At 51.2% G+C, this 57671-nt stretch carries 56 protein-coding genes, 2 tRNA genes and 1 pseudogene (2 of these 59 cut by a window edge); 26 read left to right on the top strand and 33 right to left on the bottom strand.

All coding sequences use genetic code 11. The annotated features are described in order from the left end of the window. Both rcsD and ACMV5I_RS11215 read right to left on the bottom strand, forming a co-directional pair. A protein-coding gene (gene rcsD / locus ACMV5I_RS11220) for a phosphotransferase RcsD (RefSeq protein ID WP_121609009.1) crosses the window boundary here: on the bottom strand, window positions 1-48 show its 5' portion. The gene continues 2655 nt to the left of window position 1, outside the view; 48 of the gene's 2703 nt are visible here — the first part of the coding sequence; it begins with the start codon at window positions 46-48; its stop codon lies beyond the left edge, outside the window. 21 nt (window positions 49-69) lie between these two features. Further along, window positions 70-1221 carry an MFS transporter gene (locus tag ACMV5I_RS11215; protein WP_414824374.1) on the bottom strand — a complete coding sequence of 384 codons (1152 nt, stop codon included), beginning with the start codon at window positions 1219-1221 and terminating at the stop codon, window positions 70-72. 838 nt (window positions 1222-2059) lie between these two features. Between ACMV5I_RS11215 and ompC the strand changes: the two genes are divergently transcribed. From ompC to ACMV5I_RS11190, 5 genes are all read left to right on the top strand, one after another. Continuing rightward, entirely contained in the window at window positions 2060-3175 is a 1116-nt protein-coding gene (gene ompC, locus ACMV5I_RS11210) for a porin OmpC (RefSeq protein WP_046808380.1), read from the top strand. A 155-nt stretch (window positions 3176-3330) separates the two neighbouring features. Further along, window positions 3331-3747, top strand: coding sequence for a VOC family protein (locus ACMV5I_RS11205; protein ID WP_121607363.1), 417 nt, complete (start codon window positions 3331-3333; stop codon window positions 3745-3747). Window positions 3748-3826: 79 nt separating this feature from the next. Continuing rightward, window positions 3827-4156: an osmotically-inducible lipoprotein OsmE gene (gene osmE, locus ACMV5I_RS11200; RefSeq protein WP_021805952.1), complete on the top strand. Its 330-nt coding sequence runs from the start codon at window positions 3827-3829 to the stop codon at window positions 4154-4156. Between the two features lie 158 nt (window positions 4157-4314). Further along, window positions 4315-4402 (top strand) — tRNA-Ser (locus ACMV5I_RS11195). Between the two features lie 430 nt (window positions 4403-4832). After that, window positions 4833-5084 carry a YdgH/BhsA/McbA-like domain containing protein gene (locus ACMV5I_RS11190; protein ID WP_370454313.1) on the top strand — a complete coding sequence of 84 codons (252 nt, stop codon included), beginning with the start codon at window positions 4833-4835 and terminating at the stop codon, window positions 5082-5084. A gap of 324 nt (window positions 5085-5408) precedes the next feature. On the opposite strand, the gene ACMV5I_RS11185 is transcribed toward ACMV5I_RS11190, so the two are convergent. The 7 genes from ACMV5I_RS11185 to ACMV5I_RS11155 form a co-directional block, all read right to left on the bottom strand. After that, window positions 5409-6284, bottom strand: a complete 876-nt coding sequence (locus tag ACMV5I_RS11185) for a LysR family transcriptional regulator (RefSeq protein ID WP_414824373.1) — start codon at window positions 6282-6284, stop codon at window positions 5409-5411. A gap of 58 nt (window positions 6285-6342) precedes the next feature. Continuing rightward, window positions 6343-7050, bottom strand: a complete 708-nt coding sequence (locus ACMV5I_RS11180; RefSeq protein WP_414824372.1) for an MgtC/SapB family protein — start codon at window positions 7048-7050, stop codon at window positions 6343-6345. 155 nt (window positions 7051-7205) lie between these two features. Beyond that, on the bottom strand, window positions 7206-7991 hold the full coding sequence (locus tag ACMV5I_RS11175) for an ABC transporter ATP-binding protein (RefSeq protein WP_414824371.1): 786 nt from the start codon (window positions 7989-7991) through the stop codon (window positions 7206-7208). A 779-nt stretch (window positions 7992-8770) separates the two neighbouring features. Further along, window positions 8771-9859: a porin gene (locus ACMV5I_RS11170; protein WP_414824370.1), complete on the bottom strand. Its 1089-nt coding sequence runs from the start codon at window positions 9857-9859 to the stop codon at window positions 8771-8773. 34 nt (window positions 9860-9893) lie between these two features. Continuing rightward, window positions 9894-10685 carry an ABC transporter ATP-binding protein gene (locus ACMV5I_RS11165; RefSeq protein WP_414824369.1) on the bottom strand — a complete coding sequence of 264 codons (792 nt, stop codon included), beginning with the start codon at window positions 10683-10685 and terminating at the stop codon, window positions 9894-9896. Between the two features lie 14 nt (window positions 10686-10699). Then, on the bottom strand, window positions 10700-12310 hold the full coding sequence (locus ACMV5I_RS11160; protein ID WP_414824368.1) for an ABC transporter permease subunit: 1611 nt from the start codon (window positions 12308-12310) through the stop codon (window positions 10700-10702). Between the two features lie 763 nt (window positions 12311-13073). After that, on the bottom strand, window positions 13074-15773 hold the full coding sequence (locus ACMV5I_RS11155) for a GH32 C-terminal domain-containing protein (RefSeq protein ID WP_414824367.1): 2700 nt from the start codon (window positions 15771-15773) through the stop codon (window positions 13074-13076). A gap of 666 nt (window positions 15774-16439) precedes the next feature. Here ACMV5I_RS11155 and gspS point away from each other — a divergent pair. Next, a complete protein-coding gene (gspS, locus tag ACMV5I_RS11150; protein WP_414824366.1) occupies window positions 16440-16832 on the top strand; it encodes a type II secretion system pilot lipoprotein GspS in 393 nt (130 codons plus the stop codon). Window positions 16833-16881: 49 nt separating this feature from the next. On the opposite strand, the gene gspB is transcribed toward gspS, so the two are convergent. Then, complete coding sequence (gspB, locus tag ACMV5I_RS11145) at window positions 16882-17436, bottom strand: type II secretion system assembly factor GspB (protein WP_414824365.1); 555 nt, start codon at window positions 17434-17436, stop codon at window positions 16882-16884. Between the two features lie 208 nt (window positions 17437-17644). Continuing rightward, the gene (gene pulA, locus ACMV5I_RS11140; protein ID WP_414824364.1) at window positions 17645-20908 is read right to left on the bottom strand and encodes a pullulanase-type alpha-1,6-glucosidase; all 3264 of its coding nucleotides are present in this window, start codon (window positions 20906-20908) and stop codon (window positions 17645-17647) included. Between the two features lie 465 nt (window positions 20909-21373). Here pulA and gspC point away from each other — a divergent pair, with 465 nt between their 5' ends. The 14 genes from gspC (at window position 21374) to ACMV5I_RS11070 (ending at window position 34430) form a co-directional block, all read left to right on the top strand. Further along, complete coding sequence (gene gspC, locus ACMV5I_RS11135) at window positions 21374-22228, top strand: type II secretion system protein GspC (protein ID WP_141132595.1); 855 nt, start codon at window positions 21374-21376, stop codon at window positions 22226-22228. 18 nt (window positions 22229-22246) lie between these two features. Continuing rightward, entirely contained in the window at window positions 22247-24211 is a 1965-nt protein-coding gene (gene gspD, locus ACMV5I_RS11130; protein WP_024485903.1) for a type II secretion system secretin GspD, read from the top strand. Next, complete coding sequence (gspE, locus tag ACMV5I_RS11125; protein WP_414824363.1) at window positions 24208-25713, top strand: type II secretion system ATPase GspE; 1506 nt, start codon at window positions 24208-24210, stop codon at window positions 25711-25713. The genes gspD and gspE overlap by 4 nt, the downstream gene beginning before the upstream one ends. 1 nt (window position 25714) lies before the next feature. Next, on the top strand, window positions 25715-26938 hold the full coding sequence (gspF, locus tag ACMV5I_RS11120) for a type II secretion system inner membrane protein GspF (protein ID WP_414824362.1): 1224 nt from the start codon (window positions 25715-25717) through the stop codon (window positions 26936-26938). A 28-nt stretch (window positions 26939-26966) separates the two neighbouring features. Then, the gene (gene gspG / locus ACMV5I_RS11115) at window positions 26967-27395 is read left to right on the top strand and encodes a type II secretion system major pseudopilin GspG (RefSeq protein ID WP_024530061.1); all 429 of its coding nucleotides are present in this window, start codon (window positions 26967-26969) and stop codon (window positions 27393-27395) included. Continuing rightward, entirely contained in the window at window positions 27395-27946 is a 552-nt protein-coding gene (gene gspH / locus ACMV5I_RS11110; RefSeq protein ID WP_284121278.1) for a type II secretion system minor pseudopilin GspH, read from the top strand. Before gspG ends, gspH begins: the two co-directional genes overlap by 1 nt. Next, window positions 27943-28308 carry a type II secretion system minor pseudopilin GspI gene (gspI, locus tag ACMV5I_RS11105; protein WP_261170212.1) on the top strand — a complete coding sequence of 122 codons (366 nt, stop codon included), beginning with the start codon at window positions 27943-27945 and terminating at the stop codon, window positions 28306-28308. The genes gspH and gspI overlap by 4 nt, the downstream gene beginning before the upstream one ends. Further along, window positions 28305-28904: a type II secretion system minor pseudopilin GspJ gene (gene gspJ, locus ACMV5I_RS11100; protein ID WP_414824361.1), complete on the top strand. Its 600-nt coding sequence runs from the start codon at window positions 28305-28307 to the stop codon at window positions 28902-28904. Before gspI ends, gspJ begins: the two co-directional genes overlap by 4 nt. Then, window positions 28901-29887, top strand: a complete 987-nt coding sequence (gene gspK / locus ACMV5I_RS11095) for a type II secretion system minor pseudopilin GspK (protein ID WP_414824360.1) — start codon at window positions 28901-28903, stop codon at window positions 29885-29887. Before gspJ ends, gspK begins: the two co-directional genes overlap by 4 nt. Further along, complete coding sequence (gene gspL, locus ACMV5I_RS11090; RefSeq protein WP_414824359.1) at window positions 29887-31086, top strand: type II secretion system protein GspL; 1200 nt, start codon at window positions 29887-29889, stop codon at window positions 31084-31086. The genes gspK and gspL overlap by 1 nt, the downstream gene beginning before the upstream one ends. Continuing rightward, window positions 31079-31567 carry a type II secretion system protein GspM gene (gene gspM, locus ACMV5I_RS11085; protein ID WP_414824358.1) on the top strand — a complete coding sequence of 163 codons (489 nt, stop codon included), beginning with the start codon at window positions 31079-31081 and terminating at the stop codon, window positions 31565-31567. The genes gspL and gspM overlap by 8 nt, the downstream gene beginning before the upstream one ends. Beyond that, window positions 31557-32300 (top strand): type II secretion system protein N, encoded by a 744-nt coding sequence (locus ACMV5I_RS11080; RefSeq protein ID WP_414824357.1) that lies wholly within the window; start codon window positions 31557-31559, stop codon window positions 32298-32300. The genes gspM and ACMV5I_RS11080 overlap by 11 nt, the downstream gene beginning before the upstream one ends. A 60-nt stretch (window positions 32301-32360) precedes the next feature. After that, window positions 32361-33203: a prepilin peptidase gene (locus ACMV5I_RS11075; protein ID WP_202727888.1), complete on the top strand. Its 843-nt coding sequence runs from the start codon at window positions 32361-32363 to the stop codon at window positions 33201-33203. A 132-nt stretch (window positions 33204-33335) separates the two neighbouring features. Further along, window positions 33336-34430 carry a succinylglutamate desuccinylase/aspartoacylase family protein gene (locus ACMV5I_RS11070; protein WP_238393704.1) on the top strand — a complete coding sequence of 365 codons (1095 nt, stop codon included), beginning with the start codon at window positions 33336-33338 and terminating at the stop codon, window positions 34428-34430. A gap of 182 nt (window positions 34431-34612) precedes the next feature. Here ACMV5I_RS11070 and ACMV5I_RS11065 read toward each other — a convergent pair whose 3' ends face one another. From ACMV5I_RS11065 to ACMV5I_RS10970, 20 genes and pseudogenes are all read right to left on the bottom strand, one after another. Then, window positions 34613-35842, bottom strand: coding sequence for a beta-ketoacyl-ACP synthase (locus ACMV5I_RS11065; protein ID WP_202672299.1), 1230 nt, complete (start codon window positions 35840-35842; stop codon window positions 34613-34615). Further along, on the bottom strand, window positions 35839-36570 hold the full coding sequence (locus tag ACMV5I_RS11060) for a 3-ketoacyl-ACP reductase FabG2 (protein ID WP_202672298.1): 732 nt from the start codon (window positions 36568-36570) through the stop codon (window positions 35839-35841). The genes ACMV5I_RS11065 and ACMV5I_RS11060 overlap by 4 nt, the downstream gene beginning before the upstream one ends. Then, entirely contained in the window at window positions 36567-37043 is a 477-nt protein-coding gene (locus ACMV5I_RS11055; protein WP_414824356.1) for a 3-hydroxy-fatty acyl-ACP dehydratase, read from the bottom strand. The genes ACMV5I_RS11060 and ACMV5I_RS11055 overlap by 4 nt, the downstream gene beginning before the upstream one ends. Continuing rightward, window positions 37040-38209: pseudogene (locus ACMV5I_RS11050) on the bottom strand (beta-ketoacyl-[acyl-carrier-protein] synthase family protein). Before ACMV5I_RS11050 ends, ACMV5I_RS11055 begins: the two are co-directional and overlap by 4 nt. Window position 38210: 1 nt before the next feature. After that, window positions 38211-38798 (bottom strand): DUF3261 domain-containing protein, encoded by a 588-nt coding sequence (locus ACMV5I_RS11045; protein ID WP_284121284.1) that lies wholly within the window; start codon window positions 38796-38798, stop codon window positions 38211-38213. After that, on the bottom strand, window positions 38795-41116 hold the full coding sequence (locus ACMV5I_RS11040; RefSeq protein WP_414824355.1) for an MMPL family transporter: 2322 nt from the start codon (window positions 41114-41116) through the stop codon (window positions 38795-38797). Before ACMV5I_RS11040 ends, ACMV5I_RS11045 begins: the two co-directional genes overlap by 4 nt. Next, entirely contained in the window at window positions 41085-41690 is a 606-nt protein-coding gene (locus ACMV5I_RS11035; protein WP_202672293.1) for an outer membrane lipoprotein carrier protein LolA, read from the bottom strand. The genes ACMV5I_RS11040 and ACMV5I_RS11035 overlap by 32 nt, the downstream gene beginning before the upstream one ends. Further along, the gene (locus ACMV5I_RS11030) at window positions 41687-42109 is read right to left on the bottom strand and encodes an acyl-CoA thioesterase (protein WP_202672292.1); all 423 of its coding nucleotides are present in this window, start codon (window positions 42107-42109) and stop codon (window positions 41687-41689) included. The genes ACMV5I_RS11035 and ACMV5I_RS11030 overlap by 4 nt, the downstream gene beginning before the upstream one ends. After that, window positions 42103-43824, bottom strand: a complete 1722-nt coding sequence (locus ACMV5I_RS11025; protein ID WP_202727890.1) for a glycosyltransferase family 2 protein — start codon at window positions 43822-43824, stop codon at window positions 42103-42105. Before ACMV5I_RS11025 ends, ACMV5I_RS11030 begins: the two co-directional genes overlap by 7 nt. Then, window positions 43815-44165 carry a hydroxymyristoyl-ACP dehydratase gene (locus tag ACMV5I_RS11020; RefSeq protein ID WP_059201241.1) on the bottom strand — a complete coding sequence of 117 codons (351 nt, stop codon included), beginning with the start codon at window positions 44163-44165 and terminating at the stop codon, window positions 43815-43817. Before ACMV5I_RS11020 ends, ACMV5I_RS11025 begins: the two co-directional genes overlap by 10 nt. Further along, window positions 44152-45513: an AMP-binding protein gene (locus ACMV5I_RS11015; protein ID WP_261261026.1), complete on the bottom strand. Its 1362-nt coding sequence runs from the start codon at window positions 45511-45513 to the stop codon at window positions 44152-44154. The genes ACMV5I_RS11020 and ACMV5I_RS11015 overlap by 14 nt, the downstream gene beginning before the upstream one ends. Next, the gene (locus ACMV5I_RS11010; RefSeq protein ID WP_414824354.1) at window positions 45510-46091 is read right to left on the bottom strand and encodes a hypothetical protein; all 582 of its coding nucleotides are present in this window, start codon (window positions 46089-46091) and stop codon (window positions 45510-45512) included. Before ACMV5I_RS11010 ends, ACMV5I_RS11015 begins: the two co-directional genes overlap by 4 nt. Window positions 46092-46097: 6 nt before the next feature. After that, window positions 46098-46349, bottom strand: coding sequence for an acyl carrier protein (locus ACMV5I_RS11005; protein WP_059201238.1), 252 nt, complete (start codon window positions 46347-46349; stop codon window positions 46098-46100). Window positions 46350-46361: 12 nt separating this feature from the next. Then, complete coding sequence (locus ACMV5I_RS11000) at window positions 46362-46619, bottom strand: phosphopantetheine-binding protein (protein WP_059201237.1); 258 nt, start codon at window positions 46617-46619, stop codon at window positions 46362-46364. Continuing rightward, window positions 46600-47415 (bottom strand): lysophospholipid acyltransferase family protein, encoded by an 816-nt coding sequence (locus ACMV5I_RS10995; RefSeq protein ID WP_065683152.1) that lies wholly within the window; start codon window positions 47413-47415, stop codon window positions 46600-46602. Before ACMV5I_RS10995 ends, ACMV5I_RS11000 begins: the two co-directional genes overlap by 20 nt. Then, a complete protein-coding gene (locus ACMV5I_RS10990) occupies window positions 47412-48134 on the bottom strand; it encodes a beta-ketoacyl synthase chain length factor (RefSeq protein ID WP_414824353.1) in 723 nt (240 codons plus the stop codon). Before ACMV5I_RS10990 ends, ACMV5I_RS10995 begins: the two co-directional genes overlap by 4 nt. A 69-nt stretch (window positions 48135-48203) precedes the next feature. Beyond that, window positions 48204-49262, bottom strand: coding sequence for a methyltransferase (locus tag ACMV5I_RS10985; protein WP_202672288.1), 1059 nt, complete (start codon window positions 49260-49262; stop codon window positions 48204-48206). 79 nt (window positions 49263-49341) lie between these two features. Further along, complete coding sequence (locus tag ACMV5I_RS10980; protein WP_065683155.1) at window positions 49342-49731, bottom strand: hypothetical protein; 390 nt, start codon at window positions 49729-49731, stop codon at window positions 49342-49344. A gap of 413 nt (window positions 49732-50144) precedes the next feature. Next, the gene (locus ACMV5I_RS10975) at window positions 50145-51425 is read right to left on the bottom strand and encodes an MFS transporter (RefSeq protein WP_202673183.1); all 1281 of its coding nucleotides are present in this window, start codon (window positions 51423-51425) and stop codon (window positions 50145-50147) included. Then, window positions 51422-52837, bottom strand: coding sequence for a M20 family metallopeptidase (locus tag ACMV5I_RS10970; protein WP_414824352.1), 1416 nt, complete (start codon window positions 52835-52837; stop codon window positions 51422-51424). The genes ACMV5I_RS10975 and ACMV5I_RS10970 overlap by 4 nt, the downstream gene beginning before the upstream one ends. 165 nt (window positions 52838-53002) lie before the next feature. Between ACMV5I_RS10970 and ACMV5I_RS10965 the strand changes: the two genes are divergently transcribed. After that, complete coding sequence (locus ACMV5I_RS10965) at window positions 53003-53926, top strand: LysR family transcriptional regulator (RefSeq protein WP_414824351.1); 924 nt, start codon at window positions 53003-53005, stop codon at window positions 53924-53926. 109 nt (window positions 53927-54035) lie between these two features. Further along, window positions 54036-54111, top strand: a tRNA-Thr gene (locus ACMV5I_RS10960). Between the two features lie 85 nt (window positions 54112-54196). On the opposite strand, the gene ACMV5I_RS10955 is transcribed toward ACMV5I_RS10960, so the two are convergent. Next, window positions 54197-54439, bottom strand: coding sequence for a DinI family protein (locus ACMV5I_RS10955; RefSeq protein WP_021178442.1), 243 nt, complete (start codon window positions 54437-54439; stop codon window positions 54197-54199). A 216-nt stretch (window positions 54440-54655) separates the two neighbouring features. On the opposite strand from ACMV5I_RS10955, the gene ACMV5I_RS10950 reads away from it, so the two are divergent. From ACMV5I_RS10950 to ACMV5I_RS10935, 4 genes are all read left to right on the top strand, one after another. Continuing rightward, window positions 54656-55264, top strand: coding sequence for a hypothetical protein (locus ACMV5I_RS10950; RefSeq protein ID WP_202809871.1), 609 nt, complete (start codon window positions 54656-54658; stop codon window positions 55262-55264). 279 nt (window positions 55265-55543) lie between these two features. After that, complete coding sequence (locus tag ACMV5I_RS10945) at window positions 55544-56014, top strand: hypothetical protein (protein ID WP_414824350.1); 471 nt, start codon at window positions 55544-55546, stop codon at window positions 56012-56014. Between the two features lie 281 nt (window positions 56015-56295). Further along, a complete protein-coding gene (tolA, locus tag ACMV5I_RS10940; protein ID WP_414824349.1) occupies window positions 56296-56748 on the top strand; it encodes a cell envelope integrity protein TolA in 453 nt (150 codons plus the stop codon). A 256-nt stretch (window positions 56749-57004) separates the two neighbouring features. After that, the gene (locus tag ACMV5I_RS10935) at window positions 57005-57199 is read left to right on the top strand and encodes a hypothetical protein (protein WP_414824348.1); all 195 of its coding nucleotides are present in this window, start codon (window positions 57005-57007) and stop codon (window positions 57197-57199) included. A gap of 436 nt (window positions 57200-57635) precedes the next feature. Here the strand turns inward: ACMV5I_RS10935 and ACMV5I_RS10930 are convergent, their stop codons facing one another. Then, window positions 57636-57671, bottom strand: partial view of a tyrosine-type recombinase/integrase gene (locus ACMV5I_RS10930; protein ID WP_414824347.1) — the final stretch only. It continues 1164 nt past the right edge of the window; only the last 36 of its 1200 coding nucleotides appear in the window; the start codon falls outside the window, past its right edge; it ends in the stop codon at window positions 57636-57638.

The raw sequence follows: 57671 nt of genomic DNA, 5'->3' as shown, positions 1-57671 counted from the left end.
GCTGCGGGTGATGTAGCGGGAGTTTATGGTCAGTTGTCTATCTTGCAACATGGCTACGCATTCCTGAAATTAGCGAGTGACCGCTTTGGCGCTGGCAGTGACGATCAGCAGTAATGCCGCGACACAGGCCAGGGCAAACGTCAGGCTGGAGATCTGGGCGATTAGCCCGATCACTGCCGGGCCAGCCAGAATACCGGCATAGCCCACCGTAGTGACCGAAGCGATGGCCAGGTTGGCAGGCATGACGCGTTGGTTCCCAGCTGCGCTAAACAGAATAGGGACCACATTGGATGCTCCGACCCCGACCAGCATAAAACCAATCAAAGAGGCTATGGCGCTGTTTATGGTAATAGCCAACGCCAGGCCGATGGCCGCACACAGGCTACCCAGCAACAGTACCTGATATCTGCCCATGGCATTCACCACGCGATCGCCATTCAGCCTGCCGATCGTCATGGCAATGGAGAACAAGGCGTACCCCAACCCAGCCTGGTTATGATCCATCCCGCGCATGGTGGTCAGGTACAGCGCGCTCCAGTCGAGCATTGAGCCTTCCGCCAGGAACATGATGAAGCACAGTAGGCCAATGAACATCACCCAGCCACGTGGCAGAACGAACATCGGGCCTTCTTTATCTCCGCCGCTTTCACGCAGCAGGTTTTTACTGGCAATCAGTAGCAGAGCCAGAATGGCGACGACGGCGATCAGAGTGGCTTGTAGCGGGCCTAGCCCCAACCATAATAGGGCGCTGACGCCACCCGCACCGGCTATCCCGCCAATGCTGAAGAAACCGTGAAAGCCGGACATCATGGCACGATTGCTGGCGCGTTCGACCACCACGGCCTGAATGTTCATGGCCACGTCAATCATACCTATCGCTGCGCCGAACAGCAGTAAGGCTAATGCCATCCCCAAGGTGGAGTCCATCAGCACCAGCAGTGGCAAATCGATGCACAGAGCGATACCCGCCAGCAGGATCACGCGGCGACAGCCAAATTTGCCGGTCAATAGCCCTGTCAACGGCATTGCCATGATCGAGCCAACCCCGATGCATAGCAGCAGCAGGCCTAATGAACCGTCATCTATGGCGATACGCGTTTTGGCAAAAGGCACCAGCGGTGCCCAGGTGGCCATCGCCAGTCCGGCGATAAAAAAGGCCAGGCGGGTTGCATTCTGCTCGGGCACACCGGGCTTAATTTGTTCATTGCAAGTGACTGTCATGTCGGTATCGGGATCGGCTCTGGATAGTGGCTTAAATGAACCCCTGTTTTTATCACAATCTGTGATCGGGGTCGAAAGGATTCGCGTTAACCGTGTAGCCCATCAGGGGGGAGGAGCAGTGTTAGATCACTCGCTGATGAGGGTGAAATAGTTTCTCAAGGTAACAAATATATTATCGGGAGAATTGATGCAGGATTCATTGCTATTTTGCATGTGATCGCTGGCTATTTAAACGATGAGCGGCGGAAAATTATTCACTGGTTAATTTGTTGGTGGTTTTTCATTGTTAATTTAGCTATTAGTGCGGTGGTTGATCATGTTTATGATATCTATTTGTGATTAAATTTGTGCATAAAATGCTTTATTGGAACGATTTGTGTGCTGATTTTGGGTATAAAAAAACCGGCCAGAGGCCGGTCGTAACTACAAAAATTATCATACGGATAATGAAGGTAATAATGAAAATAATGATGATAGCGGGGTGATTATAGCCCCAGGTATTGCAACGGTTTTTGGCACAACGTGCTTATTGTTTGATACTTTTGTACTGTTATCTTTATTTTTATAAAGATTTGTATATTGCATTGTTTTGTAAGGTTTAATTTATTTTTTTATCTTTCGGTGCTTTATTTTGTTTGTCGGTAATGTTTTGTTAAAGTTCGCCAGTATTTACATTTTGAAACTTTTAAATATAGGTATGAAACACTATCGGATACTTGGTATCATTTTCTTTCTGGATTAATATAGCCCTTGTTACCAGAATGGTGATTCACAGTCGCGCTAATAATGCTCAGAAGAGCAGTGGCCGTAGCTCGACATAATTAAGAGGATAATAACGATGAAACTTCGAGTACTCTCCCTGATCGTCCCAGCTCTGTTGATGGCAGGCACAGCAGGTGCAGCAGAAATCTACAACAAAGACGGCAATAAACTGGATTTGTTCGGTAAAATCGATGGTCTTCACTATTTTTCCGACAACGATAAAACCGACGGCGATCAGTCTTACATGCGTTTTGGCCTGCGTGGCGAAACTCAGATCAACGATCAACTGACCGGTTATGGTGAGTGGGAATATCAGGTTCAGTTGAACAAAACTGAAGACGAAAATGACGCATTCACCCGTGTGGGCTTCGCTGGTCTGAAATTCGGCGATTACGGCTCATTGGATTACGGCCGTAACTACGGTGTGATGTATGACATCGGCGCATGGACCGACGTGTTGCCTGAGTTCGGTGGCGATACCTATGGCGCGGACAACTTCCTGTTCCAACGTACCAGCGGTGTTGTGACTTATCGTAACAACAACTTCTTCGGTCTGGTTGATGGCCTGAACTTTGCCCTGCAGTATCAGGGTAAAAACGGCAACGGTGAAGAAAGCAACAATGGCCGTGATGTCCTGAACCAGAACGGTGACGGCTACGGTATGTCCGTATCCTACGATCTGGGCTATGGCATCAGTGCTGCCGGTGCATTCTTCAGCTCTGACCGTACCAACGATCAGAACGGTGGCCCTAACGGCACCTCTTCCATTCTGGGTCGTGGTGACAAAGCCGAAGGCTATAGCGGCGGTCTGAAATACGACGCCAACAACGTCTACCTGGCAGCAATGTATACCCAGTCTTACAATGCTACCCGTTTCGGCAACAGCAATAGCTCTCTGTACGGTTACGCGAACAAGGCACAGAACTTTGAAGTGGTTGCACAATACCAGTTCGACTTCGGCCTGCGTCCTTCCGTGGCGTACCTGCAGTCTAAAGGCAAGGACATTGGCGGCGGTTACGGCGACCAAGATCTGCTGAAATATGTTGATGTGGGCGCGACCTACTACTTCAACAAAAACATGTCCACCTACGTTGACTACAAAATCAACCTGCTGGACGACAACACATTTACCGACAAAGCCGGTATCAATACCGACGACGTGGTTGCTGTAGGCCTGGTTTACCAGTTCTAAGCAATACCGTGAATGTGACCACGCGGCCTTCGGGCCGCGTTTTTTTTTGCCCGTTCGCCAGCCGCACAGATTGATCTTCACGCGGCACTGATTGCTATTCTGCTGAGTCCGTACCTGCCTACCCTGTTTATAAATCGATAAATCAGGAGGTTGGTATGGAACTTAAGATTGAGCGTGTGATTGAGACGGTGCTGTATGTTAACGATATCGAACGTGCCGCAGCCTTTTATCAGCAGGTGTTACAACTGCCAGCGATGGTCGCGAACGATCGTTTCCGGGCCTATAACATCTCCGATCAAAGCGTGTTGCTGCTGTTTGTTGCCGGAGATTCGCTGAACGGTGCTCACTATCCGGGAGGTTATATTCCCCCTCATGACGGCAGCGGCCCTCAACATCTTGGCTTGGCCGTGAGCAAGGCCCAGTTACCCCTGTGGGAGCAGCAGTTGGCCGAACACGGTGTTGAGATAGAAGGGCGTATGCGTTGGGAGCAGGGCGCGGAGAGCATTTATTTCCGCGATCCGGATGGCCATCTGTTGGAACTGGTGACGCCGGGTATCTGGGCCAACTATTAACAGCGGCAACGCATTATTGGCATAAAAGCCTTTTAGCTTCTACACTTAGATAACAATAAGCATGCTAAGGAGATAAGCTATGACAATGAAACTGGTTTTGGCCGGATGCACTGCGGCTCTATTTACTGTACTGACTGGGTGTACCACTTACGACAGGGCCGCGAGCTATGTTAACGAGCCTGTGGTAAGCGATGTAAAAGTCGGGATGACGAAACAGCAAGTACGCGCAATTGCCGGGCCACCATCAACCTCAGCCAGCCTGATCCATGCGCAGGGTACCTGTGATACTTATGCCGTGGCACCACGGGACGGCAAAGCACAGACCTATTTTGTCAGCTTCAACGACACGGGCCACGTGATGAACAAGGGTTATCAGAGTTGTTCAGAGTACGATACCCAACCTAAATAACTGCCTGCTTATTGTCCGAAAAGAGCCTCGCTGATGCGGGGCTCTGGTTTTTTTAACCGCAATCGGCCTGAAATTTAAGCGAACGAGCGTTTTGACGCATTTTTTTACGTCAAAACGATAGACATTTCATGACGGTACCGTTAATATCTGCGCCCATTGGAAGGATGGCCGAGTGGTTTAAGGCAACGGTCTTGAAAACCGTCGAGTGTAACAGCTCCCAGAGTTCGAATCTCTGTCCTTCCGCCAAATACAGACCCCAAGCTCGTAAGAGCTTGGGGTTTTTTGTTTGTGCCGATGTTTAGTATGCCATTGAATGTTGACTGCCCTTGCCCTTGCTTGCCTGGTATTGGGCCGGTATTTGAGGGACCCGGCATTCACTGTGCGCTCTTCCGGTTCCATTGATGGTTTTGCCTTTTCCGTTTTTCCCACCGCGATTTACAGGTCTTACTGAAGTCTACACACCCCCCACCTTGGCAGTGATCACATTTTATTTAACTTTGCGTGAGGTCTTGGGGAACAAATTCGTTGAATACTTCTCACATCAAAGTGATATGGGGGCAGGAGAGAGCCGATGAGTAAGCAACAGCAAACCGGTAAGGATGCCATGAGCCAGTAAAAGCGTAATCCCGTCGGCGGCCTTTGCTGCCGGTTATTATCCAGCTAGTGAGAGGATTTAATGATGAAAAATGTAATCTTGGCTTTGGTACTGGCCGCAGCCAGCAGCAGTGTCATGGCCGCCATGCCGGTGACAAGTAGTGCTGCACAAGGGTTGCAAAAAATCGGAGAGGTTTCCAGCCAGGCGACAACGTTGAGCAGCTTTGAACAGATGATAGCCGCAGATGCGCAACAGCGAGGGGCCAGTGCCTATCGCATTACTTCAGTTACCGTTAATAACCATGTTTACGGCACCGCGGATTTGTATAAATAATCAGGAGAGGGCATGGTGGTAAATCGATAAGGGGCGACGTTCAATTGATGAACACGCCCCTTTACCTTTACTCGACCACGCTGCAGGTTGAAAATCACATCGCTTTCTGTCGGGCTGAGCTCGCCGTTTTTTCATAACGCGTCGCATTCAGTACATTCCACTGACGGAATAGACCCGAGTTTCCTAGAAAAATGGCACTCCAGTTGGGTTAACGTAACGCAAAACCCATTTACCCATGAGCTTGGGGTTTTTCGTTTTCAGATGGCCTTCAGGTCTTTACTTTCTAGGCGCTTGCACCACTTCGCCAGGTGATTTTCCGCGTGTTCACATCGCCATCAGGATCTCGGTAAAATCGCTAGTAATGGACGATGTCATGGGCTCGTCACGTTTAATAATATAAAAGCATGCGCTGATATTGATATCTTCAGCAGATTTTTTCTTGAGGTTCACCTGTGGGCTGTAATGTGCCACGATACGATCGCTTAATAGCGCGAGATAACCCTGCTGTTTCACTAGACACCAGGTGGCGAGGAAAGAATCAGTTTCCACGACATGACCCTGCTGCGTGCACGGGAAAGAGGAGTCTTGCATCGCTAGACGGCCGGCAGTACAGGAATGCGGGACTACCCACTTTGTTTCGTCCAGCGGCAGCTCATCAGAGGACTGATTGTTCCCTTGATAAAGCGAAAACGTTTCACATTTGAAGTCCTGCGTTACCAGATCGACACAGTTAATCCCCTCGCTGAGGTTGCAGACTACCAGATCCAGTTCGTTATTTCTCAACTTGGCAACCAACCCCTCGGGGCAATCCTCAATCACGATAATGCGGCTGTGTGGATAACGCTGATTAAAGATCTCAAGTGCGTCGGGGAGATAGCATAGCAGTGGATAGGTGCTCATACCTAGGCGCAAGAATTTCTCTCCGGTTTCTTTCAGTCCACGGAATTCATAAATGGTATTTCTTAACTCATTGGTGATAGCGTCAATGCGTTGAAAAAACGCTTCGCCTACCGCAGTGAGCCGGACACCGCGGTTGCTGCGTTCCAAAAGACGCGAGCCTATATTTTCTTCAAGTTCTTTAATAATACGGCTGAGTGTCGGTTGTGAAATAGCCAGCTTTTTTGATGTTTCATGTAAGCTACCGCAGTAAACAATTTCTTTAAAAGTAGTCAGGTGAGATAATTTCGGCATACTTTTCATAATAATTCTCTTCATTCATGTTTTAATTGGCGGTGTAAAAGGGCCCTACGTGACGTTTTTAACCAGAGCCACAAATTCTGCTGTAATAGGCCTGCTTCATCATGCTATCGCCAAGTAAAGTATTGACGGTTTTATCAAGTACCGTAGTAGTGACAGAGGCGGGCATGAGAGTTGCGGTGATCTCTACGTCATCATCGCCAAAAGGCTCGATATCCAGGTGCGAGATAAAGCAGTTTTCGGCTTGCATCACCTTTTTGAATTTGGCTAACGCTTCGCGTTGCTCGTGTTCAAATGCAATCACGCAGATCTGGTAGGTGGATTCACCGTTAACATCGCTGAAGGGTTGTTTGTTGACCATATTGACGATCGGGCGCAGCAGTGTATTGGCAGCCAGTACGTATAACGTAGCGGCCAGAGCATCTCCATATAATGCGCAACCCGCGCAGGTACCGACGGCTGCCGATCCCCAAAGCGTAGCCGCTGTGTTCAGGCCGCGGATATTCATTCCTTCTTTCATGATTGCCCCAGCTCCGAGAAAACCGACGCCAGAAACCACATAAGAAATCACTCTTACCGCACCCCCACTGCCATCAATGGTCATGGCCAGATGTACAAAAATAGCTGCGCTGGTGGCAACAAGTGTATTGGTGCGTAACCCGGCGGTGCGTTGCCGGAACTGTCTTTCATAGCCAATAATTGCGCCAAGTAAAGATGCCGTTGATAGCGTTATTAATGTTTGAATAAAATGCATGATAAAAGCCAACATGTTATCTGCTTATCATGAAACACCGATAAAAAGGTAGCTCTTGATAAACAGGTAGTTAAAATGGCAGACTTTTCATCTGCCAGACAGCGATTAGAAATTGATTTTATGCCTTGGTAAACACGGTTCAGTGGCGTTTACACAGGGCCTGGTTTTAATTAATAGGCCGAAGTAGCAATTTGCTGGCTTAGCTCAGCGCTGATTTCTTCGATCAGGCTTTGCATTGAGCGATTGTTCCGCTCCTCACGCCGTAGGGTGATTTCATAATTTCCGGTCACGGTACCGGGTTCTGAACCTAGCAAAATAATCCGATCTGACATCATTACGGCTTCTGTTATGCTGTGGGTTACTAAAATCATGGAGCGAGTTTTTATTTGCCGCGTCGACCAGATCTGCATTAGGTCGTTGCGTAGATTTTCTCCGGTATAAATATCCAGGGAAGAGAAAGGTTCATCCAGTAGCAGCAACGCAGGTTCAACGACGAGTGCACGGGCAAACCCCACCCGTTGGCGCATACCACCGGAAAGTTCTCGTGGAAAAGCATTGCGGTATTTTTCCAGACCAATCAGGTTCAGCATTTTTATCACCTGCTTGTCGATGGTGTCTTGGGAATAATGCTGTGCCTGCAATCCAAAGGCGATATTTTGATAAACGGTTAACCAAGGGAAAATAGCAAAGTTCTGGAAAACCATATTGATTTGTGGGTTAGGGCCTGAGACTTTTTTCTCACCCAGCATGACATCCCCAAAATCAGGAGATATCAAACCTGAGATGATCCGCAGTAGGGTGGATTTGCCCGAGCCGGATTTCCCTAATACGCTGACTACTTCATTATCATAGACTTTGAGGTCGATATCACTAAGGACCAAATGTGATTTTTGAGCCGTAGGTTGGAAGCTCTTGCTAACGTTGCTGACAGTAAGTAATACTTTTTTCTTGGCCATCATATTTCCTTGGTTATCTTTTAAAAAACAAATAGGCGAATAGGATATGCCGCTGAGTTTTGCACAGGAACATCCAGACGTGAAAATTCACACGGGAGAATGCCAGCGGCCTTATTGGTCTGATTAGTAAGTTGAATTCTGGCTATTGAGAGATGCTGTCAGCTAGGGATCGCCTAGTATAAGGCGCTGAAGGAAGTAATAAAAAAGTGCAGTTGTGACGTGATGACGTCACATACGGATACTTTTCAGGACGCAGTAAATGACTATTGCGCCTAAGCCTCCAGCAGGCTCAACAAACCAATGAATAACGAACCGTCGGTGTCCATAATTTTATCCTGTATTAAATCGGAGTCTCATAGTACCCACAAGGGCCAGGAAGCTCAATAACTGAGTGGTGTTTTAGAACTGCAAAATGTAATTTAATATTAATAACTATCGCAAGGGTTGTTTAAACTAAACATAGCGTCAACGAGGTTGTGGTTTCAATGAGTGGTTGGCTATAAATCCCGGAGCAATGGAAGTGAAGCTAAATCGTTAAATGAGGGTAATTCAGGCAATGTGGTGATTGTTATCTTTGGTTTCGCTATGATAAACAATCTAATTTCAGAGGGAAAAGTCTATTGGCAATGTGGAATGGGGAAAGAAACGGCCAACATGATTGTATTCACTGTTTTTAACTTTCATTCATATGTCTTGCTTGCTACCTTTTACCCGTTCAAAACGATAAAAAGCCCAATGAGGTCAAACCTCATCAGGCATGGGGTTCAGCGCTTAGCCTCTCAGAACTGGTACATAATCCCCGTCTCGACGATATCATCAGCACTTAAACCGGCTGCATTATGTTTATCCAGCAGGTTCAGTTTGTACTCTACATAGGTCGACATATTGGCATTGAAACTATAACCCAGCGCCATATCTATATACTTGACCAGATCGGTATCACCGATGCCAGGCATATCGCTGCCACGCGATTGCAAATAGGCAAGAGAAGGAGTGATGCCAGAGTCAAAGTGATACTGTGCCACGGCTTCGACGGCATCGGCCTTTGGTGCAAAGCCGGTGTAGTTGCCACCATCCACGTAGGTCATGTTCTGAGTGCGGGTATAGTTTGCTGCCAGATAGAGGTTATCCCGATCGTACTTCAGGCCCAGAGTCCAGGCTCTGGCACGATCGCCATTGGCCATACCAAAACTACGCTGTGCCTGTGTACGATCCGAATTGGCGTAGGCACCGCCTGCGCTCAGTCCCCAACCAATGTCGTAGGTCGTGGAGAAGGAATATCCGTCGCCGTTTTGTGTCCGTAGGTCTTGCGTGTGATGAGCGTCGTCCCCCCGATTCTTTCCCTGATATTGCATGCCAATATTCAGGCCATCAATAATCCCCCCCAAACCCTGATTATGATAGGTCAACATACCGTTGCCCCGACTGGTCATAAAGTTATCGGCAGCTTCATAACTGTCATTACCAAACTCGGGTAATACATCGGTCCAGCTTCCCACATCATAGAGTAAACCGTAGTTGCGCCCATAGCTGATGCTTCCAAACGGGCCGAATTTCATCCCGGCAAAACCCAACCGCGTGTAGTTACCACTTTGCTCGCCGCTTTCCGCTCCGTTCAGCCCAATCTGATATTCCCATTGGCCGTATCCAATGATGTCATCATTAATTTGTGTTTCGCCTTTAAAGCCAAAGCGAGTGTAGGATTGATCGCCGCTGCTGCCAGCATTATTACTGAAATAATGAACACCATTAATCTGCCCATATAAATCCAATTTGTTGCCGTCTTTAGTTACGATTTCTGCAGCCAACGTGGTGCTGGCTACTGGCAATAGTAACCCTAATACAGCTAAGTGTATTTTATTTTTCATTTCAATAACCTGATGTTAATAAATACGTTGAAATTTATGATGCTTTTTGTGATATCGCAATTCTCTTATACAAACGATCGCTGGTTTCATCAATAATGGCTGCCATATTCTGTCTGCCTCGTGATTCTCTTGGCCTGTCGATAGCGATCTCATCGGTGATTTGCCGTTTATTGGCATCCATAATGACGACTCGGTCGGACATCATGACCGCTTCTTCTATGTCATGGCTCACCATGACGATGGCACTGGTATTACTTTTTTTGTTCGTCCAGATATTCATTAAATCCATCCGCAGTTTCTGCGCGGTGAAGATATCAAGAGAAGAAAAGGGTTCATCCAACAGCAAAACTTTGGGCTCCACGGCTAATGCGCGGGCAAAACCTACGCGCTGGCGCATACCACCGGAAAGTTGACGGGGCCAGGCTTTCTCATATCCATTCAGGCCAACCAGCGTGAGTAATGCTTTCAACTTTTTGTCGATCAATTGCGGTGGCAAGTCTTGTGCGATCAGGCCAAACGCGATGTTGTCATACACCGTGAGCCACGGATAAAGAGCATAAGACTGGAATACCATGCTGATATCGGCATCGGGTCCTTCGATAGGTTTTCCTGCCAGCGATACCTTGCCGGTATCAGGGAAAATCAGGCCGGCAAATATGCGCATCAAGGTTGATTTTCCTGAACCTGACTGCCCAAGGATCGTAACGAATTCACCCTTGTGAACATTCAGATCCACGTCGCGCAGCACTTCCTTGGGGAGCTTGTTTTCTCCAATGAAGGCTTTGTTAACCTGCTTGGCGCTGAGCACCACTTCTTGAATAGTCATTTAATTTCCCTGCATTAATCATATTTGAATTTGGTTTCTGCTACGCGATACAGCGGCTGCCAGATAAAGATTACGCATAACGCCACCAGTGAGCACATGGCAGCACAGCCCAGGGCGGATTCCGGGTTTTTACCGGCATCGGTCACGACTGAAATAAAAGCGCCCAACCCGGTAGTACTGATCGTGGTGGTTCCCCATTGAATGACTTCTGCTGCAATGGCGCTATTCCAGGCACCGCCTGCTGCAGAAATAATGCCGGTAACGATGTAGGGGAAAATCGCGGGCAGCATATAGTAACGCCACCATTTGAAACTCCGTAAACCGAAGGTTTCGCTGACTTCGGTGATATGTGATGGGATTGCCGTGACGCCGGCAATGACGTTAAACAACACATACCACTGTGTGCCGAGCATGATCATTGGAATCGCCCACCAACCAAGATCCTGATGATAAACAGCGATAAAAGCGGCGATCAGAGGATAGAAAATATTCGGCGGGATAGCAGCCAGAATTTGAATGATCGGTTGGAAGAATTTCACCAGGCGCGGATTCATACCTATCCAGACGCCGAGTGGGGTGAAAATCACGATACTGAGCACCATTGCAGCCACTACACGCGCAGTGGTCAGCAGCATCCATTCAGGCATCATGGCGAAGTATTGCTTTGGGAAATACTCCCATAGTTGATAACCGAACCAGGCACAGGCCATGACCACCGCGAGATACCAAGTGCTGCGCCACAGCCAGTTGGCTTTTGCGGTGATGCGAAACAGCTTATGCAAGCCAAGGCCGTACCAGATCTGTGGCAGCTTAAACAGCCATAAATCAGCCAGCATACGTAGGGCCGCTGACAACATTGACCCTAGATGGGAATAGCTCAGGCAGTTATAAAACCATGAGCTGCCTTCAGTTTTATTGGCGCTAACATCTTCATATTTGAAACGGGAGGTATAGCGAACCAACGGGCGGAAAACCAATTGGTCGAGCAAGATAATATTAGCCGCCAATGTGATCACGGCAAACAGAATCGCGTGGAGGTTTTGCTGCGCCAGCGCTTCGGCAATATAGGAACCGACACCAGGCAATGCCACCGATTTATCGTTGACCGGGATAGCCTCCGACGCCACCAGAGCGAACCATGCAGCCGATTGTGACACCATGGCATTCCACAATAATCCGGGTACGGAATAGATAAACTCTAACCGCCAGAAACGTTGCCATGGATTGTAGTTGAAGCTGCGCGCGGCTTCATCCAGTTCACTTGGAACGATGCGCAGCGTCTGGTACAACGTTAACATCATATTCCATGCCTGGCCGGTAAATACCGCAAAGATAGCGGTACACTCCAGCCCCATCACGCTGTGTGGGTACAGGCCAAGAAAATACACCGTGGTGAAGGTTAAAAAACCCACCAAGGGCACTGACTCCATAAAGTTGACGAAAGGTAATATCACCCTGCGTAACGGCACGTAGCGCGCCGCTAAGACGGCAAAGACAATGGAGAATAACAATGACCAAATCATGCCGATGGCAAACCGCATTGTCGTTCTTAGTGAGTAATAGAAAAGATTCCAGGTATCCAGACTAATGGCGTCCACGCTGTGTTCATCAAACGAGCCGTGCATGTCCCCCCAGGCACGGATAAGAAAGACGATGGCCAATAGTCCTATTGCAAAAACAATAAGGTCATTTAGATAGTACTTTCTAGAAATAGATGTACTTCTGCTTTTTTGCATAATGCCAATCCCATAAATTTCTCAAAAAACCGGCGGAAACGTCAGCTTAATAAAGCCGAGCGCCTCCGTTTTAAACGAACATATATAGCTTGAGATAAATTAATTTGCTGATTGTTACGCTGATGATGAACGATGAATACTACAGGAACAGGCATGACAAGCCGGTGTTATCAGATGCCAAGGCACATAGGCAGTGCCAGGACGTAGCTGATAAGCCGTTGATTGATTGTCTACATTCTGTTTATTTCAGAATGTAGTATGAACTACATTACTGAAATTTATCCAGTAGTACTAAGCTAAAACTAAAACTTCCATCGTCCATAAGGCCCCCGTGGTGAGAATAAAGCGGTGAGATAGTAATGCTTGAACATAATAAATAGCAAGTAGATGTGATGGTTTTCATTACTACATATGTAACAGGATGAAAATATCATTTTTAAACGATATATCCATAAATTAAAATGAGGGGGGGTGATATCGTCAGATAGACAAGGACATCAGAAAATTGAAGCCTATATAGCTAATTTGAATATTATTTAAATTAGGGAGATATAACTGATTTTCTTTGAGTTACGCTTCTTCTTGATGGACTGTTTTTTTGCAACATTATTAATGCCCCGAGCTTCCTGGAAGCTCGGGGGGGGGGGCAGGGCTACTTTTCGGCCCAAATTGATTTCAGCGGCCATATGGTCATCGCAGCAATCGTCGCTGAGTTGCCTTGGCTGTAAACTTCAATGCCGGTGCTGGAAGGATCTGGAAATATCAGATCGGTCAGAACTACTTCACCTTTACCGGAAAAAACGGTGACTGATGATGTATCAACAATAATGCGTAATTTCAGTATGCCGTCATCTGAAAGTGGCAGCGGGGCGCGGTGTTTGGCAGCAAAGCCTGAAAAGAATGTGCTTTCACCCGATTTTGTCCGATCCAGATAGAGTTCTCCTGCCACTGCATCATAACCGATGAGGGTTTCTTCACCCTGTGCACCTTTACGGATCTTGAAACCGACTTCTGCAGCATGCTCCGGCTTCAATTGAGCCTCTATTTCATACACTTGTCCTTGCACACCTGCATCTGCCAACAGAGTGTCTCCTGCCGAGAGTACCGTCTCTTCTTTTAACTGGTAGAGCGGTTTACCACGCAGGCTGGTCATGCTTTCAACCGGGGCCTGGGTGAGTTTGATGTGGTCCCCCACCGTTTGCAACTCCAACTCTCTGACCAAGGTCTGTCCACCGCGCCAAGAGGTGGTGGGTACACTACCGGCATAATCCCAATTGCTCATCCAACCGATCCAATAACGTTTACCATCGGGAACGCCGTTCCAGGAAACGGCAGCATAGAAATCGGAACCAAAATCTGCCCAGTTGGCGGTTTGTTTCGGTTGATCAGATAAGAGGATTTGGTCAACCAGTATGTGCCCCCAACCACCGGTATTATTATCAATAACTTGGATTTGAGCATTCTCCCCTTTGAGTGATGCGACGTTCCAAGAACGCCAGTCAAGGGCTTCAGAATTTGAGCCGGTCGCGCTATAGATGATTTTGTCATTAACCAGCAGATTTACCGTGGTTTCGGATGAAATCGGTTTGGCTGGTAGATCCGAGGCAATAAAGTGGTCGGCCAGAATATGGCCCCAACCGCCGCTGTTGTCATCAATAATGGCAATCCTGGCCTGCTGCCCTTGATATTCGGCGACATCCCAATTGACCCAGTTCAGGGCTTCGCTGCCATTTCCGGTGGCGCTCCGTGTGACCTCTCCATTTACCAACAGCACCACCGCCGTAGTCCCACTTTTGCCATAGGGATTATTGCCGCCGCCGATCAGGAAGTTGATATAGGATTTTTCAAGGGTAAACGCGGGAGAGGTCAATGTCCCTATTGCCGAATCTCCACCTTCTTTATTGATTAATTTGCCAAAAAAGCTGTTTACCAGATGTGAACCCAGGAAACCGGTGACTTGCTGCTGGTCGCCAATGGTGCCAGTGGCAACCTGCTGATTGATAAAATCACCTTCAGCTGTCCATCCGAGTTGACTATAGGTCACTTTTTCATCACCTTCAAAATCTGCACCTGAGAACAATAGATCACCCGTTGGCAATTCAGTTTTCAGGGAACTGTCAGCAACATGGGGATGGTTGCCTCCGCCAACCATAAGGTTGATATAGTTATCGGTAATTTTAAACGAGGGGGACGTTATGGTGCCGATTGCCGCGTCGCTATTGACGAAGGTATTTAGCAACTTCTCACCCTGATACAGGCTTACCCCATTCTGACCTGGATTATTACCTTGCGATACATAGCTATCAGCCAGATCTCCCGTTGCAGTCCATCCCAGCGAGTTATAGCCACCTTCGAAGTTCTCAACAACGGCGCCCTCTGGAGGCGTACTGTCAAAGACATTGTTGTCGTCAGCCTCAAAGGTGGTACCGTTAAAATTACCGACAAAATACTGCGAGCCCGAACCGCCAACCGGCCCACCAGGATTAAGGTTGATGACCATCACCCATTTCCTGTTTGCGGGATCACCATCGACGGGGAGCTCGAATAAATCAGGGCATTCCCACACGCCAGCAGTGGCATTTATTGGCCCGAATTCACTCATAAACTCCCATTCGCGTAGATTTTTAGACGAATACAGGACTGCTTTATGCTGGGTGGCGAGTACCGCGACCATTACCCATTTTTTTTCCGGTTCGAACCAGAACATTTTAGGATCGCGGAACTCTCGGAATTGTTCTTCATAGCCGGTTGGTGGCAAAGGCAATACTGGATTATTAGCATACAACTGCCAAGTGCGGCCTTTATCCAAGCTATAAGCGAGAGATTGCGCCTGAGTGCCTTCCTCAACGGTTTTACCGTTTGCCAATGTCATGCTTGCCGGATAATAGCTGGTATACATCGCTATCATGGCGGGTTTGCCTGGTTCACCCAAGCCGCTGGTGTTATCGATATCGACGACAGCACTGCCAGAGAAAAACATCTGAGTTGCCTTTCCCTCAGCATCTTTCTCAACGGCTAAAGCCACGGGTAGCTCTTCCCAATGTACCAGATCGGTGCTGATGGCATGGCCCCAGGACATGTCGCCCCAGCCATTACCGTTAGGGTTGTATTGATAAAAAAGATGATATTCCCCATCGTAATAAACTAATCCGTTAGGATCGTTTTGCCAGTTTTTAGCTGCGGTATATTGTAATTGAGGTCGATACTTTTCCAGGTAAGAGGATTGAACATGCGTATCTTCGTTTGGGGTATTACTGTTACTTGAGTTATCGCAACCGTAAAGCAGTGTGGCACTGACTGCGATGATTAACCCAGGGGAAAGTTTTTTTTTCATAGGATGACCGTAAGACATAACGTTCCTTGTAGTAATTTTGTTAAAAAATGGACAAGGGAGAGCAATGTATTCATCTGCTCATTGTGTTTAGCTTCTGTTATATGAAAATTATATCTACCGCTATCTTTCTTCTGTAATTGAAACGATTCAGCTTGTGTTGTAAATAAAACTGAAGAACCTTATGCATTACTGAATCTTATAGATTAAAACTGCAATAAAACCGCTAGCCAAGCAAGAGTGTATTTTTTGTTTGTGATGTAAATCAAAATTAATTTAATTTTTATCGTTTCATTGCCTTTTTATTGTGATTTACATTGAGTAATGGGTTAGGTTTGTTGCATGATTAATGTATCGATTCAGCTTTCAATCCTTTTATGATAGAAAAGGGTGGCCATTAGGCTTCAATCTTGTCATGTAGCGATGTAGTACCTTGAATAAAAAGGGGCTGAAGCCATTTTCTCAGTGTCAGCTATTGACGCCGTGGATTAATAACCGCTCAATCATAGATATCGTTAATCCTGGCGCAAAGTACTCTACTTGTGTGGCTACGAGGTAAAATGCAAAGCACTGAAAATGAATCTGCAAGCGGGATCGCAATAAGGAAAACTTTTCTCTCTAGCAAGTGACAGTGCTGGGGGATTTGTTAAAATAGACCCACTTAATCAAGATAAGATTATTATTATCATGCAGTTAACTCCGGTTTTTCGTCTTATCCCTGTGTTGTTTTTGCTGGTAACGGCAGGTTGTCAGCAACCACGTTCTTCTCAGCAAAAGGATCCGGTCGCCCTTAATGAACAGGTAGAACAGCTGGCTTCAGTGATTGCCAGTACCAAGTATTTGAAATATAAGTGCAATCGTAGTGATTTACCCAGCGATGCGGTCATTGACAAGGTTGCCTACAAAGTCGCCAAGCAACGAGGCTGGAATAACGCTGGCTACGGGGCTTTACCGCAGCGTAGTGAGGAAATTTATCAAAGCCTGATGAGAGACAACACGCCGGAACAAACCAAGTGCAGCAGCTTTAACAGCCTGTTGGCACCTTTTACCGACGAACTGCGTGCAGAAAGAAGCAGTTAGTGACACCAACTTGGTGTCCAGTGTCAAGTGTACGGGCTAGTGGTAAGGTTTATTCTGACTCTTCAGCGGTGCTTTCGCTATCCACCTTGCCGCCCGGCCAATCCTCTAATGCGTCAAGTGTGAATACCTCGCCATTGAAGTTAAAGATAGTCACGTCCTGTTGTATTTGTTCAATCGTAAGGTTGGGGGCAGGGCTGTCTCCTTCCTGATAACGCTGACCGTTCAGCGTGATGCTGCGTTTGTCATCTTCCGATGCGTAAACGTGCGCGCTGTATCTTAAAGGGGCTAATTCATCACTGGCTAAGGAGGGGAGGACTTTGTTATCTGGTCCCACTTGCTGCGCCGGTTTATTTTCATCATGCGCAGTTTCTATATCAGCGTTGGTGACCGTATGCCTGGGCATCTCCGTTTTTACCACGGCAGAGGGGACAACTTGAGTCAATGCGGGGGCAGCGAAAGCTTCGTTGTTACGCCAGTGCTGTCCGGAAAACCAGCCTATCGCTATTAACAACAATGCATACACTGGCAGCAGATAGCGGGGAATAAACAGCCCTTTGGCTGGCTGAACGCTGACTTCTGGCTCTACTATCGATTTATTGTCCACATCCCTGAACCTTTAATTAACGCTGATTTCTACAGCCAGAGGTTTTTTATTGGCGTGTCGCCAACGCTGGGTAACGCCAAGGTATGAAGGGTATATCCTGCCAGAAAACTCGGGTCAATAGCATTGTACTGATATTCGGGATTGATGTGACTCAGTTGGTTTAACCTCTCGTTTCGGGCCACCTGATGGTGACCCGAAACGAACCGTTTTATTTACTGCTTACAGGCAAACCTGTGCCTTGGGCAGTGACTTGTTGTTTGACCAACAAGGCCACCGACCAGGCTGGTACTGTAACGCTGCCCTCTGCGGTAATATTGATACCGGAGGCGAGTGAGCGGTCTCCCAGGTTTTGTTGGATTGCGCTCAGGGTGAGGCTTTCACCGGTAAAGTCATTAAGCGTTCTGGCTTCTGGCGCTGCGTTGATGATAACGACTAATGCATCGGCTTGTGGATCAAGATCGTTTCCGGCCTGAACTCCGTCATCAATGGTCATCACCAGTAAGCCCAGTTGCTGTTCTGCGCCCGTGTTACGGAAATCGACACGCTTCATCACTTCATGGCCGCTACCCAAGGCAATCAGAGGCGAAGATTGGCGCAATTGCGTGAGTTCCTGATAGAACGAGGTCATCTGCGCGATCTCTGTTTGACCTGGTGTGGCAACAGCATCTTTTACGCTGGTGATCAGCGAATAGTTGTCACCGTCATCGCTGATGCGTGGCATACCAACGTTGAAGTTGTTGTCTTGATAGCTGTAATCCACACGGTTAAACCAGTCCCCAGCATCAAATGAGTCACGGGTAAATGACTTGGAACGCAAGAGTTCTGAGCCTTGTTGATCGAATGCCAGCCCTTGCCCCAACATCGTAGTGGCCAGTGACACCGCCTGCATGCGTACGCGAGTGGTGAGATCGGCTTCACGTGCGGCTTTGTAACTGATCATATCCCATAAGGTTTGGTTGTCGTGTTTGGAAACATAGTTGACCACTTCGGTCGGATCGTTGGCATAGCCCCCAATCGCCCCGTTATAGTCAATTTCGCTGCCTTTCCTGACGGAGCCGTCTTTATCGATCAACAGGAATTCAGCCAGGTTGCCGGCCATGCCCAAACGGGTCAGATCGGCCAGATGGCGCACGGTATCCTCATTTTGCTGGGTTAATTCGTTAGCCAATACTCCGGCGCCGTTACCCAGCCCCTGGTTTTGACGTAAGGCATCACCAGAGTCAAATGGGCCGCCTCCGCGAACAGCATCACGCAGACGATCGGAGAAGGTGCCAATGCCGGTGCCTTTTAACGTGATCTGTGAAGCGATTTCGAAGCGATCTTCCTGACCAGAATTCCAACCTTCACCAAAGAAATAAACGTTGGGGTTCACCGATTTTACTTTCTCCCGGGCAGCCAGGATTTGTGCTTTCGGATGATAGCCCATCAGGTCAAAGCGGAATCCGTCAATCTTGTAGTCTCTGCTCCAGACCAGCAAAGAGTCTTCAATCAGTTTGGCAAACATCCGGTGTTCGGGGGCCGAGTCGGAACAGCAGGTGGCCGACTCTACACTGCCCGTAGTTTCATTCAAACGTTGATAATACCAGGGCACGATTTTATCCAGCACCGAGGTACGATCCGTTGGGCCTGCCGCATTGGTATGGTTATAAACCACGTCCATGATGATGTTCATACCCAGTTGCTGTTTGATGGTCTGCACCATGGTACGAAACTCTTTGATGCGGGCAGTGCCTTCGGGATTGGTAGCGTAAGAACCTTCAGGCACCGTGTAGTGGAACGGATCATAACCCCAGTTGTAGGAGTCAGTCTGTGCCACATAGCCATTCAATTCCTGCACCTGCGGGTTGTCCTGGCTGTCATTCTGTTTCAGTTCTTCTTGTACATCACCGATGGTGGTTGAACTCCCACAGTAGCCAGCAAAACGGCTTTGCTTAACGGCGCTGTTCAGTTCACAAAGCCGACTGAATGGATGGGTGAGATCCGCCACTTTGTCGCTGAACTCATTGACGGTTGCCAGATCGAACACCGGTAACAATTCAATATGGGTTACGCCAGCTTGCCCAAGCTTCCTGAGATGCTGCACCATATTGCTGTCACTGGCAGTCAACGCCAGATATTTACCCCGTACCTGTTCAGGAACGGTCTGATCCCAGGCGGAAAGATCACGGACATGCGACTCATGGATGACCATCTTGGCAATATCAGCCTGGCTGGTCTGTGGGTGTGGCATTGCCAGACCGTCCCAGCCTTCTGGTTTCAACGCGCTGTCATTGAGATCCACGACCTGGCTGTATTCGGAGTTCGTGGAGAGGCTATGGGAGTAAGGGTCGGTGACTTCATACTGCTCCACTTTGCGCGATTGCGGATGATAAACGGTCAGGGCGTAACGATAAAAAGCGTCCTTAAGGTCGTGACTTCCTTGATATGACCAGGCACCGGACTCGTTATCTCTGGTCATCGGATGGCTACCAATGACTTTTTTATCCGCACTGTAGATCACCAGTTCTGCCTGCTGGGCCGTTGGTGCCCAGACACGGAAAGTGACTCCAGAATCGGTCAGCTGAGCACCATACTCCAGGCCTTCCGCTGCGGCTGAGAAGCGATCATCGAGAACGCCAGCGGTCTGTACCTGGGTTGCTGAGATAAGGATGCCGTCCTGATTGGCGGCCAGGGCGACGGTCTCGCCGCTAAGCAGTTCGTCTACTTTTGCATTATCCGGCAACTTGAAGGCGGCATAATCCGCAAGGTGAGGGAAGCGCGAACCCAGTTCCTGGCTGATGCTGGTCGGTGTCAGAGAAATATAGCGATCGGTAAATTTCCCTTCGCTGTTAGCAGCCACTTTGCCACTGTGGTTATAGTACAGACGTACGATAGGTTTCCCTTCCCCGGCTGGCCACAGCAGGGTGTGTTTATCTACCCAATGGGCTTCAGCCAGAGCAACCCCGAAGGCCGCGCGGAAAGCTTCGGCACGGGTATCATAAAGCGTACTGCTGCCTGCAAGCGCAGAAACGGTCCTGTCCGGAAAATCACTGAACGATAAACGCATATCCGTATCAATCAGCTTATTGGTGCCATCACGCAGAATGAAGTTGATACACCCAGTGGTTTTGGTCAGTGGTAACACCCAGTACGGGCCATAACTGTCGTTGCCTGTCGGTGTTGTACTGGTGTCATTCCAGTCCCCAGAGGGATTATCCAGGGCATCACAGGTATCGTTATTCCACAAAAACAGGTTCTTGGTGCTGTAATCAGCGGCGGAGCCGCTGGTGATACCAGCAATATCGACCAGATGAATTACCGCCTGGTTTTCACCTGCCATGACGGCTTCGCCTGGCATGGCTATGTCAGGCAGGCGTGCAATCGGCTCTTGGTTGTTGGTATCGGGGCTAACGTCTGAAGAATTATTATTATCACAGCCGCTCAATATGATAAGCGAGCCGAAAAGTAGGGCATTACAGGTATTTTTCAGCATTCTAAATTCCCTATCAGGCTTACATTATAGAAAGTAAAAAATCGTATCAATGTGTAAAGCAGTGGTATTAGATATTGCATGCTGAGGAGGAGCATCCTCCTGCTTTAGGAGGAGGAGGGGCGTAGGTGGCAGGAGGAACCGAAGTTTAGAGGAGGGAGATAAAACAGGTTAAACTGCTTTTATGCTAGCGAGATTAAGAAATAAATAGCTATAAAAACAGAAAGATAAATTATTTCGATAAGTAAAAATAATGATTTATTATTGAGGGGAGTATGTATAAAGTAACCACTTCTGAGAGGATGTATTCAGAAAGGTAAGGGCTGACAGAGGTACTGAGTTGTAAGGTTTCAGTCATAACCTTACATATTCTCAAACGACAATGCCCCCAACGATATGCCCACCGACTGACTGATATCGGTGAACTTCTAGCTGGCGTAAACAGAGAAGCAGGCAAAGGAAGGCAAGATGCGATTTTCTGTATTGTTATCGGTATGCAGAGAGGCTACTGTCAGGCTGTTAACGCCGCGATGGGCTTTATGCGTGCTGTCACTGTTGATTTGCAATCAACTCGCCTTGCTCACCTGGCACGGGCTCCTGCCCCCTGAAATATCCCCCGTACGCTCATCCAAAGCAGACTTCGCACCAGTAACAACCGGCGGTGGAGGTGAGTCTGAACGTTACCGCTTCACCCTCTTTGGTACTTCGGCACCCTCATCTTCCGCCACTGAGCATTCGGTCTCTGAGCAAACCCTGCGTAATGCACCGCCTTCTTCTCTCAAGCTAAACCTGACCGGCATTGTCGCCAGCCCCAGTTCAGAGCGTTCCATCGCCATTATCGCCAAAGATAGCAAACAGTTCAGCCTTGGCGTGGGGGAGAAGGTGCCTGGTTATGACGCCCGAATTGCGTCAATTTTTGCCGATCGTATCGTGATCTCCTATCAGGGCAATTATGAATCGTTGTTGCTGTTTAGCGAGCAACCCGAGGCCGCTAAAAGTGACAAAAAAACCTCAGCGTCGCAGCTCAAGGCACAGTTGCAAAAGCAGCCGCAAAGCATTCTTAATTACCTGAATATCTCACCGGTGATGGTGGATGACAAACTCATCGGCTATCGACTCAATCCGGGCAAACAAGGGGAGTTATTCCGCAAGGTCGGGCTGCATGAAAACGATCTTGCCATAGCGCTTAATGGCCTGGATCTGCGCGATGCACAGCAGGCTCAACAGGCATTGAAACAGCTTTCAGAACTCAGTGAACTGAATCTTACCGTGGAGCGTGGCGGTCAGTTACAGGATATCTATTTGGCTCTTGGAGATGACTAATTGTTAAATACAAAAATAATCAGGAGCTTACGCATTGTGCTACTGGCGGTGATGCTGCTTGGTACTCGGCAGGGCTGGAGTGCCGAGTTTTCTGCCAGCTTCAAGGGCACGGATATTCAGGAGTTTATTAATACGGTCAGCAAGAACCTGAATAAAACGGTGATTATCGATCCTGCCGTGCGCGGTACTATCACCGTACGCAGTTATGACATGCTCAATGAGGAGCAGTATTACCAGTTCTTCCTCAGCGTGCTGGACGTTTATGGCTTTGCCGTGGTGGATATGCGTAACGGCGTGTTGAAAGTGGTGCGTTCCAAGGATGCGAAAACCGCTGCGGTGCCGGTAGCCAGCGATGCCCAGCCGGGCGAGGGTGATGAAGTGGTGACACGTGTCGTGCCGGTCAATAACGTGGCGGCACGCGATCTTGCCCCGTTACTCCGTCAATTGAACGATAACGCCGGGGCTGGCAGTGTTGTGCATTATGAGCCTTCCAACGTATTGCTGATGACCGGGCGTGCGGCGGTGATCAAACGTTTGATGGCGATTGTTGAACGGGTTGACAAGGTAGGCGACCGTAGTGTGGTAACGGTACCGCTGGCCTATGCGTCTGCTGCTGAAGTCGTCAAACTGGTCACCGAATTAACCAAAGATGCCAGCAAATCAGCGATGCCAAGCCTGATGGTAGCCAATCTTGTTGCGGATGAGCGAACCAACTCGGTCCTGGTCAGCGGAGAACCCAACTCCCGCCAGCGGATTATCGCCATGATCAAGCAGCTGGATCGTGAGCAGGCCGTGCAGGGCAATACCAAAGTGATTTACCTGAAGTATGCCAAAGCCACCGATCTGGTTGAGGTGTTGACTGGCGTCAGTACCAGTATTCAAAGTGAGCAACAGAATGCCAAGCCGGCGGAAGCGCTGCGTAAAGACATCACCATCAAAGCCCATGAGCAAACCAATTCACTGATACTGACGGCGGCTCCGGATGTCATGCGAGATCTGGAAAAGGTGATTACTCAGTTGGATATTCGTCGTGCACAGGTGCTGGTGGAGGCGATTATCGCCGAGGTACAAGACGCCGATGGTTTGAACCTGGGGATCCAGTGGGCTAACAAGAATGCCGGAGTGACGCAGTTCACCAATACCGGTTTGCCTATCACCACGGCGATTGCCGGCGCCAATCAATACAATCAGGACGGGACGGTGAACAGTACCCTGGCCAGTGCTCTCAGCAGTTTTAACGGTATTGCTGCCGGTTTTTATCAGGGCAATTGGGCCATGCTACTGACCGCGCTTTCCAGCAGTAGCAAGAATGACATTCTGGCGACACCGAGCATTGTCACGCTTGATAACATGGAGGCGACGTTCAATGTCGGCCAGGAAGTTCCTGTCCTCTCCGGCTCGCAAACGACGTCGGGCGATAATATCTTCAACACGGTGGAGCGTAAAACCGTCGGCATTAAGCTGAAGGTCAAACCGCAGATCAACGAAGGGGACTCAGTGCTGCTGGAGATCGAGCAGGAGGTTTCCAGTGTGGCTGATGCGGCTTCCAGCAGCAGTGCTAATTTGGGGGCGACCTTTAATACCCGCACGGTCAATAACGCGGTGCTGGTAGGCAGCGGCGAAACCGTGGTGGTGGGTGGCTTGCTGGATAAAACCGTTCGCGACAGCACGGACAAGGTTCCGGTGCTGGGGGATATCCCGGTGCTGGGCTATCTGTTCCGCTCCAACAGCAAACAGGTTTCCAAGCGCAACCTGATGCTGTTCATCCGCCCGTCAATCATCCGAGATCGTGACCAGTATCGCCGCGCCTCCTCAGAAAAGTATCAGGCTTTTAATCAGGAACAAGACCAACAGCGTGGCAAACAAGGGAGCGCAGCCACGCTGAACAACGAGGTATTGAAGTTGCCACCCGATCAAAACGGTGCCACTTTCCGCCAGGTTAATGCCGCGATCAGTGCATTCTATTCAACGGGGGGACGATGAATACCCTCCCCGAGGACCTGAGTGAATTACGCCCGCAGTTGCCATTTGCCTATGCGCGCGAACAACGCATTTTGCTGTTGCGGGATCATGCTGGGTGCCGTGTACTCCGTCTGGCGGAAACCACCGCCACAGCATTGCTTGAGGCGCGTAGGGTGGCAGGGTGTGGGCTGACTATCAGTACGGTGTCGGGTGAAGAGTTTGAGAAACAACTGGTGATCAGCTACCAGCGCGATTCGAAAGAGGCGCGACGCATGATGACCGATATCGGCAATGAAATGGATTTTTATACCTTGGCAGAAGAGCTACCCGACAGCGACGACTTGCTGGATGCCGATGATGATGCTCCTATTATCCGCCTGATCAACGCGATGCTGACTGAAGCCATCAAGGATAAAGCATCGGATATCCACATTGAAACCTATGAACGCCATTTGCAGATCCGTTTCCGGGTCGATGGCGTGTTGCGTGAAATTCTTCGCCCTCAGCGGCGGCTGGCCTCTTTATTGATATCGCGCATCAAGGTCATGGCGCGGCTGGATATTGCCGAGAAGCGGATCCCCCAGGATGGGCGCATGGCACTGCGAATTGGTGGCCGAGCTATTGATGTGCGGGTTTCGACCTTACCGTCTAATTATGGTGAACGAATCGTTCTGCGTTTACTGGATAAAAACAGCGTCAGTCTGGATCTTGCCGCGCTTGGCATGTCTTCACATAATCGGCGGCAGATCGATGAGCTGATCCAGCGGCCACATGGCATTATCCTCGTCACCGGTCCTACAGGTTCGGGTAAGAGCACCACCCTCTACGCAGCATTGAGCCGCCTCAATGCCAGCGAACGCAATATCATGACGGTCGAAGACCCGATCGAGTATGAACTCGAGGGGATCGGCCAGACGCAGGTAAACCCCAAGGTAGATATGACATTTGCTCGCGGTTTGCGGGCCATTCTGCGTCAGGATCCTGATGTGGTGCTGGTCGGAGAGATCCGCGACAGCGAAACCGCTCAGATTGCGGTTCAGGCATCACTGACAGGGCACCTGGTACTCTCCACGCTGCACACCAACAGCGCGCTGGGGGCCTTATCGCGGCTGCAGGATATGGGCATCGAGCCTTTTTTGCTTTCCACCTCATTACTGGCCGTGCTGGCACAGCGACTGGTTCGCACACTCTGCCCCGATTGTCGCCAAACGTACGCCGCCGATCCGGTCCTGGCCGATCAGATGGGGATTTTACCCGGAACCCCATTATGGCAGCCGAAAGGATGCTCACAGTGTAATTTTACCGGTTACCGTGGGCGTACTGGTATTCATGAGCTGCTGCTGATTGATGACCGAGTGCGTACGGCGATCCACCAGGGAGAGAGTGAATTCACGATTTCTCGTCAATTACGTAATGAATACAAAACATTGCGCCAGGGGGGATTGGAGAAGGTATTGGCGGGCGAGACCAGTTGGGAAGAGGTGATCCGCGTGACCGAAAGCCAGTCTCAGGAGGAGGGATGACATGGCCCTATTCCATTATCAAGCGTTAGACGAGCGCGGCAAAAAACGGCGGGGAGTGCAGGAAGCGGATTCAGCCCGCCACGCCCGTCAACTTTTACGGGAACAGGGGTTGGTCCCTGTAAGCCTGGACGAAGGGCAGGATGAGCGCCAGCAGGCGCAAAGCGGGCGGCGTCTTTCATGGGGGCGGGGGATTAGCAGTGCCGATCTGGCGTTGTTGACTCGTCAGCTTGCGACATTGGTTGCCGCTTCCTTACCCTTGGAGGAGGCGCTTGATGCCGTGGCAAAACAGAGTGAAAAACCCCGCCAGCGCAGCCTGATGGCCGCAGTGCGCACCAAAGTACTGGAGGGGCATTCCTTGGCGGAGGCCATGAGCGGTTATCCCACCAGTTTTGAGCGGCTGTACTGCGCGATGGTGGCCGCAGGTGAAGCCTCTGGTCATCTGGATCTGGTTCTGAACCGGTTGGCGGATTACACCGAGCAGCGCCAGCAAATGCGAGCTCGTATCCTGCAGGCGATGATCTACCCTTGCGTGCTGACGGTGGTAGCCATCAGCGTGATAGCCATTTTACTTTCCGCCGTCGTGCCCAAGGTGGTGGAACAGTTTATTCACATGAAGCAGGCACTTCCGCTATCAACGCGTGTGCTGATGGGGCTGAGTGACGGAGTTCGAGCCTTTGGCCCTTGGGTGCTGCTGTTGATGTTATTGGCGCCGATGCTGATGCGTCTGTTGCTGCGCCAAGAAGCGCGGCGCATTGCTTTCCATCGGCAGTTGCTGCGCCTCCCGGTGATCGGACGCATCGCAAGAGGGCTCAATACCGCCCGTTACGCCAGAACGCTGAGCATTCTCAATGCCAGTGCAGTGCCATTGCTGCAAGCGATGCGCATCAGCGGAGAGGTATTAACCAATGAATATGCGCGCCGCCAGCTGTCACTGGCAGCGGAATCGGTGCGTGAGGGGGTGAGCCTGCATCGGGCTCTGGAAATCACTGCGCTGTTTCCCCCGATGATGCGGCACATGATCGCCAGCGGTGAACGCAGTGGGGAACTGGACAGCATGCTGGAACGTGCGGCAGACAACCAGGATCGGGAGTTTACTGCCCAAATGCAGTTGGCATTGGGGCTTTTTGAGCCCTTGTTGGTGGTGAGTATGGCGGGCGTGGTGCTGTTTATCGTTTTGGCGATCCTGCAGCCAATCCTGCAATTAAATACCTTGATGAGTATGTAAATTCAATCTGCAAATAACGGAGAGAAAAATGCGGCAACAGCGTCAGCGAGGTTTTACCCTGCTGGAAATTATGGTGGTGATTGTGATCCTGGGCATCCTGGCGAGTCTGGTAGTGCCTAATCTGATGGGAAATAAAGAGAAGGCGGACCATCAGAAAGTCGTCAGCGATATTGTCGCGCTGGAGAGCGCGTTGGATATGTACAAGCTGGATAACAGTCGATATCCCACCACCGAACAAGGGTTGCAGGCACTGGTGACCAAGCCCTCGGCACAACCAGAACCGCGCAGTTATCCCCAAGGTGGCTATATTCGCCGTTTGCCGCAGGATCCTTGGGGGGCAGACTATCAGTTGCTTAGCCCGGGCCAACACGGTCAGTTAGACGTTTTCTCTTATGGGCCTGATGGCATACCGGACACCGAGGATGATATCGGTAACTGGACTATCGGTAAGAAGTAGTGCGCCAACGCGGCTTTACGTTGTTGGAAATGATGCTGGTTGTGCTGCTGATCGGGAGTGCTGCCAGCTTGGTGATCATGTCATTTCCGGCCATGCAACAAAATAACCCGCAGCTACAGCTGAAACGTTTTCAGGCTCAGTTGGCGTTTGCCATGGATGCCGCGGTGCAAAATGACCAGTTGCTGGGGATCCGGGTTCGACCTGACGGCTGGCAATTCCAAATGCTACAGCGTCAGGCCGCTGAAAAAAGCGGGGCAGTATCTGGCTCGGATAGTTGGCAAGGCTACGCCTGGCAGAATTGGCAACCCCGTCAGGCGGCGTTAGGGAGCCAAATGCCTGATGATATCCGGCTCAAGCTGCATTTCCCCGATCGGCAGGAGTGGCCGCGTGCTGCGGAGTCGCCACCGGAGCCCGATATTCTGCTGTTACCTGGCGGGGAGGTTACACCGTTTGAGCTGGTGTTCAGTGAGGCCGGTAGCCAACCATTGGTATGGCTGCGGGTAGACGCAGCAGGCGCGATCGATTCGTCAGCAAACGGAGCAGCACAATGAGCACCCAAAGAGGGATGACGTTGCTGGAAGTGCTGGTGGCACTGATCGTTTTCGCCTTGGCGGGGTTAGCCGTGCTGCAAACCACGGCACAGCAGGCTGGCAGCATTGGCCGTATGGAGGAAAAAATACTGGCAAGTTGGTTGGCGGATAATCAACAGGTCAGGTTACACCTTGATAAAACCTGGCCGGAAAAGCGCTGGGTCGGCACCTCGGTGACCTATGCTGGCGAGGAATGGTCTGTACGCTGGCAGGGGGTTGATACCGAACTGGGTCAATTACGGGCATTGGATGTTGAGGTGCGGCGTCATAAAGAAGACGCTGCGCCAGTGGTTTCTTTACGCAGTTACGTGGTGCGGGAATGAATTGTCGTAGCCAGCGGGGCTTCACGTTGCTTGAGATGCTGTTGGCATTGGCGATTTTTGCTGCGTTGAGCATCAGCGCCTTCCAGGTGTTGCAGGGGGTGATGCGCAATGATGAGATTTCGCAGCGCAAAGCACAGCGGTTGGCCGAGCTTCAACGTGCTTTTATACAGCTGGAAGGGGATTTCGGTCAGATTATCCCTCGCCATCACAGAGGGAATGAACGCGTGTTTTCCGCGGCGCGCTATCAATTACAAAGTGAGGGCTGGGGCGTCTCTTTCATGCGCAACGGTTGGCAAAACCCGATGGGGATGTTGCCCCGCGCTGAGTTACAACCGGTGGGATATCGTCTGCGCCATCAGCAGTTAGAGCGGTTGAGCTATGCCCATGCGGATCCGCTCGTTGGGGAAGCGCCGGTGGTCAAGGTCTTGCTCAATGAGGTCAGTGTCTTTCGTCTGCGCTTTTTTGCTGAGGGGACGTGGCGGGAGAGTTGGGACAACGCGTCGGTTTTGCCGCAGGGGATTGAAGTGACATTAGTGGTTGCTGGCGTGGGTGAATTGACCCGTCTGTTTTTGATCACGGCGGTGGGGCAAGAATGAGGGCGCGGCAAAAGGGCGTTGCCCTGCTGGTGGTGTTGCTGATCCTGGCGCTGATGGTGACGATTGCTGCGACCATTGCCGAGCGAAACGGGCGCACCTATCTGCGCACAGCGGCTCATTTGGATCGCCAGCAGGCAAAATGGTATGCCCGCTCGGCAGAGGCACTGGCGGTGAAAATTTTGCAACGAGATGCGCTGGACTCACCTAATAAAACGCATTTGGCGCAAAACTGGGCGCAAGAACAGCGCCGTTTCCCCGTTGAAGGCGGGGAGGTGTTTGGGCAGATTGTTGATGGCCAGGCCTGCTTTAATCTCAATGCGATTAACCAAGGAGCTGCTACTGAAGGCATGCAGCCGACATTGCCTTACCCTACCCAGGTTTTTAGACAGCTGTTAATCAACCTGGGGGAAGATCACCTGCGTGCGACGCAGATAGCTGCGGCACTGCGTGACTGGATAGACAGTGACAGCGAGCCAGGCATTGATGGGGCTGAAGATGAGGTTTATATGGCCCAGGCGGTGGCTTACTTGCCCGCCAATCAACCCATGCAGGATGTCAGCGAGTTGCGCACTGTTTCTGGGGTTGATGCCAGCCTTTATCGGCGTCTTTTGCCTTACGTTTGCGCGCTGCCAACTCAGACGCTGTTGGTAAACGTTAATACCCTGAGTGAGTCTCAAGGGCCATTACTGGCGGCGCTATTTCTCAAGGAGCTTGATTCAGCCATGGCGACTCGATTGTTACAACAGCGTCCACGTGAAGGGTGGGGCAGTACGACGGCATTTTTGGCACAGGTTGCCCTTAAGGACATCGACACCTCAACGGTCAGATCGCTGTTGACGATAAAGAGTGAGCTGTTTTTAGCCAGTTTCACCGTGCTGATGGGGGAGACTCACTATAGCCAGCGCAGCCTGTTGCGCAAAGCCGGTAACAGTTTCCAGGTAGTACAGCGGCAATATGGATTAAGCATGATGGTGGAGCCTTGATGCCTAACAGAAAGCCCCGTGAGCAAGCCAGGTTGATATTGCGCTTACCCAGCGATGAAACGCAGCCAGTGTTGTGGTATTTCGCTTCAGCAGGCGGTCATCAGCAAGGTAGTTTGGCTATGGGGGAGAACGATGACCAATTGGTGAGCCTGCTTGCCAGATATCCTGCCTGGGTATTGGTGCCTGCGAGCGAGTTGGTTTTCCATCGTGTGACGCTGCCTCGTCGTGCCAGGCGTCAGCGTCTGCAAGTGCTGCCGTTTATGCTGGAGGAGCAACTGGCAACGGATGTGGAACGGCTGCATTTTGCCATTTTGCAGCAAAGTGGTGATGTGTGTGACGTTGCGGTAGTTGATAAAAGCCTTATGCATCAGTGGATAGCCCGTTGTGAACGTCTGGGGGGGCAGGTGCAGGCAATGTTGCCAGATGTGCTGGCGTTACCCTTGGCCGCCGACGGTTGGAGTGTGGTCAGTCTCAATGATCAATGGTTGTTTCGCCGGGAAAAGCATGCCGGCATGATTGTTGAATCCTCCTGGTTATCGGAGTTTTTGGCCGTGTGGGCACCGCCGGTAATTGAAAGCTACTCCGCACCACCAGCATTAACCGCTAGCCCTCCGGAATGGCGTGTTCAACCACCGCGGGATTTACTGCAACTGGCGGCAGAAGGCGTGCACGATAGCGGAGCCGATCTGCGCCAGGGCGAATTCACCCGCTCGAGCCCCTGGCGTACACGATTACGCCCCTGGCGAACCGTGATGATGGTATTAACGGGGTATTTACTGCTGTTGTGTGTGAGCGCCGGGCTATCTCATTACCGGCTTTGGCAACAGGCTGAACATTGGCGGCAGGAAAGTGTGCGGGTCTACCAACAGCTGTTTCCGGCTGATAAAAAGGTGGTTAACCCGCGCGTGCAGATGCAGCAGCACTTGCAGCAATTACAGCCTATCGAGCAAGCCGGTGTGGTCGCACAGATGCGCCAATTGCAACAGCTGATGGCGGAGAACTCGGCAATCCGGTTCCAGGCGCTGTCTTATGACGCTGGCCGTAAAGAGCTGAAAGTCGATATACAGGCGGCCTCTTTTCAGGCGTTGGAACAGTTTCAGGTTGCTGCCGGGCAGCGTTATCAGGTGCAACCTGGCGAAATCAAGCAGAATCCAACAGGGGTAGAGGGCCGACTGATTCTGGGGATAAAGGATGAATGAACTCAAGCACCGCTGGCTACAGCTCAGCCTTCGGGAACGAGGGTTGGTATTGGGCTGTGGTGTATTGATTATCGTGAGCTTGTGCTACTACGCACTGTGGTTGCCCTGGCAACAACAGGCTAGCCAATGGCAGCGTACTATCGCCCGTGAACAAAACACGGTGGAATGGATGTTGCAACAGGCTCCTCGCTTGCGCCAGCAGGGGATGCAACCCTTACAGGAGACCTCCCTAAGCTTGTCGGCCAGGGTGGCACAGAGCGCTGCAGATCAAAACATGAACATTACCCGCATGCAGCCTGAGGGAGAGCGGCTGGCGGTCACGCTGGAACCTGGCGATTTTAATGCCCTGATGCTTTGGCTCACGCAGTTGGAAAAGCGCTATAGCGTTCGCATTGTGGCGCTTGAGGTGGCGATGCGTCCCGATAAACCCGGATGGGTGACGGTAAACAAACTGATGCTGGAGCGCAGCGATGGGCGCTAAAGCCAAAAAGGCCGTGCTTTTGTTGGTTTGTTATCTCCTATTGCTGGGAGGCCACGCGCCGGCACGAGTAATACAAGCTTTTATACCCGCAGATATGAAGGTCGGTGGCTTTTCAGGTTCCCTGTGGCAGGGCAGTTTGCACCAGTTAAGCTGGCGTAACGTTATGCTGGCAAAAGTGAACTGGCAGTTTACTTTCTCCTATTGGATGCCAGCCTTAGAGATTGAGTTAAGGGATCCGCAAGGCTTGCAGGGAGCCGGTATCCTGCGTGGTTGGCAAGATCTGCAACTGCATGAGTGGCAACTCTCTGTTCCTGCGGATGTTGTGCGCCAACAGTTGTCGTTGCCTTTGCCGATCACCGCCCAGGGAGAGCTGCGACTGCGGTTGCAACAAGGAGAGTTCAGTTCCGCGGGTTGCCGGAGTCTTGGCGGAGGTGTTGTCAACTGGCAGCATGCACAGCTTGCGACCCCGCTGGGGGCGTTGGAACTGGCCAACGTGCAAGGCCAATTGAGCTGTGATGGAAAAGGGGCTCTGGTGTTGGTGCTGAAACAAGACTCCTCTCATCTGAGCCTGACGGGGCGTGGCACCGTCGGATTTGACGGGCGCTATCAGTTCAACGGTCAGGTGCGCCGAGGGCCGGTATTACCGGAGACGATGAGGCCACTGATAAATCAGTTAGGCAGGGCCAACGATCAGGGGCAGATACCCTGGCAGGTTCAGGGGCGGTTGCTTTAAACGGCACTAGGCGGTCTTAAAAGGGTTGGGTAGGTACTTGGTTGACTGCAGGGAGGTTTTTTGAGTTTATTACTGGATTTTACCGTTGCATTTCCCCTCCTCTGGCTGTGTGTCGTGGGGATATTGGGGGCCATAGTGGGTAGCTTTCTGAACGTAGTGATTTATCGATTACCGGTGATGCTGGAGAAGCAATGGCAGCGCGAGGCGCTCGTGCAACTGGCGCTACCCTTACCTGAATCCATACCGCGTTTTGATCTGCTATTACCGCATTCCTGTTGCCCGCATTGCCAGCATCCTATTGCGGCCAGGGACAATATACCCCTGCTGAGTTTTCTGTTGTTAAAGGGTAAGGCTCGTTGCTGTGGTGAGCGAATCCCAAGGCGCTACCCGCTGGTTGAGGTGGCAACGGCTATGATGTTTGTGCTGACGGCGCTTATATTCCCGCTAGGGTTCCCCTTGCTGGGCGCCTGGATATTGCTCTCCTTTTTGCTGACGCTGGCAGTAATTGACCATCACAGACAACTGTTGCCAGATGTGCTGACGTTGCCACTGCTGTGGATCGGACTTTTATTCAATATTGAGGGGCATTTTGCCTCGTTGGAACAGGCGACGATTGGCGCAGTGGCAGGTTATGTCTGCCTATGGAGCGTGTTCTGGCTATTCAAGCTGGCAACCGGTAAAGAGGCTCTCGGCTATGGTGATTTTAAATTACTTGCGGCGTTAGGGGCCTGGTTAGGTTGGCAAGCGTTGCCACAGGTAATTTGGGTGGCAGCGGCCAGTGGTCTGCTGTTTACGCTGATACAGCGAGGGTTGGCGAAACAAGATTTTAATCAACCGTTAGCCTTTGGTCCATGGCTCGCCGTGTCGGGCGCGGTCAATATGTTTATACCCTGGAGCTTTTAAGCGCCTATATCTTGATTGGAGGCGCTAGTAAGCGCACCCAGTCTTGTTCCTGAAGTACGACTTTTGTTAGTCGGTTGACCAATGATCAAGAAATTATTCGCGTGTTACTTACTGATACTAAAGGGAATGGTTATGCATAAGGTTACGATGTTGGCGGTGTTGCTTACGGGGATGCTTAATGCTCAGGCGGCAACGGTTTATACCGGAGATAAAATTGAGGGTAATCCGGTTATCAGCAAGTTGGATGTAGACGATCTGGAGGCAGGAAAGGTTTATCGCTTCATGTTCCAGGGGACCAGCAATGGGATCGGTCAACATTGGTATGTTCCTGTTATGGTGGCCAAAGGCGCACAACCTGGTCCTAAGCTGGGTCTGCAAGCGGCGGTCCATGGTGATGAACTAAATGGCACCCGGGTGATACAGCAGGTGTTTGAAAAGCTGGATCCCGCAGAGTTGAAAGGCAGTGTGATCGGTGCCGTGGGCGCGAATCCTTCCGGCATGTTGGCCAATAACCGAAACTGGCAGTTGGCCAATGACGGGGGGGATATGGTCGATTTCAACCGGGTCTGGCCGGGCAAGGAAAAAGGCAACGCTGCCGAACAGCAGGCTTGGCTGTTATGGAATAATTTGTGGGCGGGCAATGCCACCCTGTTCGTTGATATGCATACGCAGAGCCGGGGTACCGAATATCCCTTGTTCATCTATGCGGATTACCGTAACCCGCAGGTGAAGCAAATGGCTGAATTGTTCCCAGCGGACCAGATTAAAGCCGATCCTGGTGAGAAAGGCTCTGTCGAAACCACTTTCGTTGAAAACAAGATCCCTGCCATTACACTCGAAATTGGCAAGCCCAAGCTCTATCAACCTGAACTTATCGCACGTAGCTTGACAGGGGTGCGTAACCTGATGGTTCAACAAGGCATGACAGCCGGAACATTAGGGACAACGGCTAAAGAGCAAAAAACCTTTATCGGTAATGAAATGAGCTCGATTCGAGCTGAGGTTGGCGGATTTGCCGAGGTTCTGGTTAAGGTCGGCGATACGGTGGTCAAAGGGCAGAAGGTGGCGGTTCAGCGTAATGCATTTGGCGACACCATTCGGGAATATACTGCGACCCATGATGGCCGAGTGTTAGCTATCGGCAATGATCCGTTGCGCGAACCCCGGGCTTTGCTGGTTCGTATCCTGTTCAACAATCCTGAACCTCAGTGTGCCGATGGTTGCTAATTGACGTGAGGCATCTGTAAATGTCGGGATCACGGGGTTGTCTGCTGCAATAATCTGCTTGAAACCCAGCGGATCGATCCCGTTGGTGAGTTGTTCACATATGGCATGAGCTTGCTTGCCCAGGCGAGTGCCCATCGGCTGGCAATGCCTGCCGATGGCGGTTTCCCGGTGATTAGAGTTGGTTATGCCCAGCGTTTGATAACAATCGAGGTGTTGATACCACCAAAGGCAAAGTTATTGGTTTGCAGAAACTCACAGTCGATATGACGGGCTTCTCCCATGATGTAATCGAGTGCGCCGCATTGTTCATCAGGGGTACGCAGATTTAGCGTTGGTGCGAACCAGCCTTCACGCATCATCTGCAGGCTCAACCAGGCTTCCAGTGCTCCACAAGCCCCCAAGGTGTGGCCGAAGTAACTTTTCAACGACGAGATCGGCACGCTATCACCGTAGATCGCGGCGGTTGCCTGACTTTCGGCAATATCTCCACGATCGGTGGCGGTACCGTGGGCAGAAATATAGCCGATATCACTCGCTTGCAGACCGGCCATCCTCAACGACTGCTCCATGCAGATCTGCATGGTTTCACGTTGCGGCTGTGTGATATGTGCCGCATCACAATTGGTGGCAAAGCTGACGATTTCCCCGTAGATGGTTGCGCCGCGTGCTTGCGCATGCTCCAGCTCTTCAAGGATCAGCGTACAAGCACCTTCACCAATCACCAAACCATCGCGGTTCTGATCAAATGGGGAAGGGGTGGCATGCGGTGCATCATTACGTTGGCTGGTGGCAAATAACGTGTCGAACACGGCGGCCTCGGAAGGACACAGTTCTTCTGCCCCACCGGCAACCATCAGGGTCTGATAACCGTGGCGAATTGCCTCCCAGGCATAGCCAATGGCTTGGCTGCCTGAAGTACAGGCGCTGGATGTCGGGATCACACGCCCGCGCAGGCCGAAGAATAACCCGGTATTGACCGCGGTAGTATGAGGCATCATCTGCACATAGGTAGTGCCCGTGATGTTATTGGTGTGCTTCTCGGTCAGCATGGTGGCGAATTCGCTCACCGGGCCAGTACTGCCGGTGGATGAGCCATAAGCGATACCGGTCTGGCCGTTGGTAAGCACTGGGTTGCCAATAAGCCCGGCCTGCTCCAGAGCCAATTCCGTTGCGCGGGTCGACATTAGCGACACCCGCCCCATTGAGCGTATGCGCTTACGGGTATAGTGTTCTGGCAGCACGAAGTCATCGATTGGGGCGCCCAGCAGGGTGTGCAGGCCGTCATAGATTTGCCATTCAGGCATATGGCGTACGGCGTTTTTATAGGCCAGCAATTTAGCGGATACCGCCTGCCAGTTTTCACCGAAGGCGGTAATACCGCCCATACCTGTAATAACTACCCGACGAATCATTGCATCCCTCCGTTGATAGAAATGACCTGACGAGTCACATAACCGGCTATATCTGACATCAAATAGCTGGCAAGCCCAGCGACTTCCTGCGCCTGGCCCATCCGTTTCATCGGGATCATCGACATAGCTTCCTTTAACGCTGCCTCTTCCATTTTTATCATGCCGGTATCGATCAGCCCAGGGGCAATGCAGTTGACGGTGATTTTTCGTTTTGCCAGTTCGATCGCCAACGCTTTGGTTGCGCCAATAATTCCTGCCTTGGCCGCACTGTAGTTCACCTGGCCCCGATTCCCCATGATGCCAGAAACGGAAGACAGTGTAAGGATGCGGCCACCTTGACGTTCGGCAATCATTGGCATGATGCAGGGCTGGATCACGTTGTAGAAACTGTCCAGGTTGGTGTGGATCACCTCATCCCAATCATCATCGCTCAATGCAGGGAAGGCGGCGTCGCGTGCGATCCCGGCATTGCTGACGATGCCGTACCATGCCCCATTCTCTGCCAGATCTTGCTCGAGGACATCCCGGCACTGCTGACGATTGCTAATGTCGAAACAGAGCAGGCGGCCTTGTCCTCCGGCAGCGGTAATTGCGGCCAGCGTTTGTTGTGCGCCAGTTTCATCCTGGTGATAATGTATCCCAACGATGAAACCGTCAGCGGCTAACTGGCTGGCAATAGCGCGTCCGATACCTTTGCTGGCTCCGGTGATGAGAATTGAACGACTCATGCAGTAGATCCCTGATTAAAAAGCATTGTTGATTCTTCTGGTGTGGGTTGAAAGGTATTGACGCGGCCGGTGGCCAGCGTGTCACCTTGCACGCCAATAACACAGTCAAAACTCCCGAAACGGTCATCATGTATCAGCAGCTTGATTTGGATGTCTAGCACTGCATCTGCTGGTAGGTAACCCGCAGCACAGCCCAATTCCCTGGCTCCAAGCACCATACCGAGTGCGATCCGTTGTTCTCCTCGCTGATGACGATGCCAACCGGACCAAACGCCGATGGTTTGCGCCATCAATTCCAGTGCGTACCAACCAGGCAGCTCGCCTTGCGCATTGAGGAACGGCGCCAGTACGCTGTCGCTCCTGACCTCAACCCGGCAATGCGCACTGTCTTCCGTCACGCTGATCACCTCTGCCAACAGCAGCATTGGAGCGTCGTGCGGCAGATATTCCGCCGGTGATAAGTAATGGCTCATGCCATCCTCCCCAGCAGGATGCTGGCGTTATTACCGCCAAAGGCGAAAGAGTTAGACAGAATGACCGGCCGCATCAGCGGTTCAGCCGCATGCAGTAAACCACAGGGCGGTAATGTCGGATCCGCCGGAGAACGGCTGAAGTCCTGCGCTGGCAGTGGCAAGTCATAGAGCAGAATAAGTGCGCTGAGAGCCGCCTCGGTGATGCCCGCAGCCCCCAGGGTATGCCCGGTTAAATGTTTGGTAGAGCTGCAGGGCACGCTTTCACCGAACAGATCGTGAACCACTTTGGATTCGATCTGATCGTTGAGCAAGGTGGCAGTTCCATGCAGATTGATGTAACCGACCTCTGCGGGGTTAAGCCCCGCGTCTTGCAATGCCTGTTCGATGGCTCACAAGGCACCGGCACCCTGCGGATGTGGTGCCGAAATATGGTATGCATCGCTTGACTCACCCACACCCAGTAGTGCTATGGGGTGCGGCTCGCGGGTAAGTACCATCAGTGCCGCTCCTTCACCAATGGTGATACCACAGCGGTCGCGGCCAAACGGTTGGCAAAGCGTAGTGGAAAGAGACTCTAGGCTATTAAAACCGTTGATAGGCATGCGGCTTAAGGTATCGGCACCGCCAACAATCGCGATATCCGCCAGGCCAGATTCAATAAGACGGCGCCCGCTGATGATCGCGCGGGCACTGGAAGAACACGCGGTGGAAAGAGTAAACGCAGGGCCATTCAGGCCCAACCAAGCGGCGAGGAAGCGTGACGGATCGCCCAGCTCTTGCTGTGGATATTGCCAGCTCGGGCTCTCTTCATGGTTAGTGATATGGCTAACATGTCGATCGCCTTCATCCAGCCCAGAGGTGCTGGTACCGAGCACTACGGCGATGCGGTCGGCACCAAAACGAAACAGCGCGTCATCTACCACGGGCTGAATTTGCGCCAGAGCGGCCAATAATAATTGGTTATTGCGGCTGCGATGTGCGGCAAAACTGTCTGGAATAGCGGGTAATTCACCGTCGACGCCGCCTAATACCGCGTCCTGTTGGTTCTGTAACCAATGCTCACGCTTGCGCATGCCGGGCGCTGTTCCTTGGGTCAGATTGGCTGCAATCTCTTCTGTCGATTGGCCCAAAGCGTTAATCATGCCGATAGCAGAAATGTAAATCATATCAGTCATCCAGATATTGAATGGTGATGTGGTATTTAAACGCGTGTTGCTCAATGCTGATAGGTTCACGACGATCTTTACGTTGCAGGTACGTGATCTCCGTTATCAGTTTGCCGCGCGCGTTGCGTAATTCTCGTTTGTCGCCCTTATCGATTAGCGTCCAGCCCTGCGGCAACCGATCTTGCCAGGCGGTTATCGGCCAGTGGCCGAGCATCACATCGGCCAAGACTTGGCTGGCTGGCGGCAGTTGTGGCACCACGATCGACTGCTCGGTATGAATACCTTTATCGTCATAGGTAACGAGAAATAAGCGGATACCTAACGAAGACAGCCCAGCCAAGGTGAGTGCATCGCTATCCGCATTTAGAATAACCAATAACGACTGGGTTTTGCCGTTAAAGCTGCCGGTCAATAATTGCTGGGACTGGATATGCTCATTGATACCAGGAGCCGGTAGCGTGACGCGTACGCCGGGTTCAAGCCAGGCTTGCGGGCGGGAGCCATCCTCATTATGCGTTGAGTGGCTACAGCCGGTAATCAATAGCACGGCCAACAGGGGAACCGCGCGCCAGAAGTCGCAATTTGTCATTTTTTTCTCTGCTTACGTTCAGGCATGGCGAGTGGGGAGAGCAAGAAAGCGGTAAAGATCCCACTGACCAGTACAATCCCAAAACTGCTGATAGCTTGAGTGCTGCTAAAGACCAGCATGCCCAGGGTTAACAACGTTGTCATCATTGCCAGCGCTATCGCCAACAACGATGTCAGTGGTGTGCCGCGTGGATTGCTGAAGAACAGCGTATAGTTAATGCCGATCCCCAGCACCAGTACCAGCGCCAGTAGCGAAAACAGGTTCACGGCATGTCCGCTAAAGGATAGGGTGGCCAGTCCGATGCTCAGCGAGAGCAGCGAAGGTACCACGCTGATTAATCCCTTACGCCAACCGAGGCGGAACACCGCACTGCAAGCGATCACCGCCAGTGCTACCAGCAGCAGGCCGGTAAGTATGGTGCGATAGAGGGCGAATAATTCGTTGAATGTATTCTTGCGATCTACCCACACTACGCCCGGTTGTTTTTCCGCCAGTGAGCTCAGAGCCGTGCTGTCGTTAGCGCCTTCTACAGGTACCAGCACGCCGCTTTTGCCATTGGGCAACGTCAACCACATTAAGCGCCAACCTTCGCTGGCTGGACTGTTAAGCCAATCCTCCAACGTTGCAGGTGCGGTTTGCAGATCGGGCGTGACGTCCGTTAACCCTGTATTTTGCAATGCACGGATGACGGTAGGAGCGGCGCCCTGCAACAGGGCGAGATCCTGTTTCTGGCGTGCGAGAGAATTTAACGGGATAGTGCGAAAAGCGCTGATAACCCCAGTCTGACGGGCCTGTTCCAGTATCGGCGTGAAGTCTTCAAGCCGCTCCAGGGTTTGCTGAGGAGTGTTGCCGTAGACCACAAACCATTTTTGATCGACGCTTTGCCCGGTGAGCTGTGTAATGGTTTTTTCCTGCGCCAGGATATCCTGCGGCAGCGCCTGCAATTGGGCAATATCATCATCGACGCGCAATGTCGCTATCCCCGCAAGAGAAACCAAAGCCAATACGACAGGTAGCCCCAGCGACAGTTTGCGGTTATGCCGCCAGGCCGCAAGCCAGCGCAGCAGGGAGATCGCGGCAGGAATAGGGCGTACCGGTAAATTGCGACATAACCACGGATGCCAAAAGATCACCGTAAGGCATGATGCGCTCAGGCCCACAGCGGCAAACACCGCCATTTGTCGTATCCCAGGGAAGGGAGCGAGCATCATGATCAAATAGGCCGCGACGGTAGTCAGCAACGCCAATAACAGGGCATTGCGCACTTTGAGCAGACTCTGCCATGGCGATATCTCGTTACCGTGCACCATGCGTTCGGTGAGGTAGTAAAGCGTATAGTCGGCAGAGATCCCAATGATGCTCATGCTCATCACCAGCGTCATCAGGTGAAGCTCACCGAAGAGCAACAACGTAGCTGCTGTTCCTGCCAGTGCACCGATGCCAACGGAAATCAGGCACAGCAGCAGCGGGCGCAGCGAGCGGAAAACCACCACGATCAGCAGTATTACGCCCAGTATGGTGGCGACCCCCAGCGTAGATATGTCCTGTTTTGCCTGTTGGCTGGCATAATCACTGTAAAACAGCGTCCCACGTGAGAGGAGCTTGGCCTGGGGATAGCGTGATGTGAGTTGATCCTCCAGCGCGGCGAGGGTAGTGACGACGCGGTGGGTTTGTTGCATATCAAATGACGATCCCGTCAATTCGCCATGCAGAAAATACCAGTAGTTCCCCAGTTCATCTTGAGTAACCAACCAGCCGTCCATCAGCCGTAAACGCTGGCTGTTCTGGGCCAGAGCCAGCTGTGAGCCGCGCATCAACATTAGCGGATCGTTGCGTAGCTCTTTGCCGCTGACGCCAGAGAATGCTGAATAGAGCTGAGATAGGACCCACTGTGCCTGGGCTTCGCCACCGTTTTGCAGGCGCTCACGCGTTGCGTTGTCGATCAGACCATTACGATGCTGCCAGAAAAAGTCGCCCCAGGCTTGCTGGTCTGCGGCACCCATAGGGCCTTTCACCGTCTCTGCTATCCCGGACTTTTGCAATTGGGTAAGCCAATATTGCGCTACCTGCGGGTCTGCTTGTTTTCCGGGGCTGACCAGCCAGACCAACTGCTTGTCCAGGCGCTGCATAAAACCGTCGTTCAGCGCGGGGGGAATGGCACCCAATGCCTGCTTGGGCAACATCGCCAACACGCTGCTATTGATCCGGGCCTGTGGCAATAGGGCTAGCAGCACGCCAACTAATATCAGGCATGCGATTCCCCAAAGCAGCGCGAGGCGCTTGGCATTAGTAGGCGGCAAAATGTTGTCGCTCTTCATCGGTCAAAGCTGCGGGTTGCAGCCGGTGTTGAGAAAAGGTGATTTCAGTCACATCGCCCTGTTTATCGTTTAAATGGATGGTTTCCAGATAGGTTTGTCCACTCAGCACTATAGTGGCAAAAATTCGGTCCAGAGGGGTGGTCAGTGGGGTTAGGGATAGCGTCCAGCGACCCTCACCTTGCTCCTGGAAATCAATGCGGAAGTTTTTCTCCAGCACCTGACGATCGGCCTGGAATAGCGCGCGAAGCAGATGATTGAACTGAAACATCTGCGGGTTGTTTTGTGCGGTAATAACCTGCGGTTGCTGGTTATTGATGATTTGCACCATCCGTGAGTCGTTGAGCATCAACGTCATGGCAAAGGGGGTTTGCTGTTGCCACAGTAAACCCTGATCGCGGGCGATCACCATTTCGCCTTGAGAACGCAGTGGCTGTGGCAGATCTTTAATGGTTCGAGCCTGGGCAAAATGGGCTCGCACTACCGGTTGTTCGGTAAAACGCTGCTGTAATTCATCCAGCGTGATGGCATTGACCCATGGACTGATCAGCAGGAATAGCAGAGGCCAGGCTTTCATGGCTGTACCCCCAGACGTTCGAACAGTATGTCCGGGCAGACAAAGCACATCTCACGGCTTTTTTCCTCTACCGCTACCTGGATGGTGTAACCGGTTGTGGTGCGTTTGCCGCTGTCGGCGTCAAAAATCTGGTAGGCAATGCGCAGGCGATTTTCGTATTCTTCCAGCGTGGCACGGACGCGGATGCGTTGTTCAAAGGTCAGCGTATCGCGGTATTTCACGCGGGTATCCACCACTGGCCAAACATATCCCGACTCTTTCATCTGCCGATAGCCGTAATTGAATTGGTTCAGCAGGGCTTCGCGGGCAATTTCAAAGTAACGGAAATAATTGCCGTGCCACACGACTCCCATCATATCAATATCATGAAAGGGAACGGTCAGTTCTATATCGCTGGTGAAACAGGGATCGTTTAGCACCCTTTGCTCCTGTCTGTGGTGTTGGCCTGTTGGTCAGGCAGTTGCCAAAAATTGAAAAAGTTGAACCAATCGAGCGGTGCCTGCAACGCGTAGTGTTCAAGACGCTCAGCATAATGATCCACCGCCTGTTGCAAGGCGGCTTGACGATCGGCCCGCGGTAACAGCAGAGGGTCGGCAAACGGCTCACAGTGCAAATGCAGTTTTCCCTGCTGGCGTAGGGCATAGATCAGCAACACCGGGCAACGCAATATCGAAGCCAGAATAAACGGCCCTTGAGGGAATGGGGCAGGATGGCCCATAAAGCGGCTCCAGATAACCCGGCAGCTATCTCCTCGCTGCGGTTTGACCGCGATGCGATCGCCAACGATCGCCACCCATTCGCCACGATCCAGTTTGTCTTTGAGCAATATGGCGGTATCCGGGCCGATGTCGGTCACTGGCAACAGGTTGAGCCCTGCCTGGGGCGCTATCTCTGCCATAATCTGTTTGAAACGCTGGGCGTTGTCGTTGAACACCAGCGCATTGATGGTTTTACTCACCTGTAGTTGTGCCAACGCCCGGCAAGCTTCGATATCTCCCAAATGGGAGGCCAGCAGCAATTTGCCTTGTGGGGAGCCAATATCCAGCGTGGCTTCGGCATTGGGGGCGAAGACAACATCCTGCCCTAGCCGCATTTCCCCACGCCAACTGGCGATTTTATCCAGCATGGCATCTGCAAAACGTAAAAAATGGTGATAGCTGTTGAGATGCGCAGGAATGGGGAGCGAACGTGAAGTCAACTCGTTGCGTACCCGCTTCAGCCAGGCTTGTGAAGCCTGACGGGCCTGATGTGCGCCAAGCCAGTAAACCGCCACCACCGGATAGAGCAGTGGAGCAATGGCCTTTCTACCCAGTAAGCGCCAGATAGCAAGCATGATGCGCATTCCCCACAACCCCTTGATTTCTTTCTGACGTGCCCAGTGTGGGTTGGATCGACGAAAAAGCAGGGTAGGGATGCGCGGCAACATGCCGAAGAAAAGGCGGGTATGCATCAGTGAAATGCGCACGTTATCCTTCAAGGCATCAAAGTGTGACAACCCATCCTGGGGGTAGGTGACGCGCGTCGGCACAAAGTAACTGGTGTTCCCCTGCCAGTAGAGGCGAACCATTACTTCCGTATCGAAGTCCATGCGTTTGCCTAGCGCCGTTTTATGCGCCAACTCCAAGGTGGGGGTAATTGGGTAAACCCGGAAGCCGCACATGCTGTCTTTGAGCTGGAGAGAGAGCGTCTCAATCCAGACCCAGACGTGAGTTACCCAGCGGCCATAGCGCCGCGACGCTGGTATGGAGTCGTCGTAAACCGGTTGTCCGGAAATTAAATCCTGGGGATGGAGCTGTGCCAGGGCAATCAGCTTGGGAATATCTTCAATGGCATGTTGGCCGTCTGCATCGACTTGTATCGCATGGCTAAATCCTCTGCGTTGAGCCTCTTCCAATCCGCGAATCACCGCCGTGCCTTTTCCTGAATTGTGTGTAAGGCGTACTAAGGTGACATCCGCGTGAATGGTGGCCAGACGCTCAAGTTCCTGCTGGGTGGCCTGGTCGCTGCCATCGTCCACCACCAGACAGGCTAAGCCAAAGGGTTGCAGGCGCGCGAGCACGCTTGCCATCATGGCTCCGTGGTTATAACAGGGGATCACCACACAAGGGTTAAACGTGCCACTATTCAGCGACATAATCGGATCTTCCCGCTGCTGGCTGTGCTACGAGCCTCACCATCATGACGTTGATAGCGGAAAACCATGATTTGCCGTTCTTCCTGCCAGTCAAGCGTCAGCGTGACGATGTTATCCGGCAATAAGGGCTGTTGGAATTTGACACTTTGAATACTGTGAAAGCGAAAATCGGGTACCAGCAGTGAGGTGGCATAGTGCATCACCCAGTCTAGTTGTGTCACGCCGGGTAGCAGAGGTTGCACTGCGAAGTGGCCTTTAAACCAGAATGAAGCCGCATCCAGCCGTAACACGATCTCGGCCTGCTGCTGCGTCTGATGGCGAGCCATCTCATGGGGTCTCATGAAACAATTCCTGTAATTGCGCATAGACGCGCTTGTTCATGCTGTTGACTGGCATCTCGTCGACGATACGCCAGTAACGAGGGATAGTGACAGGTTCCAGCCACGGGCGCAGCGCACGACGCCATGATATTTCTAGTGCTTTGCCGCCCATTTGTTGCCACTGCTGCCGAGCATGGTCTTCAAGCACCAGCAATGCGCCAATGCCTTGGCGCCCTCCGCGTGTTACCGGTAGCGCTGCGGCTTCGCGTACGCCTTCGAGTTCCAGCAGCCGTTGCTCGATCTCGCAAAGTGAAATGCGTTTCTCTTCAATTTTCACCACCCGGTCGCGGCGACCTGTTATCTGGAAGCGTCCGCTATCGTCAAATTGCAAAATATCGTCGAGGAGCAGGCCGTGCCTATCGCTGATAAGCGGAGAGATAGCGCGGATCTCGTCGGCGTTAACCATGATACGTACGCCAGGGAAGGGCTGCCAGGTTACATCAGGCTGCTGATGGTGACGCCAGGCGAGGATCCCGGTCTCGGTACTACCGTAGATTTCATCTGGCCAGACCCCTAACCAACTGGCGGTCTGAGCTACGTTTTCCCAAGGCAACACTCCCCCTGCGGATATGACCATATTCACTGGCGGTGGCGTGAGCTGGTGGTCCAGGCGTTTCAGAAAAGCCGGGCTGCTGATAAAGGCATATTGGTGTTGATTAGCCAGAGTTGCCAACTGCTCGGTGTAATGAAGCATTGCTGCATGCAGCGGTAATCCTAGCGCCATGGGTAAAAAGATACGGAAGGTGAGGCCGTAAAGGTGCAACGGAGGCACCGAGGCCACAATATGGCAGCCGGTGAGCCTGTCGGCAAAACGTTCAGCCAGTAAGGAGGCTTCGCGATCGAGGCTGGCAATGGGCTTTATGATGCGGCGTGGTTGCCCTGTCGAGCCGGAGGTAAATAGTTCGATATGGCTGGCCGGATCGAGAGTGGGTAGCGGTGGCTGGTTCTCGCTACTTTGATCGGTTGATTGGACCTGGATCAGCGAACCGCTCCAGGTCAGTGCCTGGTCGGTGAGTACGCCGTTAAACAGCGCCCGTTGTTCTTCCAGCAGCGAAACACGGCTATGTCCGGGCACCACGGGCGTTTTGCCCGCATGCAATGTTGCCAATAGTCCGACGATAAACAGATAGCTGTTTTCAAAACACAGCGCCCAGCGGTCGCCTTCATGTTGTTGCAGAATGCTCACCTGTGCCGCTACGTCATGGCGTAACTGCCCCAGCGTCCAGATATGCTCATCAAGCCAGGCAATCGGAGTTTCATTGGCACGCGAAGCACTCAGCCACTGAGCCAGAGGGAGTGTCTGATTCATGCCGCGTCTCGCAATATCAGCCTGCGACGCACCAGCCATTCGCCAGCCATCAGTGCACCCATCAACAGATAGGCAATCATGCCGTTCCACAGCGTCCATAACCGAATATCACCGAGCAGAACGGTAAAAAGTGCCATCGAACCGTTCAGAATGAAAAACGCACACCATATCTGGGTGACCTTGCGGGTATAACGTACGCCTGACGGGGGGAGCTCCGGATCCTGCAAACGGGCAAGGCGCTCCACCATTGGCATTGAACTCCATAGTGAACTACCAAATACGCCGAGCATGACCAGATTGACTACCACTGGGTAAAATAGCAGCAGCTGATGCGTTTTTAGCACATAGCTCATTAGGCATAATGTGAGACCCGCGAGTGCCACGGCTTGCAGTACATAGCGCATCGGGCCGCGCTGACTTTTGACCTGATAGAGGCGAAAGGCCAGCAACAAGGCGATGATCGGCAGCAGCCAGTGAAGGCTGTTGCGTGTCAGGCCAAACCAGACAAGAAATGGCCAAGCCAGTAGCGCCAGTAGAGCCACCAGTTGTATCCCTTTCAGGGACCGAGCGCCGCGCATAAACGGTTATGCTTCTTGCAATAGCTGTTCTACCGCATCGACGACATCTTGCACGGTACGCACCTGCTTAAAGGTTTCCGGCTTGATTTTCTTCCCGGTCTTCTTCTGCAGGTGTACGATCATGTCGACGGCATCGATACTGTCTAACTCAAGCTCTTCATACAAGCGGGCCTCAGGTTTGATGTCCTGTGGATCGATATCGAACAGTTTGGTCAGCAGCGCGGACACTTCCTGATAAATGGTTTGTTGTTCTGTCATAGCGGGCTCTTCTCAGGCACGTTGAGCTTGGATAAAGGATGCCAGTGTTGCCACTGAATAGAAATGTTGACGCATCTCTTCATTTTCGGCGGAAAGCGCGACACCATACTGGTTTTTAACCATCAGCCCTAACTCTAAAGCATCGATGGAGTCCAGCCCCAGCCCTTCACCAAACAGCGCCGCATTGGTGTCGATATCGTCCGCAGACAGTTCATCCAAATTCAGTGTATTTATTATGAGATTTTTAATTTCAAGGTGGAGCGCTTGCATCATTAATTCCTGACAAAGGTATAAGGCCTGGTGATAACTGATGCAAAAGATGCCGGTTTAGCTGCCTTGCGGCTAATGCTGGCTGTTGCGATTCTGCATCAAAAAAATGTTCTATCTGTACCCGTTCACGCACTTCTACCTGGAACAGGGGTTTCCTGGGCGGAACGTCATACCATCTGCTCTGTTTATCAAGCAGATGCTCGCTACAATGGATCACTGCTATGCGCACGTCACGGCGGCATCGTACGGCAATATTGGCGGCACCGCGCTGCAGTGTCATATTTTCACCAGGGCGTGTGCGTGTTCCCTCTGGAAAAATAAGTATGGTGTCGCCCTGTGCCAGGCGTTGCTGACAGGCTGGAAGCAGCGTGTCCGCCTGGCTATTGACCAGATAATCCGCAGCCCGGATCACTCCGCTCACAAAGGGGTTATGTAGCAGAGCGCTTTTTACCAGGCAGTCTGTCTCGGGCATCACGGATGCCAAAAGCACGTAATCAATCAGTGTCGGATGGTTAGCGACCACCAAACAACCGCGCTCCTGGCGTAATATATCAATCCCCTTGATGCGATAATCCAACACACCCAACGTTTTTGCTATCGATAAGAACAGCCGGAAACTGGCGGCAATGCTGCGCCGGGCTACCCGGCGGCGCTTGGCAATATCGCGCTGGAGTACCAGCAGCAGATTAAACCAGACAAGCGATAGCAGCAGGCCGCCGACGCCAAACAGCACAAAGCAAAAGCCGGTCATCATCAGACGCCAAGCCCAGTTTAAACGTGCGAATAGGCCGCTCATCTACGGCTCCAATACCACTTCAGTCTTTCACCCGCAATGGCGAACGTTGGTTCTTCGGCCAGGTAGTGTTGTAAAAACTGTAAGCTTTGCGGTAGTAGGGGCTCTTCCCCTGTGCCTTCCGGCTTGCTCTCGCACCGTAACGTATTCCCTCGTTCAAACACCAGCGCCACCGCATAGGCCCAGGTCGGCATCTGCTCTGGCAGGTAGGTGTGGTAAAACTCGGGCAGCAAGCCATCAAAATCGACCATTAATATTCTCTGGTAACCCGCTTGGAGTAAACACACTACCTCACATAACGCTTGCTGAAAGGTGTCTAGGCCAGCAGAAAGTGAAGATGATACCAGAGGATTTTGCGCCGTGATGGTCAAGTGACCCACGGCTGAGTTATGTACCGACATGGTGAAATCAGTTGGGGAAACCGCTTGCTGGGTGGCTATGGCCTGCAAAATTCGGTAATTACGCTCCAACTCACCGTGACGACTGGTATAAAGGACCGCATCCACCGGTTGACGACGTAGCATGGCCAAACCGCATTCCACGGCCAGCCTACTGCCTGAACTCAGGCGGCGTGCTGTCATCATGGGAAGTTCGGTCAGCTTCGATTGTGGCGCTGAGGGTATGATCCCACGAGGCTCCTGCGACCATTGACGCCACTGCGATGCGTCGCTTAGTCCGGGGGCCATGGCCTGCCAATCAACGATGTTCAATGCAAAATTCATCAACGTGCTTCCGCGGTTACTCGGTTTGGACTGTGTCATCTCCAAGGTAGCATGAGCGCTGCCCTATCATTATTGCTTTCGGCATACTAACAAGGTATGACCAATACCGAGGTTATCGAGACGTTTTTCTACTCGGAAACCTGCCGTTTCGAGGAAACTGTAAAATTTACCGGCGCTGTAAAAGCGACTGTTGCCGTTAGCCATGCAGGTAAAATAGAGTGAGGAGGCGTTGAGGCTGAACGAAGCCGCTTCAAATTTTTGTGCATCCCAGAACAACTCCATAATGCATAGCTGAGCGTCAGGCTTCATCACCTGTTTGATTTTTTTCAGAATAGTAATAATTTGTTCCGGTGAAAAACAGTCAAGAAATTGGCTCATCCACCAGATATCTGCGCTACTGGGCAATGGTGCATCGCTTAGCATATCTACCGCATGGAAATCTATGCGATGAGATAACCCGGCTTTTTCGACATTCTCACGCGCCAGGCTAATTTGCTGCGGCAGATCCAGTAAGGTAATGCTGACGTTATCATCGTACTGGCAACAACGTAGCGCCCATTTTCCAGTATTGCCGCCCACATCATAAAGCCTTGTTGGTTTATTGTTAAATATATGGGGTAGTGCGGCATTAAATGCGGCATCTGAATAGTAGTGATCAAAAGCAAACCAGCTTTCACGTGCAGCCTTGGGCAATTGCGATAAGGCAGGGTAGATGGTCGGCCATTCACCAAACACTTTTAAACCAGCGGGTTTCTCTTCCTTAAGCGCATGTTCTAAAGAAAACAGCCCCTGATAACAAACATCTTGAGTGAAATCCATATTCACACGGGTCATGGCATCGTGGAGTAGGAAGTGCCCCACTTTGGCAATGAAGTAATAGCCGTTTTGATGAGTCACAATACGGCCACTTAACCCCATATCCAACAGCACACTAACGGCATATTCATTAACGCTGCTATTGGCAGCGATGTCCTCAAGGAGGGCGCCGTGTTTTCCTTGTTCATCCAGATAAGCTAATACACCCGTATTGCGCAGACAAAGGGCGGTTTGAAACAGCATTGGAGCAAAGGCAATCCGTTGCGCCTCAGTGATAGCATCAAGTGCACTGAGAGTGTCCTGTTGATACATTTGTTGTACAGCCTCTTTAACCGGATACAAAATAGTGACGCCAGCTTGTATCCGGCGCTAATCTAATCAATATTGGAAATTACAGCGCGGCACCAGCCGACAAATTTAACTGGATATCTTTATCTAGGTTGTGTATCCAGCGGTTGTAGCTTTTATGAATTTTCCCACCCGAGGCTAGCAGGTTGAGGCTACTGGCGTAGTCGATGGAATAATTCGTTGCGGAATAGGTGATGCGGATTTCAGCAACATGATCGCGAGCCTGGAGGCGGCCATTAATGACGCCAGGACCAGCCTGTGTCATAACCCATTCACGTTGCACACCTGCTTTCAGGATTGCAGTTCTGACTTGCGCTTCGGTATGGCCAGTGCTGACCGTGCTGTTGATTTGTTGTATTGGGGCAGTACGCACACAACCGGTCAGAGTGGCGATGACGGCAAGAGCAGCACACCATTTAACGATGTTTTTCATAAAACAATTTCCTTTTGTTAGCGGGTTACAACCTAGGGGAAACTGAGCGGTTTAATTTTATAATTAACGCCCACTGTTTTTAGCCGTGAAATTTATCAACGCATAATACTGATATCAATTAAATTGCACAAGATGGATTGGGGGGAAATTGCTTAGGAAAAGTCTAACTTTAAGCCTGCTTTTCCTAGAGGATTAAACCAAAATTTTCAGCATTAATGCCTATAGGTAGTGGTTCGTTTGGCGTGTTTTTTTGTTAGGAAAAAACCAGGGTAGCATAGGAATATGCTTATTTTTTGAGGCGAGTCTCCCTTTATCCGATAATGGTACACCAGCAGTGCTGGTAGGCAGCCAGACCACTCCTTCATTGCTTGCGCTAAATGAAGAGGCCATCATTTGATGGCCTCATAGAGAGTTTAAAGCGGAGCCGAACGCAAATGCTTTCTGCTCCCTAACAGTGCCCAGCCGCTCAGCAGTGCCATCATCATCAGATAATAGCTTGGTGCCAGGCTGGTCCCGGTCGCGGTGATCAGCAGGGTGCAGATCAGCGGTGCAAACCCACCAAATACCGTCACCGCCACGTTGTAACTGATCGCCATACCGCTGGCCCGTGTCGCCATCGGGAACAAATCGGCCATCACCGAAGGCACCGTCGAGAAGTAGATGGACTTCAGCAAGGCCAGCCAGCCAACCATCAACATCAGCATCATCGGCGAAGTGTGGTTCACCACCAGCAGGAATGCCGGATAAATAGTCAGCAGCAGCAGGATCAGCGAACCCCACATCAACGGCAGGCGGCCGACTTTTTCCGCCCATAATCCCATTATCGGGGTAACGACCGTTAAAATCACACCGGCTAATAGGGTTGCACTAAAGGCGGCAGAACCGGACAGATTCAGGTTTTTGGTGGCATAGGTGGGTACATAATTCAGCATGTAGTTGATGGCGGTGGAAATCACCATCAGTCCGATGGCCAGTAACAGCAGATTTTTTTGATTACCGACCAGCATCTTTAACGGTGCTTCGGGTTTCTGCTGCTGTACGAAGCTGTCTGGCTCATGTACATGGCGGCGGATATACAGCCCCACCGGGCCGATCAGCAGCCCAAAAGCAAAGGGAATACGCCAGCCCCAGTCCTGGATTTGGCTTTCTGTCAGCCAGTGGGTCATGCCTAACCCGAAGGCGGAGGCCATCAGCGTGCTGGCGCCTTGCGTGGCAAACTGCCAGCTGGCGATAAACGCCTTGCGCTCCGGGAAGTGTTCGACCAGAAAGGCGGTTGAACTGCCAAACTCCCCACCGGCGGAAAAACCCTGAATCAATCGGGCAATCAGGATCATCAGCGGAGCCGCCAGCCCAATGGTGGCGTAAGACGGCATAAAGGTGATGATTGCACCGCCAAGCAGCATCAGGCTGATGGACATCAAAAGTGCCTTCTTGCGGCCAACCCGATCGGCGTAGGCTCCGAGCACCACAGCACCCAGTGGGCGGATTAAGAATGAGACACCAAAGCTGCCGAAAGTCAGCAACAGCGAAACGGCGGGATCCTCCGTAGGGAAAAAGGCATGGGCGATATAGCTGGCGAAAAAGCCATAAACCGCGATATCGAACCATTCCAACGCGTTGCCAATGCAGGTGGCAAACAGCGTTTTATACAAATTGGGCTTCGCTACGCTATCCTGTTGGGCTATCGCGCTCATGAGGACTCTCCTACCTGGCGTTGTGCCAGGATCGTGCTGCCATTTTCGCCCAACTCCCAGAATAGACGAGTCATGATCTGCAATCCTTCACGAGCAATGGATTTCAACATATGCTCATTGACCCCGTGTTGACCACAGGCCGGATAGGAGTGGGGGATCCACAGCGTGGGCAGTCCCAACGTATCGGCAAATACGTCATTAGGCAGTGAGCCGCCCAGATTGGGCAGCAATGCGGGTTTTTTGCCGCTGGTTTGTTGCAGGATCTCAAGTGCCCAAGGAACGAGTGGATCTTGTGGATTGAGCCGGGTGGCCGGTGAACCATGCAGCCATTCCACTTCTACATTGCCAAAGCCGTGTAACTGTAGATGTTGCTGGACATGGTTGATCAGATTTTGCCAGTCGGTACCGACCACGAAGCGCAGTTGGCATACCGCTGAAGCGCTGCCGGGGATGGCGTTCATTGGCCGGGCTGGGTTGCCCGTTTGATAGGCCAGTACTTCAAGCGTGTTCCAACCATACAGGCGCTCGCTTGGGGTCAGGCCAGCTTCACCCCAGTTCTCATCGATCGCTGGATCGCCAGCTTGGCCGCCAACGCTGAGATCGCGCAAAATGGTGCGCAGGTTGTCATCCAGAGGGGCGGGTTTCAGCGCTGCAACCTGTAACTGGCCGTGTTGATTAACCAGAGAGGCGATGGCATTAGCCAGTTGGGTTCCGGGATTGCTGAGTAATCCCCCCCAGTTGCCAGAGTGATAGGCGTTATCCCTGGCGTGGATGCTGAGGCGGAAATTGATACAGCCGCGTGAGCCTAGGAACAATGTTGGCTGTGTGGCATTCAACCGTGGGCCATCGGAGGCGATAAACAGATCGGCTTGCAGCAATTCGCGTTGCTGTTGGCAAATAGCCGCTAGCCCAGGGGAACCGATCTCTTCGCCCATTTCGAAAATCAGCTTGCAGTTGAACCCTAGTTTACCCCCGCGTGCTTGGAAAACCTGCTCCAGCGCCGCCAGGTTAATACTGTGCTGCCCTTTGTTATCCGCGCTGCCACGGCCGTACCAACGATCGCCTTCTTCACTCAATTCCCAAGGCGAAAGGCCTGTGCGCCAGTTCTCGTCGTCGCCGAAAACCACATCGCCGTGGCCATAGCTCAGCAGGGTAGGTAATGAAGAGTCTTCAATGCGTACGGCGATCAGAAACGGGCGGTTGGCCGCTTCCGGGTTATCGAACAGTTGTAACTCGAAACCCAGCGCCCGTAACGGTGGCATGATTTCCTGTTCTAGGTAGAGCAAAATGCCGGCATCGTCGTCATGCCGCTGGCTTTCGGTGGCCAGCGCGATGCGCCGCGCCAATATGCGGCGTAATTCGCCACTGTCAAAATACGCTGTCGCCAAAGCGACGGCCTGTTCACCCGTCATGATTATTTTCCCTGTTGTGTTTGCGTTGTGTTTTTTTACTTGTTGTGTTTGTTATCTAAGCTAAAATCGGGGTTTGCCACAATTATCCATTTAACAAACAAGCTTTGCTTTAAAGGCAACGGTCGTTTGCTCGTTGGCAAGCTTTGCACCAAGGAGAGGCACGGCATGTTGAGTAGCGAGGTTCGCTTTTTTCTGGTGGTTGCCAACTGTGGTTCGCTCAGTGCGGCCAGTGAACAGCTGTTTGTGGCGGTATCGGCAATCAGCAGGCAGATCCAGCGCCTGGAAGCGCAGGTTGGGACGCCATTGTTCGAACGCCACGCGCGGGGGATGGTGCTGACCGAGGCCGGGCAGATTTTTGAAAACCATATTCGTAAAAGCCTGCTGAATATTGAGCAGGCGGTGGCAGAAATCAAAGGGTTGAAAGCCGAACGGCGTACTGTGCTACGCGTGGCCTGTAGTAACGGAGTGGCCTTTATGCTGATGCCACAACTGATGGCGCGTTTTCGTGCAGAATACCCGGCTGTCAGCTTCGTGCTGACGGTGGCAGACACTAAAACGTTGGCGCGGTTGGTACGCAATGGCGAGTGTGACATGGTGCTGCAGTTTAGTTTGCACCCAGAGCGGGGCGTTGAGGTAGCGGCTTCGTGGCCTGCCCCGGTCTTGTTGTTGATGAGAAAGGAGCACCCATTAGCCGACAGGCAGGTGGTTCTGGCAGATCTCTGCCAGTATCCGGTGTGCCTGCCTGAGCCGGGCTCCACGGTACGTCAGCTGTTTGATATTGCTTGCCAGATGAATGGCACCTTCATTGAACCAGTGCTAACCTGTGATAACTTCTCCACTCTGTACTATTTTTTACAGGGCTCCCCGCTGGCGGTGACCATCTGTAGCCAGTTTACCGCGATGCCTTTGTTGCAGCCGCAAGGATTGATCCTGAAATCTTTTGCAATCGAGCAGCAAAGCCCGCGGACCTTGCAGCTGCAATTACCACTGGGGAGGCAGCGGAGTACGGCTTTGGCGTTGTTTGTGGACTATATTAATCAGACATTAAGTCGCGAAGAACGGGCCATTGGTGAGAAATTCGGCATATAAGCCGTTTTTTCATCGACAAGATAAATAATCTGTTGATTACGCTTGATTGTTCCAGTCTGGCTGTATTATATTGCGCTCCACGGAAACAGTACCCCTTCCGACAGATTTCGCCGGCTTAGCTCAGTAGGTAGAGCAACTGACTTGTAATCAGTAGGTCACCAGTTCGATTCCGGTAGCCGGCACCATATAAGAAACCCCAGCAGAAATGCTGGGGTTTTTTGTCTTTGGCGTCCATGTGCGGCGCAGTCAATGACCGCGCCCTTCAGCCCTTTAAATATCGGTGGCCAGCCATTGGTCAGACTCTTCGAACATCTCTTCCAACATACGGTTTAACTTCTCGCGGTCACTTTTGCTGGCGTCTGAGTTAAGGCCGTTGGCCTGCATGGGTTTTACCTTCACTTCTGCATCCGGGAAGATACGATGTACCCGTTTTGTCAGCTCGGCCTTGATGATTTCATCGGCACCGGGGATCCCTGCGACATTACGCTTATCAAACACCAATTCAACGAACATAGCCCAACCCTAAATTTACTGTTTATGTATACAGTTATTCTGACCGAAGGGATGGGGTGAGTGCAAGAGGGGGAGGGGAAAATTTTATCGTGGTCTATTTTGGGGGATGTGTGCTCTATAGAGTTGCCAACATTGCCATTACGCACTAATTGCCACGGTATCCTTGGCCGAGGTTAATAGTATAGAGCCACCTTGAAATTGATAATCATTCTTAATATGCAACAAGATTTATCCATAATTATTAGAAAACTGTGTGTCTTCCTTCTATCAGGCATCTGTCTAGCATTCTTGATGGGGCTGATCTTCATTGATGTTCATTGGCTGCATAACTTTGTCTCCGAGACGTCGCTCACCGAGGTAACCCAAGAGATCATGCTGGTGGCGATAGCCCTCAGCTTCTTTATCTCCGCTTATCGTCAGGCGGAGCATCGGCATGCCAGGGTATTAATCGGTGGCTTCTTCCTATGTATGCTGATCCGCGAGATGGACTTTGTGTTCGATATGCTGCGGCATGGTGCCTGGGTATGGTTTGCCTTAGCCGTAACGCTGATCTGTGTGCTTTATGCACTCAAAGAGCTGCCCGCTACGCTACGTGGACTAGCCCATTTCTTCAGTCACCCAAGTTACGGCGTGATGTTTTCCGGGCTGCTATGCATATTAGTATTTTCTCGTCTGTTTGGTATGCAACTGCTATGGCATGAGCTGATGCTCGATGGGTATCACCGCGTGGTGAAGAATATGGTGGAAGAGGGCTGTGAGCTATTTGGCTATTCGCTTTGCCTGTTTGCGACGGTGGGGTATCTCCGAACTGAGTGCCATCGATAATGAGTTATGGCCCCCACACTTCTTGTGGAAGGGTCGATGGTGTCAGCTCTGTCAGATTGGGTGACATTCTTAACCTGGATTTTGCTGTTGCCATTACTCACTATTTGTCAAGGTATGAATCGTTGGTTTTTATTATGCATATTGATCTTTGTGCATCCGTTTGAATGCATCCATCATAATTGAGTGCAAAGATGCTCGGTTGTGCAATACTTTTTTTACATGTCATAAGGCTATTATTTAAGCTGTTATAGTTAAACTTTTCCAAAGGGAATTAATTGCATGAAAAAAACATTACTCTTTTTAGGTATGATGTCGGTTGGCACCATCGGTGTGGTGACTTCGGCAGTTGCCCAAGATGCTGATAACAAAAATGCACTAAAGCCAGCGATTAATTTGGCAGAGTTGTTTGCTGAGAAGTCTACTATATGGTCGACTTATCCAGAAAATGATGCCTATGTTTTTGATCGCTCAGAGGAAAGCTATACTCTCGTCGCTAAACGAGCGGATGGTGTTGTGGCATTGGTCAATAAACAGGAGAGCTATACGACCCCTGGGAAAATGGTATTAATGGGGACCTACTTTAACTGCAATAAAATGACTGATGCGACTTTTTATGTTGAAGATGTCAGTGTAGACGACGTTGCCAAGCAGCTTGCTGACCCGGCTATTGATGATCCAGAGAGAGTGCGGGGTTTTGATGCGAGTATGCCAGTCCACGATCTCTATCTGGTTGCCTGCCCGCAGAGCTGAAATTCGTTGGCTTATTAATCGGTGGTGGTCTCTGATTAGTGGTGTGTTTGTGAACAGTCACGCTATCCATTGAGAGACACAATCTGGCGAACGACCTGAGATGACCCATTGGTATGGCCTGTTGCTAGTCAGTAGCTTATTTAATCAAAAAACCTCGCTTCGGCGGGGTTTTGTCATTTTTATTAACATTTATTGCGTGAGCGTAAGAAACCGCTCTAATCTTCTGAATTCTTTTGCTAGTTTATTATTCTTTGCTGTGGATATTCCATAAGGAACAAAGCGTGAAGAGGGTTTGGATAGGATTTCAAATTGGCTTGCCGACATTGCTGCTAGTAATTGCCACATCGTTATTGTCGGGGTGTGTGAAAACAGATTCTGTGGCTAAAACCAGGCCATCCGGAAACAGTGTTGATGATCTTTTTACTCCCCTCAACGGCGGCACTCCTAATGCATCTGGGTTGGGGGTTGAAAAATATGCAGAGCAGGTTCGATACGCTATTCAACGCAATTTTTACGATGCCAATTCATACGCTGGTAAACAATGCAATTTAAGAATCATGTTAGCTCCGGATGGTATGCTTCTGGATGTCCGGGCTGTAGATGGTGATCCTGCACTTTGTCGTGCAGCTATAAAGGCAACAGCAAATACCACCTTCCCCAAACCTCCATCACAAGTTGTTTATAGTGTTTTTAAAAATGCTGTATTGGAATTCAGGCCCTGGGCGACTGAGTGATAAAACCATCGGCCATTTAGCTCAGTTGGTTAGAGCGGCATAAATACTTCAGACAAGCCCGCCCAGTGCGGGTTTTCGGTTATAAGGAAAACGAAAAATGATGAACTGCCCTTTATGCGGTCATACGGCGCACACCCGATCTAACCTGCGCCGATCGAAGAAACCTAGGAGTGATAGCAGCGCCGGGAGAAATCCCGATCACACATCGATTGTTAATGTATTGTAGCCATTTACGTAACATAAAGGAGATAACGGAATGCGGCCAGAGATTAGCAAAGAGGAAGTTACACTGTTTCTCTATGATTTCAATATGCTTTTAGAGGAAGGTATCGACAATGCAGATGTTTTCAACGTATTACGCATCTTGGAGCTTAGGCGGCAAACGGCGAAGATTGAGTTTATAAAGCGCTCATTAGCCACTTCAAACAGCAAGGGCCATGGCAGCAGTTGAAATCCCCAAAGCCGCCACAACATAATCAATGCTGCCCCGTACCGGCTCCGTAATGTTCGCAATAGGGTTGGAACATAGGAAGGGGCAGCGCCTTCCTGGTCAGGATAACGTTGAGCAGGCTTGTTCAAAAGAGGATCAGTACTGTATAGACGTATTGAGCTGAATCACTCATTCCGCCGGCAATTATTACCATCATCTTACCATTGCCAAATTCCAGGCATAAAAAAACCAACCGTAACTGGTTGGTTTCTCTATCGAATATTGGTCGGCATGAGAGGATTCGAACCTCCGACCCCCGACACCCCATGACACCGTTTAAAATCCTCCGCAAGCCGCGCCAGCCCTGGCATTCAAGCCTTCAGGCTGATCATACAAACAGTGCATTTTTTGCATAAGTCGGCATTTATGCATCAATGAGTTAGGGCGAATATTACCATCACCCTGTTTTGATTTCCCCGTGTGGTACCACCAC

The sequence above is a fragment of the Serratia sp. T13T92 genome (assembly GCF_047530105.1).
GTDB classification, from domain to species: Bacteria; Pseudomonadota; Gammaproteobacteria; order Enterobacterales; family Enterobacteriaceae; genus Chania; species Chania fonticola.
Note: the sequence above shows the minus strand (reverse complement) of the source record. Positions and strands in the feature narration are given on the sequence as shown.

Bases quoted from the DNA above. Each gene is read 5' to 3' on its own strand.
- ACMV5I_RS10980 (WP_065683155.1), bottom strand. From the start codon at position 49,731: ATGAAAAACATCGTTAAATGGTGTGCTGCTCTTGCCGTCATCGCCACT.
- pulA (WP_414824364.1), bottom strand. From the start codon at position 20,908: ATGCTGAAAAATACCTGTAATGCCCTACTTTTCGGCTCGCTTATCATA.
- ACMV5I_RS11005 (WP_059201238.1), bottom strand. From the start codon at position 46,349: ATGACAGAACAACAAACCATTTATCAGGAAGTGTCCGCGCTGCTGACC.
- ACMV5I_RS11015 (WP_261261026.1), bottom strand. From the start codon at position 45,513: ATGAATCAGACACTCCCTCTGGCTCAGTGGCTGAGTGCTTCGCGTGCC.
- ACMV5I_RS10995 (WP_065683152.1), bottom strand. From the start codon at position 47,415: ATGAGCGGCCTATTCGCACGTTTAAACTGGGCTTGGCGTCTGATGATG.
- ACMV5I_RS11205 (WP_121607363.1), top strand. From the start codon at position 3,331: ATGGAACTTAAGATTGAGCGTGTGATTGAGACGGTGCTGTATGTTAAC.
- ACMV5I_RS11165 (WP_414824369.1), bottom strand. From the start codon at position 10,685: ATGACTATTCAAGAAGTGGTGCTCAGCGCCAAGCAGGTTAACAAAGCC.
- ACMV5I_RS10975 (WP_202673183.1), bottom strand. From the start codon at position 51,425: ATGAGCGCGATAGCCCAACAGGATAGCGTAGCGAAGCCCAATTTGTAT.
- ACMV5I_RS10990 (WP_414824353.1), bottom strand. From the start codon at position 48,134: ATGAATTTTGCATTGAACATCGTTGATTGGCAGGCCATGGCCCCCGGA.
- ACMV5I_RS11070 (WP_238393704.1), top strand. From the start codon at position 33,336: ATGCATAAGGTTACGATGTTGGCGGTGTTGCTTACGGGGATGCTTAAT.
- ACMV5I_RS11010 (WP_414824354.1), bottom strand. From the start codon at position 46,091: ATGCGCGGCGCTCGGTCCCTGAAAGGGATACAACTGGTGGCTCTACTG.
- gspL (WP_414824359.1), top strand. From the start codon at position 29,887: ATGCCTAACAGAAAGCCCCGTGAGCAAGCCAGGTTGATATTGCGCTTA.
- gspM (WP_414824358.1), top strand. From the start codon at position 31,079: ATGAATGAACTCAAGCACCGCTGGCTACAGCTCAGCCTTCGGGAACGA.
- ACMV5I_RS11045 (WP_284121284.1), bottom strand. From the start codon at position 38,798: ATGACAAATTGCGACTTCTGGCGCGCGGTTCCCCTGTTGGCCGTGCTA.
- ACMV5I_RS11055 (WP_414824356.1), bottom strand. From the start codon at position 37,043: ATGAGCCATTACTTATCACCGGCGGAATATCTGCCGCACGACGCTCCA.
- ACMV5I_RS11035 (WP_202672293.1), bottom strand. From the start codon at position 41,690: ATGAAAGCCTGGCCTCTGCTATTCCTGCTGATCAGTCCATGGGTCAAT.
- gspG (WP_024530061.1), top strand. From the start codon at position 26,967: ATGCGGCAACAGCGTCAGCGAGGTTTTACCCTGCTGGAAATTATGGTG.
- ACMV5I_RS11170 (WP_414824370.1), bottom strand. From the start codon at position 9,859: ATGAAAAATAAAATACACTTAGCTGTATTAGGGTTACTATTGCCAGTA.
- ACMV5I_RS10985 (WP_202672288.1), bottom strand. From the start codon at position 49,262: ATGTATCAACAGGACACTCTCAGTGCACTTGATGCTATCACTGAGGCG.
- ACMV5I_RS11065 (WP_202672299.1), bottom strand. From the start codon at position 35,842: ATGATTCGTCGGGTAGTTATTACAGGTATGGGCGGTATTACCGCCTTC.
- ACMV5I_RS11185 (WP_414824373.1), bottom strand. From the start codon at position 6,284: ATGAAAAGTATGCCGAAATTATCTCACCTGACTACTTTTAAAGAAATT.
- gspC (WP_141132595.1), top strand. From the start codon at position 21,374: ATGCGATTTTCTGTATTGTTATCGGTATGCAGAGAGGCTACTGTCAGG.
- ACMV5I_RS11175 (WP_414824371.1), bottom strand. From the start codon at position 7,991: ATGGCCAAGAAAAAAGTATTACTTACTGTCAGCAACGTTAGCAAGAGC.
- osmE (WP_021805952.1), top strand. From the start codon at position 3,827: ATGACAATGAAACTGGTTTTGGCCGGATGCACTGCGGCTCTATTTACT.
- ACMV5I_RS11040 (WP_414824355.1), bottom strand. From the start codon at position 41,116: ATGAAGAGCGACAACATTTTGCCGCCTACTAATGCCAAGCGCCTCGCG.
- ACMV5I_RS11020 (WP_059201241.1), bottom strand. From the start codon at position 44,165: ATGAGACCCCATGAGATGGCTCGCCATCAGACGCAGCAGCAGGCCGAG.
- ACMV5I_RS10970 (WP_414824352.1), bottom strand. From the start codon at position 52,837: ATGACGGGTGAACAGGCCGTCGCTTTGGCGACAGCGTATTTTGACAGT.
- ACMV5I_RS11060 (WP_202672298.1), bottom strand. From the start codon at position 36,570: ATGAGTCGTTCAATTCTCATCACCGGAGCCAGCAAAGGTATCGGACGC.
- ACMV5I_RS11080 (WP_414824357.1), top strand. From the start codon at position 31,557: ATGGGCGCTAAAGCCAAAAAGGCCGTGCTTTTGTTGGTTTGTTATCTC.
- ACMV5I_RS10945 (WP_414824350.1), top strand. From the start codon at position 55,544: ATGAAAAAAACATTACTCTTTTTAGGTATGATGTCGGTTGGCACCATC.
- gspF (WP_414824362.1), top strand. From the start codon at position 25,715: ATGGCCCTATTCCATTATCAAGCGTTAGACGAGCGCGGCAAAAAACGG.
- gspE (WP_414824363.1), top strand. From the start codon at position 24,208: ATGAATACCCTCCCCGAGGACCTGAGTGAATTACGCCCGCAGTTGCCA.
- ompC (WP_046808380.1), top strand. From the start codon at position 2,060: ATGAAACTTCGAGTACTCTCCCTGATCGTCCCAGCTCTGTTGATGGCA.
- ACMV5I_RS10955 (WP_021178442.1), bottom strand. From the start codon at position 54,439: ATGTTCGTTGAATTGGTGTTTGATAAGCGTAATGTCGCAGGGATCCCC.
- gspI (WP_261170212.1), top strand. From the start codon at position 27,943: ATGAGCACCCAAAGAGGGATGACGTTGCTGGAAGTGCTGGTGGCACTG.
- ACMV5I_RS11190 (WP_370454313.1), top strand. From the start codon at position 4,833: ATGATGAAAAATGTAATCTTGGCTTTGGTACTGGCCGCAGCCAGCAGC.
- ACMV5I_RS11160 (WP_414824368.1), bottom strand. From the start codon at position 12,310: ATGCACGGCTCGTTTGATGAACACAGCGTGGACGCCATTAGTCTGGAT.
- ACMV5I_RS11025 (WP_202727890.1), bottom strand. From the start codon at position 43,824: ATGTCGCTGAATAGTGGCACGTTTAACCCTTGTGTGGTGATCCCCTGT.
- gspJ (WP_414824361.1), top strand. From the start codon at position 28,305: ATGAATTGTCGTAGCCAGCGGGGCTTCACGTTGCTTGAGATGCTGTTG.
- ACMV5I_RS10935 (WP_414824348.1), top strand. From the start codon at position 57,005: ATGCGGCCAGAGATTAGCAAAGAGGAAGTTACACTGTTTCTCTATGAT.
- gspS (WP_414824366.1), top strand. From the start codon at position 16,440: ATGCAGTTAACTCCGGTTTTTCGTCTTATCCCTGTGTTGTTTTTGCTG.
- ACMV5I_RS10950 (WP_202809871.1), top strand. From the start codon at position 54,656: ATGCAACAAGATTTATCCATAATTATTAGAAAACTGTGTGTCTTCCTT.
- ACMV5I_RS11180 (WP_414824372.1), bottom strand. From the start codon at position 7,050: ATGTTGGCTTTTATCATGCATTTTATTCAAACATTAATAACGCTATCA.
- gspK (WP_414824360.1), top strand. From the start codon at position 28,901: ATGAGGGCGCGGCAAAAGGGCGTTGCCCTGCTGGTGGTGTTGCTGATC.
- ACMV5I_RS11000 (WP_059201237.1), bottom strand. From the start codon at position 46,619: ATGCAAGCGCTCCACCTTGAAATTAAAAATCTCATAATAAATACACTG.
- ACMV5I_RS10965 (WP_414824351.1), top strand. From the start codon at position 53,003: ATGTTGAGTAGCGAGGTTCGCTTTTTTCTGGTGGTTGCCAACTGTGGT.
- ACMV5I_RS11155 (WP_414824367.1), bottom strand. From the start codon at position 15,773: ATGTCTTACGGTCATCCTATGAAAAAAAAACTTTCCCCTGGGTTAATC.
- ACMV5I_RS11215 (WP_414824374.1), bottom strand. From the start codon at position 1,221: ATGACAGTCACTTGCAATGAACAAATTAAGCCCGGTGTGCCCGAGCAG.